The sequence below is a fragment of the Pandoraea sp. NPDC087047 genome (assembly GCF_044745225.1).
Classification (GTDB): domain Bacteria; phylum Pseudomonadota; class Gammaproteobacteria; order Burkholderiales; family Burkholderiaceae; genus Pandoraea.
Genome location: NZ_JBIUZU010000003.1, coordinates 126871 through 182873, shown reverse-complemented (window position 1 = coordinate 182873; position 56003 = coordinate 126871). Strand labels below are relative to the sequence as shown.

The 56003-nt window shown below is 62.3% G+C and carries 58 protein-coding genes, 1 tRNA gene, 1 pseudogene and 1 other annotated feature (2 of these 61 only partly in view); of the genes and pseudogenes, 32 read left to right on the top strand and 28 right to left on the bottom strand.

Annotation, left to right across the window (positions count from 1 at the left end):
- Positions 1-328, bottom strand: partial view of a cation:proton antiporter gene (locus tag ACIPHM_RS06410; RefSeq protein WP_400325713.1) — the 5' end (the start) only. Its footprint begins 1655 nt before the window's first position; 328 of the gene's 1983 nt are visible here — the first part of the coding sequence; its start codon is at positions 326-328; its stop codon lies beyond the left edge, outside the window.
- A gap of 213 nt (positions 329-541) precedes the next feature.
- Here ACIPHM_RS06410 and ACIPHM_RS06405 point away from each other — a divergent pair, with 213 nt between their 5' ends.
- From ACIPHM_RS06405 to rapZ, 11 genes are all read left to right on the top strand, one after another.
- Positions 542-1522 carry a KpsF/GutQ family sugar-phosphate isomerase gene (locus ACIPHM_RS06405; protein WP_400325711.1) on the top strand — a complete coding sequence of 327 codons (981 nt, stop codon included), beginning with the start codon at positions 542-544 and terminating at the stop codon, positions 1520-1522.
- Positions 1523-1533: 11 nt separating this feature from the next.
- Entirely contained in the window at positions 1534-2088 is a 555-nt protein-coding gene (locus ACIPHM_RS06400; protein WP_400325709.1) for a KdsC family phosphatase, read from the top strand.
- Positions 2089-2112: 24 nt separating this feature from the next.
- The gene (lptC, locus tag ACIPHM_RS06395) at positions 2113-2772 is read left to right on the top strand and encodes an LPS export ABC transporter periplasmic protein LptC (RefSeq protein WP_400325708.1); all 660 of its coding nucleotides are present in this window, start codon (positions 2113-2115) and stop codon (positions 2770-2772) included.
- Positions 2769-3470 (top strand): lipopolysaccharide transport periplasmic protein LptA, encoded by a 702-nt coding sequence (gene lptA, locus ACIPHM_RS06390; RefSeq protein ID WP_400325704.1) that lies wholly within the window; start codon positions 2769-2771, stop codon positions 3468-3470. Before lptC ends, lptA begins: the two co-directional genes overlap by 4 nt.
- A complete protein-coding gene (lptB, locus tag ACIPHM_RS06385) occupies positions 3463-4266 on the top strand; it encodes an LPS export ABC transporter ATP-binding protein (RefSeq protein WP_400325702.1) in 804 nt (267 codons plus the stop codon). The genes lptA and lptB overlap by 8 nt, the downstream gene beginning before the upstream one ends.
- Positions 4267-4342: 76 nt before the next feature.
- On the top strand, positions 4343-5851 hold the full coding sequence (locus ACIPHM_RS06380) for an RNA polymerase factor sigma-54 (RefSeq protein ID WP_400325700.1): 1509 nt from the start codon (positions 4343-4345) through the stop codon (positions 5849-5851).
- 142 nt (positions 5852-5993) lie between these two features.
- A complete protein-coding gene (gene hpf / locus ACIPHM_RS06375) occupies positions 5994-6347 on the top strand; it encodes a ribosome hibernation-promoting factor, HPF/YfiA family (protein ID WP_400325698.1) in 354 nt (117 codons plus the stop codon).
- A 182-nt stretch (positions 6348-6529) separates the two neighbouring features.
- A complete protein-coding gene (ptsN, locus tag ACIPHM_RS06370) occupies positions 6530-7039 on the top strand; it encodes a PTS IIA-like nitrogen regulatory protein PtsN (protein WP_400325696.1) in 510 nt (169 codons plus the stop codon).
- Between the two features lie 80 nt (positions 7040-7119).
- Complete coding sequence (gene hprK, locus ACIPHM_RS06365) at positions 7120-8085, top strand: HPr(Ser) kinase/phosphatase (protein WP_400325694.1); 966 nt, start codon at positions 7120-7122, stop codon at positions 8083-8085.
- A 202-nt stretch (positions 8086-8287) separates the two neighbouring features.
- Positions 8288-8608 (top strand): PsiF family protein, encoded by a 321-nt coding sequence (locus ACIPHM_RS06360; RefSeq protein WP_400325692.1) that lies wholly within the window; start codon positions 8288-8290, stop codon positions 8606-8608.
- 175 nt (positions 8609-8783) lie between these two features.
- The gene (rapZ, locus tag ACIPHM_RS06355; protein WP_400325690.1) at positions 8784-9656 is read left to right on the top strand and encodes an RNase adapter RapZ; all 873 of its coding nucleotides are present in this window, start codon (positions 8784-8786) and stop codon (positions 9654-9656) included.
- A gap of 68 nt (positions 9657-9724) precedes the next feature.
- Here the strand turns inward: rapZ and mutY are convergent, their stop codons facing one another.
- On the bottom strand, positions 9725-10903 hold the full coding sequence (gene mutY, locus ACIPHM_RS06350; RefSeq protein WP_400325688.1) for an A/G-specific adenine glycosylase: 1179 nt from the start codon (positions 10901-10903) through the stop codon (positions 9725-9727).
- A gap of 99 nt (positions 10904-11002) precedes the next feature.
- Positions 11003-11833: a bifunctional DNA-formamidopyrimidine glycosylase/DNA-(apurinic or apyrimidinic site) lyase gene (mutM, locus tag ACIPHM_RS06345; protein WP_400325686.1), complete on the bottom strand. Its 831-nt coding sequence runs from the start codon at positions 11831-11833 to the stop codon at positions 11003-11005.
- Between the two features lie 79 nt (positions 11834-11912).
- On the opposite strand from mutM, the gene ACIPHM_RS06340 reads away from it, so the two are divergent.
- From ACIPHM_RS06340 to pth, 7 genes are all read left to right on the top strand, one after another.
- Positions 11913-13883 (top strand): tetratricopeptide repeat protein, encoded by a 1971-nt coding sequence (locus ACIPHM_RS06340; RefSeq protein WP_400325684.1) that lies wholly within the window; start codon positions 11913-11915, stop codon positions 13881-13883.
- Between the two features lie 5 nt (positions 13884-13888).
- Entirely contained in the window at positions 13889-14551 is a 663-nt protein-coding gene (locus ACIPHM_RS06335; RefSeq protein ID WP_400325681.1) for an outer membrane lipoprotein LolB, read from the top strand.
- Between the two features lie 300 nt (positions 14552-14851).
- Positions 14852-15721, top strand: a complete 870-nt coding sequence (gene ispE / locus ACIPHM_RS06330; protein WP_400325679.1) for a 4-(cytidine 5'-diphospho)-2-C-methyl-D-erythritol kinase — start codon at positions 14852-14854, stop codon at positions 15719-15721.
- Between the two features lie 54 nt (positions 15722-15775).
- Positions 15776-15852: transfer RNA gene (locus ACIPHM_RS06325), tRNA-Gln, on the top strand.
- A gap of 49 nt (positions 15853-15901) precedes the next feature.
- A complete protein-coding gene (locus ACIPHM_RS06320) occupies positions 15902-16849 on the top strand; it encodes a ribose-phosphate pyrophosphokinase (RefSeq protein WP_039395490.1) in 948 nt (315 codons plus the stop codon).
- A 154-nt stretch (positions 16850-17003) separates the two neighbouring features.
- Entirely contained in the window at positions 17004-17624 is a 621-nt protein-coding gene (locus ACIPHM_RS06315) for a 50S ribosomal protein L25/general stress protein Ctc (RefSeq protein WP_400325676.1), read from the top strand.
- 124 nt (positions 17625-17748) lie between these two features.
- Positions 17749-18345: an aminoacyl-tRNA hydrolase gene (pth, locus tag ACIPHM_RS06310; protein ID WP_400325673.1), complete on the top strand. Its 597-nt coding sequence runs from the start codon at positions 17749-17751 to the stop codon at positions 18343-18345.
- 107 nt (positions 18346-18452) lie between these two features.
- On the opposite strand, the gene ACIPHM_RS06305 is transcribed toward pth, so the two are convergent.
- Positions 18453-18710, bottom strand: coding sequence for a YfhL family 4Fe-4S dicluster ferredoxin (locus ACIPHM_RS06305; protein WP_039395480.1), 258 nt, complete (start codon positions 18708-18710; stop codon positions 18453-18455).
- Positions 18711-19143: 433 nt separating this feature from the next.
- Between ACIPHM_RS06305 and ACIPHM_RS06300 the strand changes: the two genes are divergently transcribed.
- A complete protein-coding gene (locus ACIPHM_RS06300) occupies positions 19144-19911 on the top strand; it encodes a transporter substrate-binding domain-containing protein (RefSeq protein WP_400326534.1) in 768 nt (255 codons plus the stop codon).
- A gap of 102 nt (positions 19912-20013) precedes the next feature.
- Here the strand turns inward: ACIPHM_RS06300 and coaD are convergent, their stop codons facing one another.
- Positions 20014-20508, bottom strand: a complete 495-nt coding sequence (gene coaD, locus ACIPHM_RS06295; RefSeq protein WP_400325670.1) for a pantetheine-phosphate adenylyltransferase — start codon at positions 20506-20508, stop codon at positions 20014-20016.
- Positions 20509-20563: 55 nt separating this feature from the next.
- On the bottom strand, positions 20564-21157 hold the full coding sequence (gene rsmD / locus ACIPHM_RS06290) for a 16S rRNA (guanine(966)-N(2))-methyltransferase RsmD (protein WP_400325667.1): 594 nt from the start codon (positions 21155-21157) through the stop codon (positions 20564-20566).
- 272 nt (positions 21158-21429) lie between these two features.
- Here rsmD and nodI point away from each other — a divergent pair, with 272 nt between their 5' ends.
- Positions 21430-22347 carry a nodulation factor ABC transporter ATP-binding protein NodI gene (gene nodI, locus ACIPHM_RS06285; RefSeq protein ID WP_400325664.1) on the top strand — a complete coding sequence of 306 codons (918 nt, stop codon included), beginning with the start codon at positions 21430-21432 and terminating at the stop codon, positions 22345-22347.
- Positions 22340-23215 carry an ABC transporter permease gene (locus tag ACIPHM_RS06280; protein ID WP_400325661.1) on the top strand — a complete coding sequence of 292 codons (876 nt, stop codon included), beginning with the start codon at positions 22340-22342 and terminating at the stop codon, positions 23213-23215. The genes nodI and ACIPHM_RS06280 overlap by 8 nt, the downstream gene beginning before the upstream one ends.
- Before the next feature lie 291 nt (positions 23216-23506).
- Here the strand turns inward: ACIPHM_RS06280 and ACIPHM_RS06275 are convergent, their stop codons facing one another.
- Complete coding sequence (locus ACIPHM_RS06275) at positions 23507-24946, bottom strand: M16 family metallopeptidase (protein WP_400325659.1); 1440 nt, start codon at positions 24944-24946, stop codon at positions 23507-23509.
- Between the two features lie 12 nt (positions 24947-24958).
- Entirely contained in the window at positions 24959-26377 is a 1419-nt protein-coding gene (locus tag ACIPHM_RS06270; RefSeq protein ID WP_400325656.1) for a M16 family metallopeptidase, read from the bottom strand.
- Between the two features lie 420 nt (positions 26378-26797).
- On the opposite strand from ACIPHM_RS06270, the gene ftsY reads away from it, so the two are divergent.
- Entirely contained in the window at positions 26798-28117 is a 1320-nt protein-coding gene (gene ftsY, locus ACIPHM_RS06265) for a signal recognition particle-docking protein FtsY (protein WP_400326531.1), read from the top strand.
- A gap of 75 nt (positions 28118-28192) precedes the next feature.
- Here the strand turns inward: ftsY and ACIPHM_RS06260 are convergent, their stop codons facing one another.
- Together ACIPHM_RS06260 and maiA are read right to left on the bottom strand one after the other, a co-directional pair.
- Positions 28193-28819: a LysE/ArgO family amino acid transporter gene (locus tag ACIPHM_RS06260; protein WP_400325653.1), complete on the bottom strand. Its 627-nt coding sequence runs from the start codon at positions 28817-28819 to the stop codon at positions 28193-28195.
- A 7-nt stretch (positions 28820-28826) separates the two neighbouring features.
- Positions 28827-29474 (bottom strand): maleylacetoacetate isomerase, encoded by a 648-nt coding sequence (gene maiA, locus ACIPHM_RS06255; protein ID WP_400325650.1) that lies wholly within the window; start codon positions 29472-29474, stop codon positions 28827-28829.
- 171 nt (positions 29475-29645) lie between these two features.
- Between maiA and ybiB the strand changes: the two genes are divergently transcribed.
- Positions 29646-30602: a DNA-binding protein YbiB gene (ybiB, locus tag ACIPHM_RS06250; protein WP_400325648.1), complete on the top strand. Its 957-nt coding sequence runs from the start codon at positions 29646-29648 to the stop codon at positions 30600-30602.
- A 216-nt stretch (positions 30603-30818) separates the two neighbouring features.
- Here the strand turns inward: ybiB and ACIPHM_RS06245 are convergent, their stop codons facing one another.
- Positions 30819-31208 (bottom strand): nuclear transport factor 2 family protein, encoded by a 390-nt coding sequence (locus ACIPHM_RS06245; RefSeq protein ID WP_400325645.1) that lies wholly within the window; start codon positions 31206-31208, stop codon positions 30819-30821.
- A gap of 222 nt (positions 31209-31430) precedes the next feature.
- Here ACIPHM_RS06245 and rpoH point away from each other — a divergent pair, with 222 nt between their 5' ends.
- From rpoH to cydX, 7 genes and pseudogenes are all read left to right on the top strand, one after another.
- Entirely contained in the window at positions 31431-32369 is a 939-nt protein-coding gene (rpoH, locus tag ACIPHM_RS06240; protein WP_400325642.1) for an RNA polymerase sigma factor RpoH, read from the top strand.
- Positions 32370-32808: 439 nt separating this feature from the next.
- Positions 32809-35583 (top strand): hypothetical protein, encoded by a 2775-nt coding sequence (locus ACIPHM_RS06235; RefSeq protein WP_400325639.1) that lies wholly within the window; start codon positions 32809-32811, stop codon positions 35581-35583.
- Positions 35584-35607: 24 nt separating this feature from the next.
- Positions 35608-35780: pseudogene (locus ACIPHM_RS06230) on the top strand (IS3 family transposase); the annotation flags it as partial.
- Positions 35613-35720 (top strand) — a sequence feature (AL1L pseudoknot). (Overlaps the previous pseudogene by 108 nt.)
- Before the next feature lie 324 nt (positions 35781-36104).
- Positions 36105-36434, top strand: coding sequence for a cytochrome oxidase putative small subunit CydP (cydP, locus tag ACIPHM_RS06225; protein ID WP_400325637.1), 330 nt, complete (start codon positions 36105-36107; stop codon positions 36432-36434).
- Positions 36424-38028 carry a cytochrome ubiquinol oxidase subunit I gene (locus ACIPHM_RS06220; protein ID WP_400325635.1) on the top strand — a complete coding sequence of 535 codons (1605 nt, stop codon included), beginning with the start codon at positions 36424-36426 and terminating at the stop codon, positions 38026-38028. The genes cydP and ACIPHM_RS06220 overlap by 11 nt, the downstream gene beginning before the upstream one ends.
- Before the next feature lie 27 nt (positions 38029-38055).
- Positions 38056-39192 (top strand): cytochrome d ubiquinol oxidase subunit II, encoded by a 1137-nt coding sequence (cydB, locus tag ACIPHM_RS06215; RefSeq protein ID WP_400326528.1) that lies wholly within the window; start codon positions 38056-38058, stop codon positions 39190-39192.
- 15 nt (positions 39193-39207) lie between these two features.
- Entirely contained in the window at positions 39208-39324 is a 117-nt protein-coding gene (gene cydX, locus ACIPHM_RS06210; RefSeq protein ID WP_023597792.1) for a cytochrome bd-I oxidase subunit CydX, read from the top strand.
- Positions 39325-39450: 126 nt separating this feature from the next.
- Here the strand turns inward: cydX and ACIPHM_RS06205 are convergent, their stop codons facing one another.
- The 5 genes from ACIPHM_RS06205 to ACIPHM_RS06185 form a co-directional block, all read right to left on the bottom strand.
- Complete coding sequence (locus tag ACIPHM_RS06205; RefSeq protein ID WP_400325631.1) at positions 39451-40056, bottom strand: SCO family protein; 606 nt, start codon at positions 40054-40056, stop codon at positions 39451-39453.
- A 142-nt stretch (positions 40057-40198) separates the two neighbouring features.
- Positions 40199-41104, bottom strand: a complete 906-nt coding sequence (gene cyoE, locus ACIPHM_RS06200) for a heme o synthase (RefSeq protein WP_400325629.1) — start codon at positions 41102-41104, stop codon at positions 40199-40201.
- A 19-nt stretch (positions 41105-41123) separates the two neighbouring features.
- Entirely contained in the window at positions 41124-42314 is a 1191-nt protein-coding gene (locus tag ACIPHM_RS06195) for a heme A synthase (protein WP_400325626.1), read from the bottom strand.
- A 94-nt stretch (positions 42315-42408) separates the two neighbouring features.
- Positions 42409-43050 (bottom strand): SCO family protein, encoded by a 642-nt coding sequence (locus tag ACIPHM_RS06190; RefSeq protein ID WP_400326525.1) that lies wholly within the window; start codon positions 43048-43050, stop codon positions 42409-42411.
- A gap of 19 nt (positions 43051-43069) precedes the next feature.
- The gene (locus ACIPHM_RS06185) at positions 43070-43795 is read right to left on the bottom strand and encodes an SURF1 family protein (protein ID WP_400326522.1); all 726 of its coding nucleotides are present in this window, start codon (positions 43793-43795) and stop codon (positions 43070-43072) included.
- 144 nt (positions 43796-43939) lie between these two features.
- Here ACIPHM_RS06185 and ACIPHM_RS06180 point away from each other — a divergent pair, with 144 nt between their 5' ends.
- Positions 43940-44143, top strand: a complete 204-nt coding sequence (locus ACIPHM_RS06180; RefSeq protein ID WP_023597799.1) for a twin transmembrane helix small protein — start codon at positions 43940-43942, stop codon at positions 44141-44143.
- Positions 44144-44447: 304 nt separating this feature from the next.
- Here the strand turns inward: ACIPHM_RS06180 and ACIPHM_RS06175 are convergent, their stop codons facing one another.
- From ACIPHM_RS06175 to ACIPHM_RS06145, 7 genes are all read right to left on the bottom strand, one after another.
- The gene (locus ACIPHM_RS06175; protein ID WP_400325621.1) at positions 44448-45308 is read right to left on the bottom strand and encodes a cytochrome c oxidase subunit 3; all 861 of its coding nucleotides are present in this window, start codon (positions 45306-45308) and stop codon (positions 44448-44450) included.
- A 39-nt stretch (positions 45309-45347) separates the two neighbouring features.
- Positions 45348-45569 carry a DUF2970 domain-containing protein gene (locus ACIPHM_RS06170; protein WP_400325618.1) on the bottom strand — a complete coding sequence of 74 codons (222 nt, stop codon included), beginning with the start codon at positions 45567-45569 and terminating at the stop codon, positions 45348-45350.
- The gene (locus ACIPHM_RS06165) at positions 45562-46179 is read right to left on the bottom strand and encodes a cytochrome c oxidase assembly protein (RefSeq protein ID WP_400325615.1); all 618 of its coding nucleotides are present in this window, start codon (positions 46177-46179) and stop codon (positions 45562-45564) included. Before ACIPHM_RS06165 ends, ACIPHM_RS06170 begins: the two co-directional genes overlap by 8 nt.
- A complete protein-coding gene (locus ACIPHM_RS06160; RefSeq protein ID WP_400325613.1) occupies positions 46180-46299 on the bottom strand; it encodes a cytochrome oxidase small assembly protein in 120 nt (39 codons plus the stop codon).
- Between the two features lie 2 nt (positions 46300-46301).
- A complete protein-coding gene (ctaD, locus tag ACIPHM_RS06155) occupies positions 46302-47894 on the bottom strand; it encodes a cytochrome c oxidase subunit I (protein ID WP_400325610.1) in 1593 nt (530 codons plus the stop codon).
- Between the two features lie 34 nt (positions 47895-47928).
- Positions 47929-49134 carry a cytochrome c oxidase subunit II gene (gene coxB / locus ACIPHM_RS06150; protein WP_400325607.1) on the bottom strand — a complete coding sequence of 402 codons (1206 nt, stop codon included), beginning with the start codon at positions 49132-49134 and terminating at the stop codon, positions 47929-47931.
- Between the two features lie 65 nt (positions 49135-49199).
- The gene (locus ACIPHM_RS06145) at positions 49200-49673 is read right to left on the bottom strand and encodes a DUF2244 domain-containing protein (RefSeq protein ID WP_069340362.1); all 474 of its coding nucleotides are present in this window, start codon (positions 49671-49673) and stop codon (positions 49200-49202) included.
- A gap of 583 nt (positions 49674-50256) precedes the next feature.
- Here ACIPHM_RS06145 and ACIPHM_RS06140 point away from each other — a divergent pair.
- On the top strand, positions 50257-51102 hold the full coding sequence (locus ACIPHM_RS06140) for an autoinducer binding domain-containing protein (protein ID WP_400325604.1): 846 nt from the start codon (positions 50257-50259) through the stop codon (positions 51100-51102).
- On the opposite strand, the gene ACIPHM_RS06135 is transcribed toward ACIPHM_RS06140, so the two are convergent.
- The 5 genes from ACIPHM_RS06135 to ACIPHM_RS06115 form a co-directional block, all read right to left on the bottom strand.
- Positions 51053-51697, bottom strand: a complete 645-nt coding sequence (locus ACIPHM_RS06135) for a flavin reductase family protein (RefSeq protein ID WP_400325602.1) — start codon at positions 51695-51697, stop codon at positions 51053-51055. The two genes, ACIPHM_RS06140 and ACIPHM_RS06135, sit on opposite strands and share 50 nt — an antisense overlap.
- Positions 51698-51837: 140 nt before the next feature.
- Complete coding sequence (locus ACIPHM_RS06130) at positions 51838-52800, bottom strand: FAD-dependent oxidoreductase (protein WP_400325599.1); 963 nt, start codon at positions 52798-52800, stop codon at positions 51838-51840.
- Positions 52797-53909, bottom strand: coding sequence for a pyridoxal-phosphate dependent enzyme (locus ACIPHM_RS06125; RefSeq protein ID WP_400325596.1), 1113 nt, complete (start codon positions 53907-53909; stop codon positions 52797-52799). Before ACIPHM_RS06125 ends, ACIPHM_RS06130 begins: the two co-directional genes overlap by 4 nt.
- 146 nt (positions 53910-54055) lie before the next feature.
- Positions 54056-55102, bottom strand: a complete 1047-nt coding sequence (locus ACIPHM_RS06120) for an ornithine carbamoyltransferase (protein ID WP_400325593.1) — start codon at positions 55100-55102, stop codon at positions 54056-54058.
- A gap of 183 nt (positions 55103-55285) precedes the next feature.
- On the bottom strand, positions 55286-56003 hold the 3' portion of the coding sequence (locus tag ACIPHM_RS06115) for a diiron oxygenase (RefSeq protein WP_400325590.1). Its footprint extends 248 nt past the window's final position; only the last 718 of its 966 coding nucleotides appear in the window; its start codon lies off the right edge, out of view; its stop codon occupies positions 55286-55288.

Sequence of the window (56003 nt, the reverse complement as noted above, 5' to 3'; positions counted from 1 at the left end):
ACAGATTGACGAGCGCGCCCAGGCCAACCGCGACGAGCAACGTTCCCATGACCTGAGACACGCCGAGCCCCAGCACCACGCGCCGCATGCTCTTGAGCTTCGGCAAGGAGAATTCGATGCCGATGGAGAACATCAGGAAGACGACGCCGAACTCTGCGAGGTATTGCACGCGTTGCGAATCGGAGGCCAATCCGAGCGCGTGCGGGCCGATCACGATGCCCACGCTGAGATAGCCCAGCATGGGCGGCAGATGGAGCATGCGGAACAGCACCACCCCGACGCAGGCGGCGAACAACAGAACGAGAGTGAGTTCGAGCGGTGAAGCCATCAGCTAGGGTCGGTTTCCTGAGTTTTTCCGGGGGAGCAAGGCGTTTTGCGCCGCTTTGCCCGGCGAGTGTCATGCAAGGGTCGTGCCAGTGACGCCCCGGCAGTGGCCCGCGAACGGAAACCGGCACGCATCGCACGATGCCCCGGACGGGCGCGGGGCCAGGCGTGGCGCGGCTGTCCCTCGGCGCCGCGTCCGTTTTGATATACTCCGCGCATGATAGCGAAAATCAATCCAGGCCGGGCACTAGAGGTCGCCCGGGAGGTGTTGCGCACTGAAGCCGACGCCATCGAACGCGTCTCCGCGCACCTCGACGACAGCTTCTTCGAAGCGGTCATGCTCCTGCTCGCATGCCGCGGACGGGTGGTCGTCACCGGGATGGGCAAGTCCGGCCACATCGGCCGCAAGCTGGCCGCCACATTTGCCAGCACCGGCACACCCGCATTTTTCGTCCACCCCGCCGAAGCCAGCCATGGCGATCTGGGCATGATTACGACAGACGATGTCGTCGTCGCCCTGTCCAATTCCGGCGAAACGGGCGAGCTCGTGAGCATTCTGCCGATGATAAAGCGCCTCGGCGCCAAGCTCATCGCCATGACCGGCAACGCCAATTCGAGCCTCGGACGTCTGTCCGACGTGCATCTCGACGCCCGCGTCGAAAAGGAAGCCTGCCCGCTGGGTCTGGCGCCTACGGCCAGCACCACGGCAGCCCTCGCCCTCGGCGATGCGCTTGCCGTCACGCTGCTCGACGCACGCGGTTTCGGCGCCGAAGACTTCGCCCGCTCGCATCCGGGCGGCGCGCTTGGCCGGCGTCTGCTCACTTTCGTGCGCGACGTCATGCGCACCGGCGACGCCATTCCGCGAGTGCGCACCGACGCCAGTCTGTCCGACGCCGTCGTCGAAATGACCCAAAAGCGGCTCGGCATGACCGCCATTGTGGACGCCGACGATCACGTCGTGGGTATCTTTACCGACGGCGATCTGCGCCGCCTGTTCGAGCGCACGCTCGATTTCACGTCGCTCACGCTGGTCGACGTGATGAAGGCAGGCCCGCGCACGATCGGTCCCGATCAGCTTGCCGCCGAAGCCGCCGAGCTGATGGAGCGTTTCGGCATTACGCAATTGCTCGTGACGGAGAACGGCCGCCTCGTGGGCGCGCTGAACGTCCACGACCTCTTTGCCGCCAAGGTCGTGTGAGTCTCCATTCCATGAGTCAACCCCGCATTACTCCATTCGACGCAGCCGCCGCCATCGAGCGGGCTGCCCGCCTGCAAGTCATGGCGTTCGATGTCGACGGTGTGCTCACCGACGGCGGCTTGCGCTACGGTCCGGCCGGCGAGGTCATCAAGACCTTCGATTCGCTCGACGGCCACGGCCTGAAGCTGCTCGCCGAGTCGGGCATCGTGACGGCCGTCATCACCGGGCGCAAATCCGATATCGTCGCCAGGCGGGCGGCGGATCTGGGCGTCGCGCATGTCTATCAGGGTGTGCACGACAAACGCGTTGCGTTCGAAAACCTGTGCGCCAAGTTGTCCGTAGAGGCCGACGTCTGCGGCCACATCGGCGACGACTGGCCTGATCTGCCCGTGCTCACGCGCGTCGGCTTCGCGGCCTGCCCGGCCAACGCCCACGCGGAAGTGAAGGCGCGCTGCCACTGGGTCGCGGACTCCCGCGGCGGCGAGGGCGCCGTGCGCGAGCTGTGCGACTTCATCCTGCGCGCTCAGGGACGTTACGACGCCCTGCTCGCGCAAGCGCTCGCCTGACGCGTCGAGGGAGCCGATCCATTCATGGCCATTCAACGCGTCTCGCCTGCCTCGCTGCTCGCCATCGTCGTGCTCGCGTGCCTGGCCGCCGGAACCTACTGGCTCGTGCAACGTACGCTGCCGTCGGACGCCGATCGCACGCCGTACGTGAAACAGCACATCCCCGATTACTACGCCGACGACATGGTGATCTCCATGCTCTCGCCCAGCGGCATGACGCAGTACCGCGTCAACGCCGTTCACATGACGCATTTCGAAGACGATCAGACCACGGCCATGACGATGCCTGCGGTGCGGGCGTTCACGCCGGATCAGCCGGAAGTGACCGCCACGAGCAAGCGCGGCACGCTCAACGCCGATATGTCGATCGTCGATATGTACGAAGATGCTGTCGTGGTGCGCCAGGCCGGGCCGCGCGATCCGGAAATGCGTGCGCTGTCGGAACACTTCCAGGTGCTCGTGAACGAAGACATCGTACGCACGGAGCTGCCCGTCGAGCTGATTCGCGGCTCGTCCGTGATGTTCGGCACCGGCATGATTTTCAATAACATCTCGCGCGCCGTACAATTGCTCGGCAATGTTCACGGCACGATCCAGCCGGCGGAGCTAGGCGGCAAATCCCCGGCATCGCCGGCCGCGCCCAGCGCGCCACCTCAGACCAAACAGGGCTCCAAGACCCCATGACCGATCGCCTTAACCTGCGACCCGCCTCCGTATCGATGCGTGCCCTGCGCGCGCTGGCAGCCGCTTTCGCCGTGCTCAGCGCACTGGCGTCGCCGCTGGCTCACGCCGAGCATGCCGACCGCGACAAGCCGCTCAACATCGAGTCGGATCACATGAGCTATGACGACCTCAAGCAGGTCAACATCTTTACCGGCAACGTGACGATGACCAAGGGGACGATTCTCCTCAAGGCCGATCGCGTCGAAGTGACTCAGGATCCGGAGGGCTATCAGTACGCTACGGCTTACTACAAGCCGGGCGGCCCGCTCGCCTATATGCGTCAGAAGCGCGACGGCGTCGACGAGTACATCGACGGCTGGGGCCAGACGATCTACTACAACGGCAAGACCGAAGTCGCTACGCTGACCACGCAGGCCACGCTCAAGCGCCTCGCCGGCGGCACGAAGGTGCTCGACGAGATTCACGGCAGCGTGATCACGTACGACACATACAACGAGGTGTACACCGCCAACAGCGGTGCGGATCAGGTCAACCCCAACAATCCGAACGGCCGTGTGCGCGCTACGCTCGCTCCGCGTAATGCGACGGGTGCACAGGCAACGCCGCCGGGCGGCGCGAGCAAGCCGGCCGCAGCGCCGCCCAAGGGCGATCTGCCGCCGCTGTCTCCCTCCAAGAACATCGGGAATCCGCGTGAGTAATTCTGCCAACAGCAACGCTTCGGCCCTCAACCCGAATACCGCGCCTTCGGGCAAGCCCAGCGCGCTCGTCGTGCGCTCGCTCAAGAAGCAATACGGCGCACGTACCGTCGTCAAGGACGTTTCGCTCGACGTGAAAAGCGGTGAAGTCGTGGGTTTGCTCGGGCCGAACGGTGCCGGCAAGACGACGTCGTTCTACATGATCGTGGGTCTGGTGCCCGCCGACGACGGCGAAATCCAGCTCGACGGCAACCGTATCAGCGAACTGCCGATTCACGAGCGCGCCCGTATGGGAGTGTCGTATCTGCCGCAAGAAGCGTCGGTATTTCGCAAGCTGACGGTCGAGGACAATATTCGCGCCGTGCTCGAATTGCAGATCGATGCACAGGGCAAACCGCTCAAGCGCGACGAGATCGAACGCCGCATTGAAGCGCTGCTCGACGAACTCCAGGTGAGCCATCTGCGCGAGAATCCGGCCATGTCGCTCTCGGGCGGCGAGCGCCGTCGCGTGGAAATCGCGCGGGCGCTGGCGACGCAGCCGCGCTTCATTTTGCTCGACGAGCCGTTTGCGGGCGTCGATCCGATCGCCGTGCTGGAAATTCAGCGTATCGTTCGCTTCCTGAAGGACCGAGGTATCGGTGTCCTGATTACCGATCACAACGTACGCGAGACGCTCGGCATCTGCGATCACGCCTACATCATCAGCGAAGGCTCGGTGCTCGCCGCCGGCACGCCTGACCAGATCGTTGCCGACGAAAGCGTCCGGCGCGTTTATCTGGGCGAAAATTTCCGGATGTAAAGCTAATTTTCCGCATGTAAACCCTGCCTTCGATAGGCAGCCGGGCCGGTTCCGTTGACGTGACAAAGCCTCTACAATGAAGGCGAGACACGCTATGAAACCGACTCTTCAACTTCGCACCTCGCAGCACCTGACCCTCACGCCCCAGTTGCAGCAATCGATCCGGTTGTTGCAACTGTCGACGCTCGAACTCCAGCAGGAAGTCGAGCACGCCCTCACCCAGAACCCGATGCTCGAGCGCGAGGACGATTGGCTCGCCGGCTCGGTTCGTGTGGGCACGGACGGGTCGCTGCGAAACGAGCGGAGCACGTCGCTCAGCAGCACGAATAACGGCCCCGAGACCGCCAACGGTCACGACGAATCGCGCGAACTCGACGGCGAAGCCCGCTTCGACGACAACGCGCAGGACAACGGCGGCGACTGGAGTCTGAACGACTTCGCCCGCTCAGGTAGCGCGTCGGACGACGACGACAACGGCCGTCCGCAACTGCACATCGATCATCCCAATCTTCGCGAACACCTGCTGGCCCAGTTGCGCCTGACGAAGGCCAGCCCGCGCGACCGCGCGTTGGTGGAATTCCTGATCGAATCGCTCGACGAAGACGGCTATCTCGGCACCCTGCTCGACGAGATCGAGGCGGACATGCCCGAAGAACTGGCGCTCGAGACCGAAGAGATCAACGCGGCGCTCGCCCTGCTGCAAAGTTTCGATCCGGCCGGCGTCGGGGCCCGCAGCCCCGCGGAATGCCTGCGTTTGCAGCTCCAGCGTCTGCCCGCCAGCGGCGTGCGCACGCTCTCGCTGCGGATCGTCACCGATCACCTGGAACTGCTCGCCGCGCGCGATTACACGCGTCTGCGCCGCCTGCTAGGGGTGACCGAAGACGGCCTGCGCGCCGCCCATCAACTGATTCGGTCCCTCGACCCGTTCCCCGGCGCCGCTTATGGCTCGCCGCAGGCCGACTACGTCATACCCGACGTGCTCGTGCGCAAGCAGGGCAGCAGCGGGTGGCTCGCCGAGCTAAATCCCGAAGTGATGCCGCGCCTGCGCATCAACGAAATGTACGCGCGCATTCTCCGAAACAACCGGAACGATCCGGGGACCGGCAACCTCCAACAGCAGTTGCAGGAAGCCCGCTGGCTCATCAAGAACATCCAGCAGCGCTTCGATACGATCCTGCGGGTGGCGCAGGCCATTGTCGAGCGTCAAAAGAACTTCTTCACGCATGGCGAAATCGGCATGCGGCCCTTGGTTTTACGCGAGATTGCTGATACGCTGGGTTTACATGAATCCACGATTTCACGGGTGACGACGAGTAAGTACATGCTCACTCCATTCGGAACTTTTGAGCTAAAGTACTTTTTCGGATCTCACGTGGCAACGGAAGCCGGGGGCGCCGCTTCGTCGACTGCCATCCGCGCACTCATCAAGCAACTCATAGGAGCAGAAGACCCGCAGAGCCCCCTTTCCGACAGCCGTATCGCGGAACTGCTGGCAGAGCAAGGTTTTGTGGTGGCGCGGCGCACTGTCGCGAAATACCGCGAGGCGATGCGAATCCCCGCAGTGAACTTGCGCAAATCTTTGTAGGACAGTCCTGGTGTGCCATGTTGGCTCGCTGGGGCATAACGCCGCAGTGCGACATTGCGTCATGCCAATGGCTCGCACTCCCGCTAGCCAGCGTCGCTGATGACGTGGCCTGCACTTCGGCATTTCAGCAAGGAGAGCAGCTATGAATCTGAAGATCAGTGGACACCATCTCGAACTCACGCCGTCCCTGCGCGAATTTGTCGTCAACAAGCTCGAACGCGTGTTGAGGCATTTCGACCAGCTCATCGGCGCCGAGGTGATCCTCTCTGTCGACAAGACCAAGGAGAAGGCCGGACGCCAGATCGCCAGCGTCACCGTGTATCTCAAGGGCAAGGAAATTTTCGTCGAGAAGTGTGACGAAAATATGTATGCCGCCATCGACAAGCTGATCGACATGCTCGACCGCAAGGTAGTGCAGTACAAGGATAAGGTTCAGGATCACGGTCGCGAGGCCATCAAGCACCAGCAACCTCCCGAGGCGGAACCGCTGCAATAACTCTGTCCAGGCGTGGTAGTCGCATTGGCTGACACTGACGAAAACCCGCACGGAACCACCCGAGCGCATATCCGTCTGTCGTAAGTCTGGCATCACCCACCGCGGGGCCGTTGAACGGCCCCTTTTGTATGGTTCCGCGCAGTTCCGTGTATTGCCGCGGGCTCGGCAGCGGGTGGTCTATAATGCGAGGTCAATCGGGGGTTGGAGGGCGACTAAGCGTTCGCCCGCATTACAAGATGAACCGTTTAGTCAAACTCTTACCTGCGTCCAACATCCTGCTTGGACTGTCTGTCACCAGCAAGAAGCGTGTCTTCGAGCAAGCCGGTCTTCTCTTCGAGAACAATGCCGGCCTGTCGCGCGCCCTGGTCACCGACAACCTCTTCGCCCGCGAGCGTCTGGGCTCGACCGGGCTCGGCGAAGGCGTGGCGATTCCCCACGGCCGCATCAAAGGCCTGAAGCATCCGATGGCAGCGTTCGTGCGCCTCGAAGATGCCATTCCTTTCGAAGCCCCCGACGGGCAGCCGGTTTCCCTGCTGTTCTTCCTGCTCGTGCCCGAGCAGGCGACGCAGCAGCATTTGGAGATCCTGTCGGAAATTGCGCAGTTGCTCTCCGATCGCTCGATGCGCGAGACATTGACCAGCGCAGCCAGCGCCGACGAAATCCATACCGCGCTCGCGAACTGGCAGCCCTGAGCCGCCGCCACCCGGTACGAACCGCCCGCGAACACAGACGAATTCAGTAGCTCTCACATCCAACCGAACGAGGCGACGCGGTGGAACTGACCGGCATCAACGCGCAAAGCATTTTCGACGACAACGCCGCGGCGCTGCGCCTGTCGTGGCTGACCGGCCACGAGGGATGGGAGCGCGGCTTCACGCCCGAGAGCGTGGCCAATGCCACCTCCAGCGCCGACCTCGTGGGTCACTTGAACCTCATCCACCCGAACCGGATTCAGGTGCTCGGTGAGGCTGAACTGGACTATTACAAGCGGCTGACGGAAGAAAACCGCAAGCGGCACATGGGCGAAGTCATCGCGCTGGAGCCGCCGTTCCTCGTGGTTGCCGACGGCCATGAAGTCCCGCCCGATCTGGTGCTGCGCTGTACCCGCTCGTCCACACCGCTGTTCACCACGCCGTTGAAGACGGCGTCGGTCATCGACAGCCTGCGCATGTACATTTCGCGTGTGTTCGCCCCGCGAACCACGATGCACGGCGTTTTCATCGATATTCTGGGCATGGGCGTGCTGCTCACCGGCGACTCCGGTCTCGGCAAGAGCGAGCTTGGCCTGGAACTGATCAGCCGCGGCCACGGCCTGGTCGCCGACGACGCGGTCGATTTCGTGCGCCTCGGGCCGGATTTCGTCGAGGGCCGTTGCCCACCGTTGCTGCAAAACCTGCTGGAAGTGCGCGGTCTGGGCCTGCTCGACATCAAGACGATCTTCGGTGAAACGGCCGTACGCCGGAAGATGAAGCTCAAGCTGATCGTTCAGCTGGTGCGCCGCCCCGACGGTGAATTCCAGCGTTTGCCGCTCGAAGCGCAAACGGTGGATGTACTCGGCCTGCCCATCAACAAGGTGATTTTGCAGGTGGCGGCCGGGCGAAACCTCGCCGTGCTGGTCGAAGCCGCCGTGCGTAACACGATTTTGCAGTTGCGCGGCATCGATACGCTCAAGGACTTCATGGCCCGCCAGCATCAGGCCATGAAGGATTCGGACGACGCCGAAGGCAAACTGCTCTGAACCACTGCCGCACGGCATGTGGCATAGGGCAATAATGTCGCCACGTACGGCGACGCCCCCCATTTCCCAAACCTGCGGGTATACCGCAACTTTTGCGGTTTTCTGTCAACGCCGCGCGATTGCGGCGCGTTTTCTATCATGTTGTAATCGCAACGCGGTCCATCCCCGTGCCCGTGCGTGTCGACCTTATGGAGAGACGATCATGAAGAAAGCACTCGCTGCATTGCTCCTGGTATCCCCGCTGCTCGCATCGCCCGTGTTTGCCCAGACGGCATCCGCCCCCAAGGCAGCCAACTCGCAGCAGAACAAGATGACGGCCTGCAACAAGGAGGCCACCGGCAAGACTGGCGACGACCGCAAAGCCTTCATGAAACAATGCCTGTCCGCTGGGGGCGCCGCACCGGCCGCCAAGCAGACGCAGCAGGAAAAGATGAAGACCTGTAACGCGCAAGCCAGCGGCAAGAAGGGCGACGACCGCAAGGCGTTCATGAAGTCGTGTCTGTCGAACGCACCGGCAGCCTGAGACGGGGTTTTCACCGCCATTTGCCTGACGGCGTCCCTCGCGGGCGCCGTTTTCGTTTGCACGACAGGATTTCACGCAAACTCAGGAAAAAAACGGGGGGAACAGCCTCGTTTTTTCCCGCTCGACACCCGTACGACACAATCGCTTACCATGAGGGTTGTATTCGGGAAATGTCATGAAGATCGTACTGATTACCGGTGTATCCGGCTCGGGCAAATCACTCGCCCTGAATGTCCTCGAGGATGCGGGCTATTACTGCGTCGACAATCTGCCGTCGCGCTTTCTGCCTGAGCTCGCCGTCTATCTCCAAACGCAGAACTACACACGTCTCGCGGTCGCCATCGATGCGCGCAGCGGCGGCTCGCTCGCCGACCTCCCCCCGATCATCGGTGGCCTGCGCCGTTTCGGCCATGACGTGCGCGTCTTGTTCCTCAACGCCACCACGCAAACGCTGGTGCAGCGCTTCTCCGAGACACGTCGTCGTCATCCGCTCTCCGTGGCTGACGAAGACGCGCTCTCGGCGACCGGCTCGCTCGTCGAAGCCATCGAAAAAGAGCGCGAGATGCTCAATAGCGTGACCGAACTCGGCCACCAGATCGACACCAGCAATCTGCGTGCGAGTGTGTTGCGCCGCTGGATTCGCAAATTCGTGCAGCACGATCAGACGGGGCTTACGCTGATGTTCGAGTCGTTCGGCTTCAAGCACGGCGTGCCGCTCGATGCCGATCTCGTGTTCGATGTCCGCTCGCTGCCCAATCCGTATTACGACCTGCAGTTACGCCCGCTGACCGGGCGTGACCAGCCGGTGATCGATTTCCTGTCGGCCATTCCCGAAGTCGACGAGATGATCAACGATATCGCCAGCTATTTGAAAAAATGGCTGCCGAGCTACATGCGCGACAACCGCAGCTATCTGACGGTCGCCATCGGCTGCACCGGCGGTCAGCATCGCTCCGTGTTTATCTCCGAGACGCTTGGCGAGCGCTTTCGTAACGAAGCCAGCGTGCTCGTGCGGCACCGCGAACTCGCGCCCATCGACGCGAAGTGATCGACTGAATCGACTGAATCGGCGGGATGGGCTGAATCGAGCTGATCGTCCAGCCCCGCCAGCCCGCTTCAGGCCGGTAGCGAAAGCTGGCCGTCGCCCGTCACGTGCAGCGACAGGGCGTCGGCAATTTTTCGGATCGGCGAAGGCAAACCCGCTGCCGTCACCCCTGCCCCGTCCAGCCAGGCACGATGCGAATGGTTCGACGACGTCAATGCGTCGTTGATCGATTTGGCCGATGCCGCGGACAACGTCACCATCCACGGCCGCAAGTGAAGTTTGAAATGAGTGAAGACATGCGTGAGGCCATGCAGCGGCACCAGCGACTGGACCGTCCCCTGCTTCACCCCCAGCGCGGCCGCATGCGCGGTGAGCCGCTCGCGTAGCGTCGCATCGTCCGCATCGCGGGCGTCGGTCGGCGGCGTGAGCTCCGGCAGACTCCACAGACCGCCCCAGATGCCGCTATCGGGACGCCGCTCGAACAACACGCGATCGCCCGCACGAATCACCAGGACATCGACATAACGCTCGGGCTGCACCTTCTTCGGCTTGGATGTCGGCAAGGTACGCTCGCGTCCCGTTGCATGGGCGACGCAATCGCCATCGAACGGACACTCGCCGCAACGCGGCTTGCCGCGTCCGCACAGCGTTGCGCCCAGATCCATCATGCCCTGCGTGTAGGCGGGCAAATCGCGCTGCGGCAGCAACGATTCGGCCAACGTCCACATTTCGCGCTCGATCTTCGGCGTGCCTGGAAAGCCCTCAATGCCGAATACGCGTGCGAGCACTCGTTTGACGTTGCCGTCGAGAATGGCGGCATGCGCGTCGTAAGCGAAGGCGGCAATGGCGGCCGCCGTCGAGCGGCCGATGCCCGGTAGCGTCGCAAGTGTCTCGGGGTCCGACGGGAAACGTCCGCCATGTTCGGCCACGACGACTTGCGCACAACGGTGCAGGTTGCGCGCGCGAGAGTAGTAGCCGAGGCCGCTCCAGAGCGCCATCACGTCGTCCTGCGGAGCGCTCGCCAGTGCGGCGACGTCGGGAAAACGCGCCAGAAATCGCGCGTAATACGGAATCACCGTGGCGACCTGCGTTTGCTGAAGCATGATCTCGGAGAGCCAGATGCGATAAGCGTCACGCGTGTTTTGCCAGGGCAAATCGTGGCGGCCATGCTCGGCCTGCCAGGCGATCAGGCGCTCGGCAAAGGTTTGCGCGAGCGTGCTGGCGGCGGAGTCGTTGGGAGAGTCTTTCATCACGGTTTCGGGGGAAGCTTCATGTGCTGCGCTTGAGGGCATGTCAGTGAGCTGGACGCTTGAGCTGAACGTCGGCTCGACCTGCCGTGAACGCACGCGTTATTTCTGACAATGCGGGCAGAAGAACGTGGATCGTTGCCCCTGCACGATCTGCCGGATCGTCGTGCCACACACGCGACACGCCTGTGCGGCACGATCGTAGACGAAATACTCCTGCTGGAAGTAGCCGCTCTGGCCGTCGCTCCCAACGAAGTCGCGCAAGGTGCTGCCGCCCTTCTCGATCGCCGCCGCGAGCACCGTTTTGACAGCCTGCGCGAGCTTCTCGGCCCGTGGACGCGACAGTTTGCCCGCCTGCATGCGCGGATGAATGCCAGCGCGAAAGAGACTCTCCGACGCGTAGATATTGCCCACGCCCACGACAATGGTGCCCGCGAGCAATGCCTGCTTGATGGAGATAGTCCGTCCGCGTGTGCCGGCGTAGAGCCATGCGCCGTCGAAATCGTCGGTGAGCGGTTCCACGCCGAGGCTGGCGAGCAGCGGATGCGCGAGCACGTCGCCCACCGAGCGCGGATGGAACAGCACGGCGCCGAAACGGCGCGGGTCGCGATAGCGAAGCGCGCATCGCTCGAAGACGAGGTCGATGTGATCGTGAACGCCGGCGGCCGGCAGCGACTGCGGTTCCGGCATGACGCGCAACGTCCCGGTCATACCCAGATGCACGAGCAGCCAGCCGGGCGCGTATTCGAGCAGCAGGTACTTGCCGCGACGGGTCACGCCGATGAGCGTTTCGCCTCGCAATAGCGTGTCGAGTCCGTCGGGGACCGGCCATCGCAAGGAGGCGTTGCGCACGTCGATACGCGCAATACGCGTGCCCGCCACGTGCGGCGCAATACCGCGGCGAGTAACTTCGACTTCTGGGAGTTCAGGCATGCCTGCGAACGTTTGCTGAGGATTTAGACTCTATTGTATCGGGCGCGCTACAATCGCTCGAAACCTGCCGTGGATCCCTATGCCGAACACCCGATTCCTGTCCATTCCCGCCGCCGACAATACTGCGGTCACCGTGGCACCCGTGGTTTTGCGCCTGCGCGGCGCCCTGGCCCGCGGGGCGTGGGCCGGTGCAACGGCGCTCGGCGTGACCTGCGCCAGCGCGATCATGGCATTTCTGCCATCTTCGAGCGCATTCGCCCAAAGCGGGCCTGCCGCCCAGACGGCACCGAAGGCGCCCGCCGCGCCGGCCAGCGCCCCTGCGGCTGCGCCGACTGCCTCGCCCGCCAAGGCGAGTGCTCCGGGCGCCGCCAGCGGCGCAGATGCGGACGCCGATAGCGAAGACGTTTCGCCCAATGCCGACGTCCCGAAAGAAAAACTCCCGAATGTCACGCTCTCCAGCGAGATCGTCTTCGAGGTGTTGGCCGCCGAACTGAGCCTGCAACAAGGCAGTCTGGCCCCCGCCTTCAACACGTACATCGCCCTGGCCAATCGCACGAAGGATCCGCGCATGGCGCGTCGCTCCGTCGAGATCGCGCTCGGTGCGCGTCAGCTCGGCGATGCGCTTATCGCCGCCAAGCTGTGGCATCAGCTCGATCCCTCGTGGCGTCCGGCCTCGCAATTGCTCGCCAGCCTCGAAGTGGGCACCGGCCATCTGGCCGAAGCCGAGCCGCTGCTCGTCGAAGAACTGAACAAGGTGCCGGAAGCGCGTCGCGGGCAGGCCATTCTCGAGTTGCAGCAGATGATCGCCCGCAGCCCGGAACGAGCCACGGGCATCGACTCGCTCAATCGCATGCTGGCGAACGACATGCAGCGTCCCGAGGCGCAACTGGCCATTGCCCGCTCGCAACTCGACGCAGGCGATACCGCCGGAGCGCGCACGTCGCTCGAGACCGCCCTCAAGCTCAAGCCCGATTACGAGGCCGCCGCACTGCTCTACGGACAAATGGGCCCCGAAGAGCGCACCAGTGCCATCGCCGGTTTGAAAGCGTTCCTCGATCGGAATCCGAACGCCAAGGAAGCGCGCTTCGCCTACGCCAAGCTGCTGCTCGCCGACAATCAGCTCGACGTTGCGCAGAAACAGTTCGAGACGCTTGAGAAGCGTTATCCGCACGAGTTGTCGACGCTCATGGCACTGGCGCTGCTGAACCTGCATGCCAACCATTCCGCGCAAGCCGAGCAGTATTTGCAGAAGTACGCCGCGGAAGCCGAACAGCAAAACACCGACGGCGCGCAGGCCTACATCTACCTCGCGCAGATCGCGCAGGATCGCAAGGACTACCCCGCCGCGGACAAGTGGCTCTCGAAGATTCGCGAAGACAGCAACGTCTATCTGCCTGCGCAGATTGGTCGTGCGCAGTTGCTCGCCGATCAGGGCAAGGTCGACGAAGGCCGCGCGCTGCTGCATGGCATCAAGTCGAGCGACCCGCGTGAGCAACTCGCGCTCAAGCGCGCCGAGTCGGACCTGCTCGTCAAGGCCAAACGCTATGACGACGCCGAGAAGCTGCTCGCCGTCGAGGTCAAAAACAATCCGGACGATCCGGATCTGCTCTATCAGTACGGCATGGTTGCCGAGCTCAATAAGCATTACGACGTGATGGAAAAGGCGATGCGCCGGGTCATGACGTCGCAGCCGGAGAATGCTCAGGCGTACAACGCACTGGGCTACTCGCTGACCGAGCGCAATACGCGCTTGCCGGAGGCGCTCAAGCTGTTGCAAAAGGCGTCGTCGCTCTCGCCTGACGATCCGTACATCATGGATAGCCTGGGCTGGGTGAAGTACCGCCTCGGCGACAAGCCACAGGCACTCGAATTGCTGCGTCGTGCTTATGGCATTCAGGCGCAGGCGGAAATCGGCGCACATCTGGGTGAGGTGCTGTGGGAATCGGGCCAGCAGGACGAAGCGCGCAAGACCTGGCGCGAAGCCCTCAAGCTCGATGGCGATGACGACACGCTGCGCTCGACCATGAAACGCTACAACGTCGCACCGTAATGCACATGCTGTCGAAGTCTGCGGTATTGCCGTTCGTTGCCGTTCGTCGCGCTGGCGCCCGGACAACCGTCTCGTTGGCCCGGTTCGGCCGGGCGGCTGCATTCGCACTGGCCTGCTCGGCCGTCGTGCTCGCTACCGGGTGCGCCAGCCTGACGCCGCCGGCGCCTGTCGAGCCGTCGGCGGGTGCCAGCGTCGAACACTATCGCGGCCGCTTCTCCGTGCGTTACGAGCAAAACGGCGAGGCTCGCAACACGTACGGGAATTTCGACTGGCAGCAGAACGGCGAAAACGCGACCGTCCAACTGCTCGATCCGCTTGGACAGACGCAGGCGATCGTGCGCGAGAATCCGCGCAGCGCGTCGCTCGAACTGCCCGGCAAGGCGCCTCTGACCGGGCCGCGTCTCGAAGATGTGATGCACGACGCGCTGGGCTTTGCACTGCCTGTCGGCGGCCTGCGCTACTGGCTGCGCATGCAGGGGGCGCCGGGTTCGCCGGCGAGCATCGAGCGCGATCCGCAAACGCAACGTCCGACGCATCTGAAGCAAGACGGGTGGACGATCGACTATCAGGCGTATTTCGATGGCACGCCGCTGCGTGTCAAGCGCGTCGATCTGTCGCGCGAGCTCGACGGCTCCCCGCTGGCCGTGCGGCTGGTCATCGACGAATAACGCACGGGCGTTCGCCATTCGATCTGGCGTGCCCGGCACGATCTCGATTGGACGTCAGGCGCTAGCGTGTGTGTGCAGCGACGTCCGCGCATCAACGGTGCTATCCTTGGCGCCGCCCGGTCAGGCGCGCTTGGCACGTCAACGGTGCCTTGAGCGCGACTTGGGTGCGCTTCAGACGCGCGTTGATCCCCTGTCGATCTCTCCTCGATCCCATCGGGCCCGGGAATCCTCCCCCATCCCAGGACACCGACGCGGCCGCGTTGCCGCGCCGCCGTCCGATAGCCATCGTTTCGCATTGCCATGTACGAAATCCTGCGTGACTGCCCGGCCCCGGCCAAGCTGAACCTGTTCCTGCACATTGTGGGACGCCGGCCCAATGGCTATCACGAACTGCAAACCGTCTTCCAACTGATCGACTGGGCCGACACGCTGCACTTCGAGCGCCGCGACGACGGTCAGATCGTGCACACGAACCCATTGCCGGGTGTGCCGCCGGAGACGGATCTGACGGTACGGGCAGCCCGCTTGCTGCAGGAACACTGCGGTGTGCGTTTCGGCGTGGACATTGGCATCGAGAAGCGGCTGCCGGCGGGCGGCGGCATCGGTGGCGGCAGTTCCGACGCGGCCACGACCCTGCTCGCGCTCAACCGCATGTGGCAATTGGACCTGCCGCGCGAAACCCTCCAGACGCTCGCCCTGAAACTCGGCGCGGACGTACCGTTTTTCGTCTTTGGCCGCAACGCGTTTGCCGAGGGCCTGGGCGAGGCGTTGCAGGCCGTGAATCTGCCGCAATGGCACTTTCTCGTGGTCAATCCGCGCGTGCATGTCGCCACCAACAAAATATTTACGGATCCCCTGTTGACAAGGGATACGAAGATCGTCACAATGGCGTTCTTTCTTGAGCACGCCAACAAAAACGTGTTCGAAACGGATGAAATTTTCCGTAACGACATGCAGGCGGTTGTCACTCGAGAATACGCGGAAGTCGCTGCTGTGATTGACTGGTTCAGAACCTTCACCACGGCACGCATGACGGGATCCGGAGCCAGCGTGTTTGCAGTATTCGACACAAAAGCTGAAGCGGAAGCGGCATGCAAGCGGTTGCCAGAGCGCTGGATCGGTCAAGTGACCACTAGCCTGGCCGAACATCCAATGTTCGCCTTCGCGTAAAAGGGTTTTACTTTGTTGTGTTTCCTACGACACAGCAAGGGTATCGGTTAGTGTAGGGGAGTCGCCAAGTTGGTTAAGGCACCGGATTTTGATTCCGGCATACGAGGGTTCGAGTCCTTCCTCCCCTGCCAATTTCTCTGTCGTACAGTCTCAGCATCCAATCGTCCCGCAGGTAGCCAGATGAGTAGTGATAACCTGATGGTATTCACCGGGAACGCCAATCCCGCCCTGGCCCAAGCGGTCGTCGACACCCTCGGTATCCCGCTTGGCAAAGCCATGGCCAGCCGGTTCTCGGATGGTGAGATTCAGGTCGAAATTCAGGAAAACGTGCGTGGCAAGGACGTCTTCGTTCTTCAGTCGACGTGCGCTCCGACCAACGACAATCTGATGGAATTGATGATCATGGTCGACGCGCTCAAGCGCGCTTCTGCCGGCCGGATCACCGCTGCCATCCCGTATTTCGGCTATGCCCGTCAGGATCGTCGCCCCCGTTCGGCGCGCGTGGCGATCTCGGCGAAGGTCGTGGCCAACATGCTGCAAATCGCGGGCGTCGAGCGCATCATCACGATGGACCTGCACGCCGACCAGATTCAGGGTTTCTTCGATATCCCGGTCGACAACATCTACGCTTCGCCGCTGCTGCTGCAAGACGTGCGTGCACAGAACCACGAAAACCTGCTGGTGGTTTCGCCGGACGTCGGCGGTGTGGTGCGTGCCCGTGCATTGGCCAAGCAACTGCATTGCGATCTGGCCATCATCGACAAGCGTCGTCCGAAGGCTAACGTCGCCGAAGTGATGAACATCATCGGTGAAGTCGAAGGTCGTACCTGCGTCATCATGGACGACATGGTCGACACCGCCGGTACGCTGTGCAAAGCCGCACAGGTGTTGAAGGAACGTGGCGCGAAGAAGGTTTATGCCTACTGTACGCACCCGGTTCTCTCGGGCGGCGCCGCAGCGCGTATCAACGCCTCGGAGCTCGACGAAGTCGTCGTGACCGACACGATTCCGCTGCGCGACGACTCGAAGGGCGGCAAGATTCGCCAGTTGAGCTGTGCGAACCTGCTGGCCGAGACCTTCTCGCGCATCCGTCGTGGCGACTCGGTAATGTCGCTGTTCGCGGAATAAGCGTTCGGTAAAATTTTGCGACGGCGCCTGTGTGGCGCCGTTGTTCTGTCGGCGGGGAGCCTATCCCCGCCTTTGTTGTTCCTGAAGCTCGCATTTTTTGCGGGGAATTCGGGAAGAAATCGCTGCCTGGTCGCGGGCAGTTCAAGGAGTTGTTATGAAAGTCGTCGCTTTTGAGCGTAATCTGCAAGGTACGGGTGCGAGCCGCCGCCTGCGCAATGCCGGTAAGACCGCAGGCATCGTGTACGGTGGTAATGTCGATCCGCAACTGATCGAACTCGATCACAATGCACTGTGGCACGCTCTCCGCAAGGAAGCCTTCCACTCGTCGATCCTCGAGCTGGAAGTCGCTGGCAAGACCGAACAAGTGCTGCTGCGCGATGTGCAGTACCACCCGTTCAAGCAACTGGTTCTGCACGTGGATTTCCAACGTGTCGACGCGAACAAGCCGATCCACGTGAAGGTACCCCTGCACTTCCTGGGCGCTGAGAACGCCCCGGCCGTGAAGCTGGCTGCAAACGTGATCAGCCACATCCTGAACGAACTGGACGTCAGCTGCCTGCCGGGCAAGCTGCCGGAATTCCTGGAAGTCGACCTGTCGACGCTGGAAGCCGGCAAGACGGTGCACGCCAAGGACGTCAAGCTGCCCGCCGGCGTGACGCTGACGCTGCACATCGAGCAAGAAAACCCGGTGGTGGCGCAAGCCGTTCAACCGGCGGGTGTTGCTGCTGACGAAGCGGCTGCTGCTCCGGCTGAAGGCGAAACGCCGGCTGCCTAAGCCTCGTGCGCTAGCCTTCAGCGGCGACGCTGGACGCAAGACCCGCCGCGACATCATGTCCCGGCGGGTTTTTTTATGGCGGTACGCATGCCACGATGGCGCGTGCCAACCTCCTGATACCGAAATGATCAAGCTGATCGTAGGGCTCGGCAATCCGGGCGCCGAATATACAGCGACGCGTCACAACGCGGGCTTCTGGTTCGTCGACGCGCTGGCGCAGCAATGCGGCGCCTCGCTCACGAACCAGAAGAACTTCCATGGCTTCGCCGCACGTGCGCGCGTCGCCGGACAGGAAGTGTGGTTGCTCGAGCCGCAAACCTTCATGAACCGCTCAGGGCAATCGGTCGTCGCGCTCGCGCGCTTCTACAAGATCCTGCCGGACGAAATTCTTGTCGTGCACGACGAACTCGATCTGCTCCCCGGTACGGTCAAGCTCAAACGCGGCGGTGGCAGCGGCGGGCACAATGGTCTGAAGGACATTGCCGCACATCTGACGACACCCGAATTCTGGCGCCTGCGTCTGGGCATCGGACATCCGCGCACACTGCAACCGGCAGGCGGCCAGCAGCAGGTCGTGGACTTCGTGCTCAAGCCGCCGCGCAAGGAAGAGCAGGCGCAAATCGACGACGCGATGTCGCGCTCGCTCGACGTCGTCGATCTGGTAGTCAAAGGTGAGATGGAAAAGGCGATGATGCGTTTGCACGCCGCGCCGGGGAAATAGGCGGGCTGCCAGGGACTGCGCAGAACCAAGCAGGAACAATAAGCAGGAATAAGCAGCGAAGATGCAGGATGAGCGGCTGAACGCCGCTCAAGCCATCCTGCGATCGCTCAGGCCGATTTGGCCGCTTGCAGGTGGGTGTACTTCTCGAGCAATTGTGTGGGCGTCTCTACGTGCTCCGGGTTGATGGGGATACATTCCACCGGACACACCTGCACGCACTGCGGCTCATCGAAGTGTCCGACACACTCGGTGCATTTGTTCGGGTCGATCTCGTAGATCTCGACCCCCATCGAAATTGCGTCGTTCGGGCACTCTGGCTCGCACACGTCGCAATTGATGCATTCGTCGGTAATCATCAGTGCCACTTTCGACTCACTTTCCTCTGGCCATTCATAAACTTGCGTGAACCCTGGCGAATGGCAGCCGTTGCGGTTCCTTGAACGTTTTACAGATTATACGAAAGTTGGCGGACATCCACTGACCCCGCCGCGACGGCAACGGGCGCACGCCCTCGTCCATGCACCGGTTCCGCCCTCAGACCGGCTCGCTTTGGTGCACAACGCGCTGCAGCGCGTGCAAAGTACAGGCCGCGTCCCCACCTTCCCCCTCTCAACAGGCGCCCCCCTTGGTTCGAGCGAACTGGCACGGTTAGTGCTTTTGTACTGAGCACAACTGGTCGTACCAGTACGACCTCGTTTGCCTGCGCTCGATTTCGCGAACGCAAGCCCCTTCCGTCGTCGCCTTAGCCTAGGAGTTGGATCAATGCCTGCGTTCTTTCATCAAACCGGTCGTCGCCGGATGCTGCAAGCGGTTGTCGTCGCGTCGCTGGGAAGCCTCGCGGGTCTCGCCCACGCCGATGCACTGCAAACGGTCGCGAAGACCGGCGTCATCCGTATTGCGATCCCGCAGGATTTCCCGCCGTTCGGCTCGATCGGCACGGACCTCAAGGTCCATGGCTACGACATCGACATGGCCGAGCTCATCGGCAAGGAAATCGGCGCCAAAGTCGAACTCGTGCCGGTCATCAGCACGAACCGTATCGCCTATCTGACGACCGGTAAGGTCGACGTCGTGATTTCGTCTCTGGGCAAGAATGCGGAGCGCGAGAAGGCCATCGACTTTACGCAGGCCTACGCGCCGTTTCCCAAGAGCGTCTACGGCCCGCAGGACATCGTGATAAAGGGCCCCGCGGATCTCGCGAACAAGACCATCGCGGTCACGCGGGGTTCGACCGAAGACCTCGCGCTGACTGCCGTCGCACCGCAGAGCGCCAACATCAAGCGCTACGAAGACAACAACGCGACCGCGGCGTCTTATCTGGCGGGTCAGGTGCAACTCGTCACGCTGGGCAATATCGTCGCGAATGCGGTTCGCGAGAAGAGCAAGCAGCGTGCGTTCGATCTGAAATTCCCCGTCGAGGAAACGCCCTGCTACATCGGTGTCGGCAAGGGAGAAACGGCGCTGGTCGCGAAGCTGAACGCCATCATCGACAAGGCAAAGGCCGACGGCCGTCTGAACGCCATGTCCGTCAAATGGATGCAGGCCCCGCTGCCGAAAGGCTTCTGATACGGCGGATCGACCAAGCGATAAAAAACCCCGAGGCGTCGGAGGACGCAGCGGGGTTTTTCTTTGCCGCGACGAATCGCGAATCTTGCAAGCGCGCGAAACTCAGCCCTTGGTCGATATATCGCCGACTTTCGTGACCAGCCACTTTTCGACGGACGGGAACACGAACTTGCTGACGTCGCCACCCAGTTGGGCGATTTCGCGCACGATCGTGCCGGAGATGAATTGGTATTGGTCGGACGGTGTCATGAACATCGTCTCGACGTCGGGCAACAGGTAGCGGTTCATCCCCGCCATCTGGAACTCGTATTCGAAGTCGGACACGGCGCGCAGACCGCGCACGATCACACGTGCCTGATGTTTGCGCACGAAGTCCTTGAGCAGGCCGGAAAACCCTTCGACGCTTACGTTCGGATAGTGTCCGAGCACTTCACGCGCGATGTCGATGCGCTCTTCCAACGTGAAGAACGGTTTCTTGTTTCGGCTATCGGCCACCCCGACCACGAGCTTGTCGAAAATGCCCGCCGCACGGCGGACCAGATCCTCGTGACCTCGGGTCAGCGGGTCGAACGTCCCCGGATAAATCGCCACTACCATGCCAACGTCTCCTCGCGGCTGGGGACCGGTGCTACGTACTTATTCATTGTGGTCTCTAGGTTTTCGGAATCGATTCAAGCAAATGATAATGCACCGCTCCGGCTTTCGCCCGGCGCAGGCACGCGAGGTCGAGCGCGGCAAGCGCGTCGTCTTCCAGCGCGATGTCGGATTCGGCGTAGATCACGCCATTCGGCGCAAGCAGACGAGCGACCGGCGCCAGCAGATCGCCCAGCCAGCCACTCGCGAACGGTGGATCGAGAAACACCACGTCGAAAACCCCGGGCGAGAGTGTGGTTATCAGGCGTCTTGCGTCGGCCTGCACGATCTCGATCTGGTCTGCGCCGAGTTTGGCCTGATTGGCGCGCAACTGTCGAACGGCGGGCGCCGCCTGCTCGACCATCAGCACGCGTTGTGCACCGCGCGAGGCGGCCTCGAAGCCCAGGGCACCGCTGCCCGCAAAGGCGTCGAGACACTGCTTGCCGCTCAGATCCTGTCCGAGCCAGTTGAATAGCGTCTCGCGCACGCGATCGGGCGTGGGCCGCAGACCGTCGCCCGGCGGCACCGGCAGCGGCGTGCGTTTCCACTGACCGCCGATGATCCGCACCTGTTGCGGCGCGCCACGTGCCACGTTCCCAGCACCGGACTTCATACCGTCCTCCGCGACACTGACGCCGCTTTGCCGAGCACACCGCAGACGGTGCAAAAATGGGGGCGCGCGTGACGTTGCACGCGCTGAGAATCCAAAATCATGGCAATTCACGCTACATTGTTGAGGCGAAACATACCACATCGTCCGCGCCCCATGCCGCATCAGGGCTTGCGAGCCTGCCGCAATGCACCTTTCCCGGCCGGTGAGAGTCCGATTGCCCCCCCTGCCGCCGACACCCCCCGGCCGCCCGACAGGAGACCGCCAGACTTGCCATGACCAACGCCGCTATCGAGATAACCGAGCTATGCAAGGCCTATGACGGCCGCCCAGTGGTCGATCACCTGTCGCTACGCGTCGCGCCAGGTGAGTGTTTCGGCCTGCTGGGCCCCAACGGGGCGGGCAAGACCACAACGCTGCGCATGCTGCTGGGGCTGGTCACACCGGACGCGGGCGAGATCCGCCTCGGCGGCATGTCCGTCCCGCGCCTTGCCCCGGAGGCCCGCCGACGCGTCGGTGTCGTGCCCCAGTTCGACAATCTGGACCCCGACTTCACCGTGCACGAGAACCTGTCCGTCTTCGGCCGCTATTTCGGACTCTCCTGCGCCGATATCCGCGAGCGCGTGCCCGCGCTACTCGCCTTCGCGCGCCTGGAGTCGAAGGCCGACGCGCGCGTGAGTCAACTCTCCGGCGGTATGAAGCGCCGCCTCACCCTCGCCCGCGCCCTCGTCAACAACCCCGATATTCTGGTACTTGACGAGCCCACCACCGGCCTCGACCCGCAGGCGCGGCACCTGATCTGGGAACGGCTCAAATCGCTGATGAACGAGGGCAAGACGATCTTGCTCACGACGCACTTCATGGAGGAGGCCGAACGCTTATGCCACCGGCTGTGTGTCATTGATGCCGGACGCAAGATCGCCGAGGGCACGCCACCCGAATTGATCGCGCGTGAAATCGGTTGCGATGTCGTGGAAGTGTTTGGCGACGTGCCGCAGCCCCTGCTCGCGCGACTCGCCCCGCTGGCCGATCGCATCGAAACCAGCGGCGAGACGCACTTCTGCTACGTACGCGACGCGGCCCCCGTCGTGAGCGCACTTCAGGACCAGCCCGGCGTGCGATATCTGCATCGGCGCGCCAATCTGGAGGACGTCTTCCTCAAACTCACGGGACGGGAGATGCGCGATGACTGAGCATGATCAAGACCACCGCGCGCGTGCAGATGGCGCGACTGTCTCAACAACACAAGCGCCGCCGCGGCCCCATGCGCCGGGGCACCGTCCCGATGCGCCGCGCTATCTGCCTGGCGTCACATCGTGGATCGGTGTCTGGCGGCGTAACTTCCTTGTCTGGCGCAAGCTCGCCATCGCCTCGATGTTCGGCAATCTCGCGGACCCGATGATTTATCTCTTCGGATTGGGATTCGGCCTCGGGATGATGGTCGGCGACGTCGACGGCACGTCGTACATCGCTTTTCTCGCAGCAGGCACGGTCGGCTCGAGCGTGATGTTCTCCGCGAGCTTCGAGTCGATGTATTCGGGCTTCTCACGCATGCATGTCCAGCGCACGTGGGAAGCGCTCATGCACACACCGTTGACGCTGGGCGACGTCGTGCTCGGCGAAGTCGTTTGGGCCGCCAGCAAGGCGGTGCTCTCGGGAATCGCGATCCTGCTGGTGGCGAGCGTGCTCGGCTACGCACATATCGACAGTCTGGCGGTCGTGCTGCCTGCCATCCTGCTCGCCGGGTTGGCATTTGCCAGTCTGGCCATGGTGATGACAGCGCTCGCGCCGAGCTACGACTTCTTCATGTTCTATCAGACCCTCGTGATGACACCCATGCTGCTGCTCTCGGGCGTGTTCTTCCCGCTGTCGCAACTCCCGGCAGCGGCGCGTCATGTGACGGAATGGTTGCCGCTCGCCCACGCCGTGGCCCTGATTCGCCCCGCCATGCTCGGACGCGCCATCGACATGCCCTGGCTGCACGCCGGTGCGCTTGCGCTTTACGCCCTCGTCGGCTTTTCCGTCGCACTAGTGCTGCTGCGCCGGCGGATTCTCCGATAGGAAGTGGTGATGTTATCGGGCAAACGCCGACGTATCTTCGACGCCAAAGAAAAAACGGCACCGGGAATTCCCGGTGCCGTTTTTTGTTCATCTCGGGGGCTATCGCGCGTTATCGTGCAAACGCCGCTAACGAGGCTAACGAGGCTAACGACGCGGACGTCGCTTCCGCCGCTCCCGCCATTAACGGCATTAACGGCATTAACGGCATTAACGCCATTAACGCCATTAACACCATTAACACCACTAACGCCACCGACGTCGCTACCGCCGCTAAAGCGGTAGCGCCCCTGATTACTTCGACTTCTTGCCCGCCGTGGGCGTCCCACTGGGTGCCGCAGCGCCGGCGCTCGCCGCCCCGAAGACATCGCTCGGACCCACGACAACGGTAGCAAGCCGGTCCGGCTGCACGTGACGCGCAAACGCCCCCTTCACCTGCGCAGCCGTCACCGCCTCGACCTTGGCCGTCCATGTGTCGAGATAGTCCAGCGGCAGGTTGTAGAAGCCGATGGCCGCTACGTTCGCCAGCAGTTTGCGATTGCTGTCCAGACGCAGCGGGAAGCCGTTGGTCAGGTTGTCCTTCGCGGCCTGCATCTCCGCGTCGGTCGGCCCTTCCTGCACGAACTTCGCCAATGTCTCACGCACGACCTTGAGCGCTTCGGGCGCCTGCTCGCGACGCGTCTGCAAGTTGATCTCGAAGGGCCCCTCCTGCAGTTGCGGCATGAAGCTGCTCGACACGCCGTACGTCAGGCCACGCTTCTCGCGCACCTCCGCCGTGAGACGTGACACGAAACCGCCGCCCCCCAGCACGTAGTTCCCCACCAGTAACGGGAAGTAGTCGGGATCACTACGCGCCAGCGACGCTTGCCCCGTCGCGATGTGCGCCTGCTCGGCCGGGTGTGGCAGATCGATCTGCACGGCACTGCGCAGCCCCGCCACCGCCGGCATCGCCGGAGGGTCGATACCGGCCGGCATCGCATCCGTGAGCATGGCCACCAGCTTCTCCGCCTGAGCGCGGTCGATGTCACCGACGATGGAGACGACCGCCCGCTTCGGGCTGTACATGTCGCGATAGAAGCGCAGCAGATCGTCACGCTTCACCGCGTTCACGCTGGCGACCGTCGGACTCACGCCGTACGGATGGCTGCCGTAGATCGCGCTGCGGAACGCCTTCTCGGCGATCGCATCGGGCTTCGTGTCGGATTCGGCAATCGCTGCCGACAAACGCGCCGCCTCGCGCTTGAGCACCGCATCGGGGAACGTGGGATGTTGCAGGAACTGCGCCATCGTATTCACGGCCGCGTCACGCTCAGCCGCGGAGGACAGCGTGCGCATGGTGACGGTCGCCGCGTCGCGTCCGGCGCTGGTCCCCTCCATGGCGCCCACGTCGGCGAAACGGTCGGCAATCTGCGCCTCACTCAGTGCAGGACGCCCACCCACCGCTGCAGCCCCCGAATCGAGCAAACCAGCGGTAATCAACGCCAGCCCCGACTTGCCGGGCGGATCGTAACGGCTACCCGCATCGAAATCGATGTTCACATCGATCATGGGGATCGAGCGGCTCTCGACCAGCATCACCTTGGCACCCGACGGCGCGATCCAGCTCTGAATCGGCAACGCCGCGCGGGCGGTGAGCGGCGCAACAGCCGCAATTGCGCCAGCGGCAACGCAGGTCAACAGTCCCGTTCGCGCGGGCACGGGCAACGCACGCAACAGTGCGGAAATTTTCATCATCGTGTGGCCCTCTCAGCGCATGTTCTTCAGGTCTTCCGCCCCTTGGGCGCGGCGCTTGCGTGTCGCTTCGTCAACCGGTTGCGGCAGCAGCGTCGCCACCGTCAGAGACTCGTCGCCAAAGTATTTTCCGGCCACCGCCTGCACCTGTGCGGGCGTTACCGCCTTCACCTTCTCGAGAATGCGATCGATCTGACGCCACGAGATGCCGGACATCTCGTTCAGACCGATTTCCATCGCCTGCCCGAACACCGAATCGCGCTTGTAGATTTGCGACGCAATGACCTGCGCCTTCACACGCTTGAGCTCGGCTTGCGTCACGCCGTGCGCCGCAATGTCGGCCACCTGCGCGCGCAACGCCTTCTCGATCTGATCGGTCGTCTTACCCTGTGCGGGGGTGCCGTCCATGATGAAGAACTGCGGGCCACGGCCAACGCCGTCGTAACTCGCGCCGACCTCGTTCGCAATGCGCTGCTCGCGCACCAGACGGCTGGTGAGGCGCGCATTGCCATAACCGTCGAGCACGGCGGAGAGCACTTGCAGCGCGTAGACATCGTCGTCCGTCTCGACGTCGGTCAAGCGCGGCGCACGCCACGCGAGCATCACCGTCGGATTCTCGGCAGGGGCCTTGACGAACACGCGGCGCACGCCCAATTGGGCCGGCTCGCTCTGCGGGCGACGCTCCGGCAACGCCCGCTGCTTGAGCGGACCGTAGTACTTCTCCGCCATTGCCTTGACCTGCGCCGGCTCCACGTCCCCGCTCACGACGACCACGGCGTTGTTCGGCGCGTACCAGCGCTCGTACCAGTCGCGGGTGTCCTGCACGGTCATGTGCTGAAGATCGTCCATCCAGCCGACGATCGGGCGGCGATACGGATTGGCAACGAGTGCGGAGGCCATCAACTGCTCATAGAGGAGTGCGCGCGGCTGGTCGTCCGTGCGAAGCCGGCGCTCCTCCATGACCACCTGAATCTCTTTGGCGAATTCATCGGCCGAGAGCGTCAGATGGGCCATACGGTCGGCTTCGAGACGCATCATTTCCGGCAGGCGCGACTTCTCCGTCTGCTCGAAGTAGCCCGTGTAGTCCTTGCTGGTGAACGCATTCTCGCGCCCGCCCAGTGCCGCGACCTGACGCGAGAACTGACCTGGCCCGACGGTACTCGTGCCCTTGAACATCATGTGCTCAAGTGCGTGGGCAACGCCCGTGGTGCCGTTAAACTCGTCGAGCGACCCGGCGCGGTACCAGACCACGTGGGCCACCGTCGGCGCCCGATGGTCTTCGCGCACGATCAGCCGCAGGCCGTTCGATAGCGTGAATTCCGAAGTGTTGTCCGTCGTTTTGCTGCCGGTGGTATCGGCGGCGTGGCTCAGGCTCATCGCACCCGCCAATGCCAGACCGGCCAAGGCGTGTCGCCAGCGCATGGTTCCCGTCATGAATCCCCTTTCGCCCGTTCTGGACGTCGATTCGTGTCTGATAAAATACGTCGCATTTCCCGCGTCGGAAACAACGACCCGCCCATTGTAGGGTGTTTTGTGCGGCGCGAATCGCAGGACAAATCACAGCCGCACGCCGATAGCGCGCCCCCACGTTGAGTTCTTCACCCCATGTTCAGTTTCTTCAAGCGCTTCAAGTCGGGCGGTAACAAGGCCGCCGAGACGAGCACCGAGCCGACGCAGCCCACCGAATCGCACGAGTCGCCCAAGTCTCCCGCGTCGCCCGCGTCCGCAGCGCCGGTTCAAGCGCCGCAGACGCCCGCACCTTCGTCCCCGACGCGCGATACCGGTGCTGCGAAGATCGATACCGCTGTGGCTCAACCCGTGGCGCCGACACCAGCATCCCCCGTCGCAGCACCGGTGGCACCGTCGGCGCAACCCGTACCGCAAGCACCGGTCGCCGAGCCCGTCGCGGTACCGGTAGAGGCCCCGCAAGCCCCGGTCAGCCCCGCTGAAAATACGGCGCAGTCCGAGCCGGCTCGGGGCGATGTCCCAACGCTCGGCACGCCGGTTGAATCCACGCCGACGCCTGCCCCGCAGATCACGTCGGCCGCCATCGAGGCGATTGCACCGGCTGCCCCGATTACGCCAGTCGCACCGCCCGCACCGGTCACAACGGCGGCGAACGCTGCCCCCGTCACGTCCGTCACGCCCACCGCACCCACTGCGCCTGCCGCCCCGGTCGCCCTCGTCCCCGCGCCAGCCGCCCCCGTCGTCGTCAAGGACTCACACGGCGAGGCCATCGGCGAGATCGTCGCAGCCCCCGAGCCGGCCCCGGCAGCCAAGCGCTCGTGGCTCACCCGCCTGAAGGCCGGGCTGTCGAAGACGAGTGCGGGCCTCACGGGCATCTTCGTCGGCGTGAAGGTCGACGAAAATCTGTTCGAAGAACTCGAAGGCGCGCTGCTGATGAGCGACGCCGGCGTGGAAGCCACCACGTTCCTGCTCGACGCCCTGCGCAAGAAGGTCAAGGCCGAGCGCCTGACCGAAGGCGAGCAGGTCAAGCGCGCCCTGCACGATCTGCTGGTCGAACTGCTCCAACCGCTCGAGCAAAGTCTCGTGCTCGGCCGCATAGCCCCAATGGTGGTGATGATCGCGGGCGTGAACGGCGCCGGGAAAACCACCAGCATCGGCAAGCTCGCCAAGCACTTCCAGCACTACGGCCAGTCCGTCCTGCTCGCTGCGGGCGACACCTTCCGCGCGGCAGCCCGCGAGCAACTGGCCATCTGGGGCGAACGTAACAACGTCGCCGTCGTCGCACAGGAAAGCGGCGATCCGGCCGCGGTCGTGTTCGATGCAGTGAGCGCCGCGCGTGCCCGCAAGATCGACATCGTGATGGCGGATACGGCCGGCCGTCTGCCGACGCAATTGCATCTGATGGAAGAGTTGAAGAAGATCAAGCGCGTGCTGAGCAAGGCCGACGACGGCGCACCGCACGAGGTGCTGCTGGTGATCGACGCCAACACCGGTCAGAACGCACTCGCGCAGGTCAAGGCATTCGACGATGCGCTCCAGCTCACCGGCCTCATCGTGACCAAGCTCGACGGCACGGCCAAGGGCGGTATTCTGGCCGCGATTGCGCGTCAGCGTCCGGTGCCGGTGTACTTCATCGGCGTGGGCGAAAAGGTCGAAGACCTGCAACCGTTCTCGGCCCGCGAATTCGCCGACGCCCTGCTGGGGTAAGCCAACGCCTGCCATAAAGCGAACGGCCCGTACAGTTGTGTCGGGCCGTTCGTTTTTTCATCCCCTGCCGAATCGTTACATCTGCTGCCCGACGAGTCCTGCGCAAAGCCCCCACATCATCAGGCCGACCACGCCGTCGAGAATCTGCCAGGCGCGAGCGCGCGAGAACAGCGGCGCCAGCAAACGCGCACCGTAGCCAAGCGCCGTGAACCACAGAACCGAGGCGATCATCGCCCCGCCAGCAAACCACACGTTATCGGGCGACGCCTCACGCGCCCCGATGCCGCCGAGCAGGATCACCGTATCGAGATAGACATGCGGGTTGAGCAGCGAGAGCATCAGCACGAGCACCACCGCGCGTTGCCAGCTCATCGCTTGCGTGGCCGCGCGACTGCCGTCGGCCTGCAACGCCCCCGCGCCGCGAAACGCCGCACGCCAGGCACGCAGACCGTAAAGGAACAGGAACGCGGCGCCGCCCCACGTCACGACGGTGATGAAGCGCGGGTACGCCGCGATCAGGCCGCCCATGCCCGCCACGCCCGCGGCGATCAGCAACATGTCGCAGATCGCGCAGACGGTGACGACCACGCCCACGTGACGTCGCAGAATTCCCTGACGCAGCACGAAAGCATTCTGCGCGCCAATCGCCATGATGAGGCTGGCGCCAAGCGCCATGCCCCGCCAGAAAGCCGGATCGAACATCGGGAAATTACTCGGCGTCGGGTTGCGCTTCGGGTGCGGCGCGCTGAAACGCTTCGAGCGTCTGGCAATGGGCGTTGATGGCGGCAATGCGCGGGAACATCGTCATATCCACATTGAAACGGTTCGCGTTGTAGACCTGCGGCACGAGGCAGCAGTCCGCGAGCGTGGGCGTATCACCGTAGACGAACTTGCCCGGCGAGGTCTGCGCGGCCAAACGCGCTTCGAGCGCCTTGAAACCTTCCACGATCCAGTGAACGTACCAGGCGTTCTTCTGCGCTTCCGTCACACCCAGATCCCGCTTGAGAAAGCGCAGCACCCGCAGGTTGTCGATCGGATGGATGTCGGCGGCAATGTCCAGCGCCAGGGCACGCACCTGCGCACGCGCCACCGGGTCGGCCGGCAGGAGCGCGGGGGCCGGATGCACGTCCTCCAGATATTCGATGATGGCCAGCGATTGGTGGATGTTCACGTCGCCGTCGACGAACGTCGGCACCAGCGCATTGACGTTGAGCGCGAGGTAGGCCGGCTTGAGCTGCTCGCCGCCGTCACGCACCAGATGCACCGGTGCGATGTCGTAGGCGAGTCCCTTCAGGTTCATGGCGATGCGCACCCGGTACGCGGCGGAACTGCGGAAATAGCTGTACAGCGTGGACATGGCAGACCTCGAAAGCATGAATTTTGATGACACGGCAGACGGGCGGTAGCGCCGTCGGGCGTCGCGTCCGAACCCGAGATGGTACTGCAAGCGCTGGCCCCGATGACACCTGATTGCGTATGATGGATGGAGACTTGCCCACGAACCTCCCGAACCCGAATTCGAAGCGTCATGACCTCTGCCGCCCCATTTGCCTGCGCGCCGCTGCTCAAAATCATCGCCCGGGGAGCGAAAGGCGCACGCGCGCTGAGCGCCGACGAAACCCGTACGCTTTTCGACGCCATCCTTGCCGACCGTGTCACCCCGGCGGAGTTGGGCGGCGTGCTGATCGCCTACCGCATCAAGGGCGAGACGCCCGTTGAACTGCGCGCGATGCTCGACGCCGCGCATGCCACCTTTCCCCCGCTCGTCGCCCCCGCCGGCGCCCCGCCGCCCGTCCTGCTGCCGAGCTACAACGGCGCGCGCAAGCAACCGAACCTCACGCCGCTGCTGGCGCTGCTGCTTGCCCGCGAGGGCATTCCGGTGCTGGTGCACGGCCAGCATCACAGCGGGGCGAACCGCGTCGGCACGCACGCCATCTTCGCGGCGCTCGGGCACAACGCCTGCCGCTCGGCGGCTGAGGCGGAAACGGCATTGAACAGCCGTCGTGTCGCCTACTTGCCCATCGCGGCGCTTTCGCCCGCGTTGGAGCGACTGCTCGAGATGCGCGCGGCATTGGGGGTGCGCAACTCGGGCCATACCGTCGTGAAGCTCTTGCAGCCGTTTGCCGGCCCGGCGCTGCGGCTTGTGAACTACACGCATCCGGAATATCGGGAGACATTGAGTGAGATGTTTGCCGACGACGCCAATAGCGCGGCACCGGGCGTGTTACTGGCGCGTGGCACGGAAGGCGAACCGGTCGCGGACGCCCGCCGTCAGACCGCCATCGATGGCTTTTCGGATGGCCGCTACACGTTGTGGCAAGCGGCGGAAGAAGGCACCACGGGCGTCCCCCCGACGCTCCCCGCCGCCGACGCCCCGGCTACCGCCCGATGGATCGAAGCCGTGCTCGCGGGAGACGTTGCAGTGCCCGCCCCCATCGCCCGGCAGGTCGAGGTGATACGTCAGGCGCTGGGGGGGAGGGGCTGATCGGACGGATTGCCCCGGCCGGTGTCGACGATCATTAGGACGCAATATGCCCGCACCACTGGCGAACTCGTCCGAATTTCGTCGAAAAGCACGAATTCAAGCAATAAACATGGTTTTTTCGGAACATTCCATTCCGAAACCCATCAAATCGTCTGTTTTGGGAAGACGCCCGATGAGGACCGGGCGTGGTGAGGATCAGCGGGGGTGGCAAACGACTTAGTCGGCCGACGCCATGCGGGTCGCCTGCCACGAGATCACGCGCCAGGCTTCGGACAGGAGTTTGTGAACCGCGGTGTAGGTCATTTGCGAGGCAAGCGAGCCGGTTGCCGTTTCCAGCTCCACTTTCAGCTTGCCGGTAACGACCACGGTGTCGCCGAACTCGCGCAGTTCCTGCGCCTTGGGATCGACATCGATGTCGAGATAACGACGGCGGCCAGAACTGATCGCCTCGAGAAATTCGCGTTTGGTTTCGCGTTTCCCGTTCGAGTGGACGTAGAACAAGTCGTCGGCGAGGAGCTTTTCCAGCTCATCGACGTCGCCTTCCACCATCGCTTCGAAGCGCGCCGATTCGAGTTCTCGTACCGCGTCAATGTGCTTGCCAGCCATGCCGACCTCCCGTCTTCGCCATCACAATACCTTCGCGGCTTGGGTTGCAATTTACACCATCCGAGTCACGTTTGCGCCAGTGACTTCTCCCGTTTCACGGAGGGTGCTGGAAAACCCCGAGAGGGCGGAAACTTCCCGCCCAGCAAGGGTTCTAACGTCTTTAGCACTCATCGAAAGAGAGTGCTAAAATGTTTTCCCAGAGGCTAACTAGGAGTCCGCCAGTTGAGTACTGCCGCCACCAAGCATCCGACGACGCCGGCCACCGGCACGGCGCCGAACTCGCGTGCCCTCGCTATTGCCCCGTCGGCTTTGATGCTGCCGGGCAGTCTGGGCAATATCGACAGCTACATTCAGGCTGTCCATCGCATTCCCCTGCTTTCCGCCGAGGAAGAGCAGTCGCTCGCCAAGCGCCTGCGTGAAAGCGACGACCTTGAAGCCGCCCGTCAGCTCGTGCTCTCGCACCTGCGTCTGGTGGTATCGATCGCGCGCAATTACCTCGGCTACGGCCTGCCGCACGCCGACTTGATTCAGGAAGGCAACATCGGCCTGATGAAAGCCGTCAAGCGCTTCGACCCGACCCAGGGCGTTCGGCTCGTGTCGTACGCCATGCACTGGATCAAGGCCGAAATTCACGAATACGTGCTGCGCAACTGGCGCACGGTCAAGGTCGCCACGACCAAGGCCCAGCGCAAGCTCTTCTTCAATCTGCGCAGCCAGAAGCAAGGCCTCCAGGCATTCACGCCGGAAGAGATCGATCAGGTCGCACGCGATCTGAACGTCAAGCGTGAAGACGTCATCGAGATGGAAACGCGTATGTCGGGCGGCGATATCGCCCTCGAAGGTCACAGCGACGACAGCGACAGCGCGAGCTTCGCCCCCATCGCCTATCTGGCCGACTCCCATCAGGAGCCGACCGCCGTGATCGCCGCACGCGAGCGTGACCATCTGCAAAGCGACGGCCTGCAAACGGCACTCGGCCGTCTCGACGCACGCAGCCGCCGCATTATCGAAGCACGCTGGCTGTCGGTTGCCGACGACGGTAGCGGCGGCGCCACACTGCACGAACTGGCCGACGAATTCGGAGTCTCCGCCGAGCGGATTCGCCAAATTGAAGTCGCCGCCATGAAGAAGATGAAAGGCGCGCTGCAAGCCTACGCATAATGCGTTGATTGGGATGTCCAAGATGGCGTGACACATTGCCACACGACATTTCCTGTCGCCACCTGTCGGAGATGACCGGCAGCCAAGCCCCGTGAAACTCACGGGGTTTTTTTTTAACTTCGAAAGTTCGCAATTGGATTCGTATTGGGCGGCCGAGTCCATCGCAAGCCAGGACTAGCATGGCTTTCCGCCCCGGATTTTGACCGGATACTGGCCAATTTTCTGACCAGTCAAATTGAAATGGGATGCGCCGCAGATGAAAATCCAAAGCACCTTTGACGGTCCCCCCCCCGAATTCGTCACAAACCAGCGAACCTCGAGCGACGCTAACCGCCAGACGCTGACGGTCTTTACAGGTACGGCGAACATCCAGGGCAATAACCATGTGCCCTGAGCGATGAAAAGGGGGCGCTTTTCAATTCATCATTCACTCACGCCAATGAACATCACCCCCCACGCAAACCAATCCCATTACCCTCAAAATAATGATGGTGAGCCGGCCGCCGAACAGGCCGACGGCAAAGAAAACAACAGCACCTCGACCGGAACCGCCGCAAGAAGTCCGGAAATCAATTCGAACAACACAGGCGGGACTCAATCCACGCCGAACAATCCCCCGAGTTCGAATTCGACGCAAAGCACCGCATCCATTCTGGCCGAAATGGATGCAAAAAAATCTGCACCTTCCAATAGCGCGGAACAGTTTCGCTACACGCCGCCGCAAACAAGCACCATCAACATAAACATCGACACGAATGGCGATGTTCAAATTCCAGACTATTCACTGTCCACATCAGACGAAAAAAGAAAAACCAGCCCCAAGACAGAAGATCAAAAACTTGCATATAACAACCTTGCTGCAGCGGCAAAATCGGAGTCATCGGATTCCTCGAAGCTGTTCGACGCCACCAAAAATTTCGTCAAATCAATGGGGCTGGACAATCACGAGGTAATGATTAACATCTCGAATGATGCAGGCACCAAAAAAGAAGTTGATCAATTTACAAAAGCCGCGGTTGGAATTGTTTACACGCCTTACAAAATATACTCCACCTACTCCAGCATAGATGAGGCCAAGAATCTTCTTACAAAAACGGATGTTCTGGACAACGCAAGTGGAAAAATTGAAGTCGGTACGCTAGACAAAGTAAAGGCGAAAATCGGGAAAGCCATATCCGACAACACTCCGGAATCAATAAAGAAATTCGCCAATGATGCTTCAGCCTTAAAGGAAGAAGCATCGAATTGGTATAACAACAATCCGAATGCGAAGATCTTCCTCAAGGCTGGCAACATTGTCTACGGGGCATACAACATCGTAGGCGGAACCATCGATATGTATGATGCGAAGGATCGTGAAGCATTTGCCAACGGTGCGATAAACGTTGCGAGCGGCAGCGTGGCGGTCTTTAGCAGCTTCGCTGAAATCGGTGCGGTTTTCGGCGTGGGCGGGTCCGTGTTGCCCATTGTTTCAGCTTCGGCTGGCGTGGTGGGTTTTGCGCTATTCGCTGCAGGACACGCGATCAACACTGCCTCCATGATCAACGATCAAAATAACATTAAAAAATCCGATCACTCTCATGAAGAGTTCAGCTATGAGTCGGAGCAAGTCAAAAAGGCAGAAATCTATCTTGAAGAAAAGTCCGACAAACTCCCCGGCGAGATAAACAATCTGGAAACGCAGTACGGCATAAAAATCGGAAACGTCTACACCAACAACAACAAATCGGACTACCTCAACTCAGTCAACTCGGATGGAAACAGCTCGCACGGCAAGGAGCCGAATGGATCGAATGCACCAGGCAACGACCACTCAGCATATCTGCATTTGGATTTGAACTCCCGTCAATCGCAGTCTTCCGGCAGAAATGAGAAAGAAGGTGAGGGTTGGCAGGCCGCAAATGGCCAAGAAATCTCAAAGCAATATGGCTATTCTCACAGCACGCTCTTTAGTGGCTCCGCTAACATCGATACGCACACGCAACAAACCGGCTCGCCCTATCTGAAACACGGCGTGGCCGACGGCGAGGGCGCCAACCTCATTGTCATTGACGAGAATGAAGTCACTCCACCCAAAGAGAAAAAATACCCTGTAATTGCCGACACCGACAGGAAAGATTCAACCAACGATGGCCATCAGATGGTGCGAAAGCAATTCGACACTTATTTCAATTACCGTGCGAATTCCGAGTACACTCCGTACCCTCGTTCCCGACAGGGGCAATCCAAGGCTGGCGTAGCTGCGGACAATGTCTTTACCAATACCATCAATTACGCAATAGACGCTTACAGCAAAAATCCAGAAAAATCAGCACTCCCACCCGTGCCGCAGTCCGACGACCCCAACGAATGGTGGAAGTTCTTTGTGGACACTTCAAATCTCAATAGCAAGAACGGAAAGACGATACACGCCAACGATTTGAAAACAGTTCACAACCTGACACGGAATGAGCGCATGGAGGGAATGAAATCTGCGATACAGTGGACGAATAAAAATCGAAACATCAATATTGCGGAAAACAACCACCTCGCAAGAACGGAAACGGGGCGATTCCTTCGCGACGTAATTCGAACGGATATCGCTAGCCGAGACGGCAATAAACTTCGGGAACGCGCCCCCGGAGAAAGCGCACGCTCGTATGTTGACGGGTCTATCCAGGACTTGAGCGATCGAGGGCATGTTTCGGATGCGTGGGCGAAAACTCAGCGTGAGAATCTGAGCAGGATCGGCGACCGGGAGCTTGAGTTGACAATCAAGCCGTCAGTTTTGATGACATCCTATGAACTCAGCTTGCGGGAAGGCGAGCGCTATACGAAAAGCAAACAAACTCCCGACAACGATCCAAATCCGCACGCAGCCAATCCGGACGCGTTCTCCCGATCCATTGTCACTGACAATTCAAAACAAACTGTTGTCGACATGAAGAATGTCTACCATGACACACAGATTTATACGATCGGTGAGAAGGACATCGTCAGGCTCGGGAACGTGCGTTCCAACGTGACCATTCATGTTGGCGGCCACTCAGACGTCAAAAAGAATGAGAGTTTCCTTGAACTTACTGACGGCCAACAGGTGACGCGCACTGAATGGAACCAGAATTCCGGTCATTCAGCAGTACTGCATTTGTCGAATGGCCGGTCTATTGAGCTGCGTGCAAGCGACAAGGAACGACTGGAACGATTCCTTAGCAAGACTCAACTCCCTGGCTGATCAGGCGGGACGAAGTCGATAACGGCGCGCGCATTTTTTCGCCCCGGCGGAGCTCGACCGCCGATGCGCGCCATGAAGCACCGTATCGCGACGCCTTCGGGGTCGAGCCGATCCGCCGGGTGTGGCGGATCGCCCCGTCGGGCTACCCCCCCTTATGCCACAAGGCGTCGCAACGGCTTCCACCGTGCCTCGACGCAACACCCTGACAAGAATCACGCATCATTTGTGCGCGACTTGATACATCGCAAGGTCGTGCGGCAGACCGCTCGATAGAATCGGCTCGTACGTGGCCATGCTGCGTGCGAAGGACGGCCCGGGGGCCGTTCGCTGCGCCGGACCCTTGTCTCGAATCCGCTTCTCATCCGCCGTGACCACAACGGCAGATCCGCATCGAACCAGCGTCATCTGCGTGTCATCCGCCCCCGCGCTGCGGTTTGACATTTTCAAGCGATAAGGCAAAATGCGCCGGAAGTCGACGCTGTTCCCGACAACACGACTTTCGACGCCAGGAGCCGTCACGGATGGACACCCACTCTCCTAGCAGTCTGAAGCCGCCCGCCACGGCCGCACCCGCTGCCGCGTCGCCCGGCAACGCGACGACCGCCTCGGGCTTGCTCGCCTGGATGGCCCGGCGCTGGCGCACCCGCCCGTCCCGTTTCGCCCTCGAAATCCTGATCGTCCTCGCGATCAAGGTAGTACTCCTGTTTATTCTGAAGCACGCGTTCTTCGACGCCCCGATGGCCAAGCATATGCAATTGCCGCCGGATGTCGTGGCCCGCGCCCTGATCGGGCCGCAGGCAGTCGAAGCGCAGTCCTCCACCCAAAGTCAAGGTGTCCGCCATGATCAGTAGCGAAGTCGTTGACCTCTCGCGCTTGCAGTTCGCCATAACGGCGCTGTATCACTTCCTGTTCGTCCCGCTCACACTGGGCCTGTCGTGGCTGCTCGTCATCATGGAATCGGTTTACGTGATGACCGGCAAGCAGATCTACAAGGACATGACCCAGTTCTGGGGCAAGCTCTTCCTGATCAACTTCGCGATGGGCGTGACCACCGGTCTCACGCTCGAATTCCAGTTCGGCACCAACTGGGCTTACTACTCGCATTACGTCGGTGACATCTTCGGCGTGCCGCTTGCCATCGAAGGGCTGATGGCATTCTTCCTCGAAGCCACGTTCGTGGGCCTGTTCTTCTTCGGCTGGAACAAGCTCTCGCGCATCGGCCACCTGGCGACGACCTTTGCCGTGGCGCTCGGCTCGAACCTGTCGGCCTTGTGGATTCTGGTGGCCAACGGCTGGATGAACAATCCGATCGGTGCGCATTTCAACTACGAAACCATGCGCATGGAGCTCAACAGCATCTGGGAAGTGGTCTTCAACCCGGTGGCGCAGGTGAAGTTCGTGCACACGCTCTCGGCCGGTTACGTGACCGCCGCCATGTTCGTGCTCGGCATCTCCGCGTGGTATCTGCTCAAGCGTCGCGACGTGCCGTTCGCCCTGCGCTCCTTCGCGGTCGCGGCGGGCTTCGGCCTGGCGTCCACGCTCTCGGTGATCGTGCTGGGGGACGAATCGGGCTACACCACGGGTGAAGTGCAGAAGGTCAAGCTCGCCGCCATCGAAGCGGAATGGGAGACGGCCAAGCCGCCCGCATCGTTCACGCTGTTCGGTTTCCCGAACCAGAAGGAAGAACGCACCGATTACGCAGTGAAGATTCCCTGGGCGATGGGCCTGATCGCCACGCGCTCGGTCGACACGCCGGTGATCGGTCTCACGCAATTGCGCGACGAACACAAGGAAAACATCAAGCGCGGCATGCTCGCGTTCGCGGCGCTCGAAAAACTGCGCGGCGGCGATACGTCGCCGGCCGTGCGCGCCGAGTTCGACAAGTACAAGGACGACCTCGGCTACGGCCTGCTGCTCAAGAAGTACACGCCGAATGTGGTCGACGCCACGCCGGAGCAGATCCACATGGCGGCCAACGATACGATCCCGCCGGTCGCGCCCGTGTTCTGGTCGTTCCGCATCATGGTCGGCCTCGGCTTCCTGTTCCTCTTCACGTTCCTGTGGGCCTTCTGGCTGTGCGCACGACGCCGCCTGCTCAAGCCGCGCTCGGCCTGGTTCCTGCGCTGGACCGTGTGGGCCATTCCGTTGCCATGGCTCGCCGCCGAGTTCGGCTGGATCGTCGCCGAAGTGGGTCGTCAGCCGTGGACCATCGCGGGCATTCTGCCGACGCATCTCTCGACGTCGTCGCTCTCCGCGAGCGACCTGTACATGAGTCTCGCGGGCTTCATCATCTTCTACACCGCGCTGCTCATCATCGAAATGTTCCTGATGGTGAAGTACGTCAAGCTCGGCCCGTCCTCGCTGCACACCGGCCGTTATCACTTCGAGACGGAAGCCCCGCACGGTAGCGCGGTCGCTAGCGATCGTCAGGCCGCTTCGGTCTGATCGTCAGGGAGAAACCACATCATGATGATCGATTACACCGTACTCAAGCTGATCTGGTGGGTGCTCATCGGCGTGCTGCTGATTGGCTTCGCCTTCTTCGACGGCTTCGACATGGGCACCGGTACGCTGCTGCCCTTCCTCGGCAAAACCGACGCGGAGCGCCGCGTCATCATCAACACTGTCGCGCCCACCTGGGAAGGCAATCAGGTCTGGTTCGTGACGGCGGGCGGTGCAATGTTCGCCGCGTGGCCGCTCGTCTACGCCGCGGCGTTCTCGGGCCTGTACTGGGCGCTGCTGCTCGTGCTCTTCGCGCTGTTCCTGCGACCGGTCGGCTTCGACTATCGCAACAAACTGCCCAGCGCGCGCTGGCGCAATTCGTGGGACTGGGCACTGTTCGTGGGCAGCACGGTACCGTCGCTGGTGTTCGGCGTGGCCTTCGGCAACCTGTTGCTCGGCCTGCCGTTCTCGTTCGACAACACCCTGCGCTCGACATACACCGGCTCCTTCTGGGCCCTGCTCAACCCGTTTGCACTGCTGTGCGGGCTGGTGAGCCTGCTGATGCTGCTCACGCACGGTGCGGCCCACCTGCGTATGAAGGCCGACCCGCTCGTGGCCGCGCGCGCCGGACGCATCATGCGTTTCACCGCACTCGGCACGCTGCTGCTGTTCCTCGTGGCAGGGGCGCTCGTCGCCACGCATGTCGACGGCTTCGCCATCACGCAAATGGGCGCGACCGACTCGCCGGCCAACCCGCTCATGAAGCAGGTCACCACCGGCCCCGGCCTGTGGCTCACGAACTATCACACCTATGCGTGGATGATCGCAGCGCCGGTCGTCGCCTGCGTGTGCGCACTGCTCGCGGCGCTGCTCGCCACCAGCCGTGCCTACGCGTGGACGTTCGTCATTACCGGCCTGATGATGGCCGGCATCATCCTGACCGCCGGCTTCTCGATGTTCCCGTTCGTGATGCCCTCGGCCACCGCGCCGGGCAGCAGCCTCACGGTCTGGGACGCCACATCGAGCCAGCTCACGCTGCAAATCATGCTCATCGCCGTGATCGTCTTCCTGCCTATCATCCTGCTCTACACCGGTTGGGTGTATCGCGTGATCCGGGGCCGCGTGACGATCGAGGCGGTCAACGACAACCCGCACACGATGTACTGATCAAGGAGTCGCGACATGTGGTACTTCTCTTGGATTCTCGGCCTTGGCCTCGCGCTCGCGTTCGGCATCATCAATGTGATGTGGTTCGAAGCGCATGACGATCTCGAACGTCGCAGCCAGGAAGGCAACTGAGTCCGGCAACGCTCGCTGGCGTCACCGGACGCCCATCCCGATGCAGAAACAAAAATCGCGCCTCCAGGGGCGCGATTTTTATGGATGGCGACGACCGGCGATGCACCGGCCAGGAAGACGACGGCCTTAGCTCAGCAGCGTCTTCAAATCCTTGGCCATCGCGTCGACCGGCTCGTCAGGGCGCATGAACAGGCGCAACTGGCCGTCCGGATCGAAGACGTAAATGCCTGCCGTGTGATCGATGGTGTAGTTGTTGGGCGTCGAGCCCTCGACCTTGTTGACCACGACACGGAACGACTTGGTGACTTCCTTGAGCGCCGCGTCGTCCGCCGGGCGCAGGCCCACGAACGCCGGGTTGAACGCGGGCACGTACTGGCCCATCAGCTCCGAGGTATCACGCTGCGGATCGACGGTCACGAAGAGCACCTGCACGCGTTGCGCGTCGTCCGGGCCGAGCTTCTGCATCACCTGATTGAGTTCTGCCATCGTGGTCGGGCACACGTCCGGGCAATGCGTATAGCCGAAGAACATCACCACGGCTTTGCCCTTGTAGTCGGCGAGCGTACGCGTCTTGCCCTGCGGATCCTGCAACGAGAAATCCTTCGCGAATTCCTTGTTGCCGGTGATATCGAGACTCTGGAACGTCGGACCCGCTTTGCCGCACGCGGCGAGAAGCACAGTGAGCCCCATCAGCAACATCGCGCGGCGCAACCAGATGACAGCAAGATTCATGAACGAATGACCCCAGAACGTATGGAAAAAACGCCTTCCGAAAATACAACAGGCGCGCCGGTCAAGAATACCGTAACGCGCCTGTCGTCGTGACTCACCCTGCGGCGGGCGAAGCGAGCGTGTACTCGCTCGTCGTGGCCGCTTAGCCCAGCAGGTAGATCTGCACGTAATGATCGACCAGCAACGCCGCGAACAGCAGCGAGAGGTAGACGATCGAATAGCGGAACATCGAGCGCGAGAGCTCGTCGGAATAATTGCGCCACAGCTTGACCGCGTACCCAAGGAAGATGCCCGAGAGCACCACCGCCGAGACGAGATACAGATAACCGCTCATGCGATGCGCGAACGGCAGCAGCGACACCGCGAACAGCACAACGCTGTACAGCAGGATCTGCAAACGCGTGTACTTCTCGCCGTGCGTGATCGGCAGCATCGGCAGCCCCGAATTCACGTAATCCTGACGGCGATAGAGCGCGAGCGCCCAGAAGTGCGGCGGCGTCCAGACGAAGATGATGAGCACCAGAATCCACGCATCGGCCGGCACGGCGCCGGTCGCCGCGGCCCAGCCGAGTGCCGGCGGCATCGCACCGGACGCTCCGCCGATCACAATGTTCTGCGGCGTCGAGGGCTTGAGGATGATCGTGTAGATGAGCGCGTAGCCGACGAACGTGGCCAGCGTGAGCCACATTGTGAGCGCGTTGGTGAACGTATAGAGTACCACCATGCCGGCAGCACCCAAGATCGTCGAGAAGACGATGATCTGCCAGGGCGCAATCTCGCCGCGTGCGGACGGGCGCCACGCGGTGCGGCGCATGAGGGCGTCCACGCGCTGTTCGATCAGGCAATTGACGGCGAAAGCGGACCCGGCGAGCAGCCAGATACCGATGGTGCCGCCGATCAGCACCTGCCACGGCACCATGCCGCGCGTGGACAGGAACATGCCGATAACGGCACAGAAGACGGCGAGCTGCGTCACGCGGGGCTTGGTCAACGCCCAGTACTGCGCGATACGGCTAGCCGGCGGATGGGGAAGGGTCGTGCTTTTCATACACTCAGAGGGCAATGCGCTACGCCGGGCCAGTCGGGGCGCCGAGCGCAGCAGCCGCCGGCTCCGCGGTGGAGAGAGGCTTCTGGCGGGCCGGAAGGTCTGCCTGATCGCTCAGGCCGGCCGCAACAGGCGCCGCGTTGGCAATACTTGCGGCGCGAATGCGGTAGTTTAACATGACAAGCAATAGCAGCAGGACCGCCGCCCCGCCGTTATGAGCGATGGCGTTGAGCAACGGCCATTGGAAAACAATGTTCGACAATCCGGTCGCGAATTGCACGAGCACCAGTATCAATACCAGAATCGAGAGCTTTCTGAGCGCGGCATGACGTCGCAGCCGGCTCGCCAGCCACGCCAGATAGAGCACCACAACCACCGCAAACGTCCGGTGCACCCAATGGATCGCCACGAGCGCGTCCATCGGAATCACCTCGCCACCCGCTGTCTTGCCCAGCTCGCGCCACAGCCGGAAGCCGTTGTGGAAGTCCATCGACGGTATCCATTGCCCCTGACACGTCGGGAAGTCGGTACATGCCAATACAGCGTAGTTGGTGCTCACCCATCCGCCAAGGGCAATCTGAAAGACGAGCAACGCCAATCCGAAAAGCGCCGCCCAGCGCCAGCGCAAGGCGCCGGGGTCCGCCGCCACGCTCGCCAGCGGCATCTGACGCGACGCCAGCCACGCGAGCGACCCTAGCAGAGTGAGCGCCAACATCAAATGGATGGAGACGATCACCGGTTGCAGCTTCATCGTGACCGTCCACGCGCCGAACGCCCCCTGCACACACACCAGCACCAGCAGCCAGGTCGCCAGCCACGGCGACTGCCTGAGCTCACGGCGCTTGACCCATGCCATCACCATCAAGGTGATGATGAGCACGCCCACGGCCATGGCGAAATAGCGATGAATCATCTCGATCCACGCCTTGACGAACGTGACCGGCCCGGTCGGCAGCAGCAACTGCGCGGCGTGAATGTCGGCATGCGCGGCGAACGGCGACGACGTGCCGTAGCACCCCGGCCAGTCGGGGCAACCGAGGCCCGAATCCGTCAGCCGCGTGAAGCCGCCGAACATGATCAGGTCGAGCGTGAGAAAGGTCGTCACCCAGGCCAGTTTGCGGTACTTGTTCGCGTCGCGGCGCAGGAGCACCCAGCCGAGCGGCAGCACCGCGATACACAGGCCGATGAAGCCCAGTTCCAGAAGGTAAAGCATCGGTTTTGCGTCAGTTCTTCGTCATGTCCGGCGCACAAGGGCGCTCGGTCCTGCTTGTTTCGTCAATCGGCGAGAGGACATTCCCCCCGGCGCCTCAACCCGTCCCCGACCACTTGAGCAGTCGCGACAGGTCGCTCTTGATCCTGCCCGGGTCGGCGTTCTTCGGGAACGCCATCATCAGGTTGCCCAGCGGGTCGACCAGATAGATGTGATCACGCAGGCCCGTGCCCTCTTGCGTCGGCAGCCACGAGGCCAGCGCCACCGGATCGGCACGCAGACGCCGCGTATCCGCATAGGCGTCGTCGATCTTCTGCGCCACGGCCGCGCCGTCCGTCACCAACCACAGCGTTTCCACCCGCGTACGCTCATTGCCCTGAAGTACGCGGATCTGCCGCATATAAAAGAGCTTGCTCACGCAATTCTCGTCGCACTCAGCGGTATCCGCGCTGATCATCAGCCACTTGCCCTGAAGCGACGACAACGGCAGGTTCTCCCCTGTCTCATCATCGTGCACGATCAGCGCGGGCAGCGGCCGCTGCGGCTCGATCAGCTTGCCGTACGCCGACGTGCCGCCCTGCGGCTTGAAGACGTAATACATCAGATACGCCGCGATGGCCGGGGCGGCGCACACCACGAAGAGCAGCACCAGCATGCCCCGCGCCCGGCGTCGCTGTGCCGGGTCGATGGCGGGACTGCCTGCGCCTGCGGGGCTCGCGGCGCGCCCCTGCGTCCTCATATCTGCACTCATATTCGCCTCATGCCCGCTTGAAGTGATCGGTGGCTTTGGCGAGCCGGCGTCCGCGCCGATACGCCAGACGCAGCCCCAGCAGCGCCAGGATCAGCGACATGCCGAACCACTGCGCCATGTAACCATAATTGCGATCCGCGCCGCTCGCTGGCGCAGGCCAGTCGCGCAGCAGGTGATCGCCCGTGTCGTTCGTCTGCATGATGACGAACGGTTGCAGCGGTAGCGACGTCTCGCGTGCGTAATCCGCGACATCGAGATTCTGACGAATCGTCAGCCCTGGCGCCGAACCGCCGTGCCCCAACTCGAAAGCACGCGACGGATCGGGCGCGGCAATCCCTTCGACGGTGACGTCGCCCGCCGGGGTCGCATACGGCATGATCGACACGCGGTCGCGCAGGTCGCGCGGCAGCCAGCCGCGATTGACAAGCACCACGTGGTCCGGCGCGACCTGCAACGCCATCACCACGTAGAAACCGGGCAGTTCGTTACGCGGACGATTGTCCAGATACACCACGCGGTTTTGCAAAAAGCGGCCGGTCACGCGTACGCGGCGATTCGCCACGTCGCTCAGCGAATAGGCCTGTGCGCCCAGCGCCAACACCGGCGCACGCTCGGCTTGCTCGATCTGCGCCTGACGCGCCAGGCGCATCTGTGCGCGCTGATACTGCCACACGCCAAGCGCCGCGGTGAGCATCACGCTCAACAGGATCAACAGCGCCGGTACCGGTCGCATGCCACGCATGAGGGTTTTCAACACATCCGTTCCTTGTCTGGCTACCGTTTGATCGCGCAGGACACTTGCCGTACACACTGCATTGCAGCGTGCCAGCCGGTGTGCGTTGCCCGATAATGACGAATTCCCGTCATCGGACAGATCATGCGCATCATCGTTGCCATCGCCTTCGTCCTGATTCTTGGCAGTCTGGCGTCCGCATTGTTTTTCATGATGCGGGACAAGGGCCGGTCAAATCGCACCGTACATTCACTTATGGTGCGCGTCGGCCTGTCGGTGACGCTGTTCCTGCTCATCCTGTTCGCCAACTGGATGGGCTGGATTCACAGCACGGGCATACGATACTGAGTCCCGCGCGGCCCTCCTGCGGCAAATCGCCGCACCCCATCCCTTGTCTGCGTCGTCACCCCGGATTCGGCAACGTCACGCCGATTGCGCATTATCCCAACGACAAGTGCCGACGCCAGCCATCGGCACGCAGCGCTCCGGCGTCCCGGCCGATGACAACCGTGCGACATAAGGCCGCATTTCGCGTCGTCAACGTCATCCGGCCCCGGAATGCCCCTACTGCCCTATCCGGCAAGCACCGTCCCTGCAAATGCAAACGCCGCCGGAATCCGGCGGCGTCCCCAAACGTTCGACGAGATCGGCGTCAGAGCCAGTAGACCACGACATACAGCCCCAGCCAGACCACGTCCACGAAGTGCCAGTACCATGCGGCGCCTTCGAAACCGAAGTGGTGCTCCGGCGTGAAATGCCCCTTCATCAAACGCACCAGCATGACGGAGAGCATGATCGCGCCCAGCATCACGTGAAAGCCGTGGAAGCCGGTGAGCAGGAAGAACGTCGAGCCATACACGCCCGAGGTCAGCTTCAGGTTCAGTTCGGTGTAGGCGTGGTGATATTCATACGCCTGAAAGCCGAGGAAAACGAAGCCCAGCACGACGGTGGCGAACAGCCAGAAGATCGCGGTGCCACGATGATTCGCACGCAGCGCGTGGTGCGAGATCGTGAGCGTGACGCCCGACGTCAGCAGCAGCGCGGTGTTGAGCGTGGGGATCGGCCACGGGCCCATCGTCTCGAAGGCGTCGACGACACCCGCCGGGCCGGTGTTGGGCCACACGGCGCTGAAGTCGGGCCACAGCAGCTTGTTGTCCAGATCGCCGAGCCACGGCATCGCCAGCGTACGTGCGTAGAACAGCGCGCCGAAGAACGCCGCGAAGAACATCACCTCGGAGAAGATGAACCAGCTCATGCCCCAGCGGTAGGACACGTCGATGCGCTTGCTGTACAAACCGCCCTCGGACTCGGCAATCGAGTCGCCAAACCAGTTGCGCAGCACCCACAGCACCCACAACAGGCCGGCCAGCGCCGTCCACGGTGCCCACGATTGTCCGTTGACCCACGCGGCGGCCGATCCGAGCACCACCAGCAGGCCAATACTGCAGCTCACCGGATGGCGCGAGGGGGCCGGCACGAAGTAGTAAGGCGCCGTTTGGTGTTGACCACTCATTCTTATCTCTCCAGGCTTGGTTCTCTTTGTCTATGCCAGTCACGTCGCGAGCCGAATGGCGAGCTTCGCCAAAAACACCAGCGCCACGACAAACAGGATGCCCCCGATCAATCCCGCAATGATCAGATGCACAGGGTTCAACTGCGCCATGTCGCGGTCGTGATCACGCCCCTTGCGCACGCCGAAAAACGACCAGAACACCGCGTTGATGGTCTGAGCGAATGACAGCTTGCGCTGGGTCGCCTCCTTCAGGTCATCCATTGCCGCCCTTGCCTCCTCCTGTCGCTCCTGCGCTCACCTCGCCAACCTGCGCACCCGTTGGGGCGTCCGCGCGTTGATTGGCATCGTTCCTGCCGAGATCGAAAAAAGTATAGGACAGCGTGATCGTATTCACATCCTTGGGCAGCTTCGTGTCCACCACGAACACCACCGGAAACTCCTTGGCCTCTCCGGCCTTGAGTGTCTGCTGCGTGAAGCAGAAGCACTCGATCTTCTTGAAGTAGCTCGCGGCCTGCGCCGGCGCATAACTCGGGATCGCCTGCGCACGCACTTCATGCGGCTGTTGATTGGCCACTTCGTACTCGATGGTCGCGATCTGCCCCGGGTGCACCGTCAGACTGCTCTTCGCCGGCTTGAAGCGCAGCGGCCCCTGGGCATTGGCGTCGAACTCGACGGTGATCGTGCGACTCTCGTCGACCTGCGAATTGCGTGCGCTGATCTCGGTCGTGCGATCCCCCAACTGGTTGATGCCCACGAGGTCGCAGAACGCGCGATAGAACGGCACCATCGCGTAGCCGAAACCGAACATCACCGCGACCAGCAGCAGCAACTTGCTGAAGGTGCGTGCGTTGACGCGTCGCGGCCCGGCCATTCAGAGGCCACCCAGCAGTTTGGTCTTGATCATCACGCCGATGAAGAACACCAGCACCACCGAGCCGAGAATCAGCCCGGTGCGCAGGTTTCTCATCCGCTGTTCGCGACTGATTGCCATGATCAATGCACCTTCGGCGGCGTCTCGAACGTGTGGAACGGCGCCGGGCTCGGCACGGTCCACTCGAGACCTTCAGCGCCATCCCACGGCTTGGCTTCGGCAGCCGGACCGCCGCGCCACGTCGGCAACGCGACCCAGAACAGGAAGTACACCTGCATCAGGCCGAAACCGAATGCGCCGATGGTGGCCAGTTGGTTGAAGTCGGTGAACTGCGCCGGGTAATCGGCGTAGCGACGCGGCATGCCCGCCAGTCCCAGGAAGTGCATCGGGAAGAACGTCACGTTGAAGGTGATGAGCGAGCCCCAGAAGTGGAACTTGCCGCGCCACTCGTTGTACATGTGGCCCGTCCACTTCGGTACCCAGTAATAGAACCCTGAGAACAACGCGAAGAGTGAACCGGCCACCAGCACATAGTGGAAGTGCGCCACCACGTAGTAAGTGCCGTGCATCTGAATGTCGAGCGGGGCCAGCGAGAGGATCAGGCCGGTGAAGCCGCCCATCGTGAACACGAAGAGGAAGCCGACGGCGAAGAGCATCGGCGATTCGAAGGAGAGCGAGCCCTTCCACATTGTGGCGACCCAGTTGAAGACCTTCACGCCCGTGGGCACGGAGATCAGCATCGTCGCGTACATAAAGAACAACTGGCCGGTGACCGGCATGCCCGTCACGAACATGTGGTGCGCCCACACCATGAACGACAGAATCGCGATCGACGCCGTGGCGTACACCATCGAGCTATAGCCGAACAGCCGCTTGCGCGAGAACGCCGGAATCACCTGCGACACGATCCCGAACGCCGGCAGAATCATGATGTACACCTCCGGGTGCCCGAAGAACCAGAAGATGTGCTGATACATGACCGGATCGCCGCCGCCCGCCGCGTTGAAGAATGACGTGCCGAAGTGACGGTCCGTGAGCAGCATCGTGATGGCGCCGGCGAGCACCGGCATCACGGCGATGAGCAGGTAGGCGGTGATCAGCCACGTCCACGCGAACATCGGCATCTTCATGAGCGTCATGCCGGGTGCGCGCATGTTCAGAATGGTGACGATGATGTTGATCGCCCCCATGATCGACGACGCCCCGAGAATGTGCGCCCCGAAGATCGCCAGATCCTGGCCCGGCCCCATCTGCACCGACAGCGGCGCGTACATCGTCCAGCCGGCTGCCGTGGCACCGCCCGGCACGAGGAACGACGAGATCAGCAGCAGACCGCCGACCGGCAGCAGCCAGAAGCTGAAGTTGTTCATACGCGCGAAGGCCATGTCCGACGCGCCGATCTGCAACGGAATCATCCAGTTCGCGAACCCCACGAACGCCGGCATGATCGCGCCGAAAATCATCACCAGTCCGTGCATGGTGGTGAGCTGATTGAAAAACTCCGGACGAATGAACTGCAAGCCCGGCTCGAACAATTCCGCACGGATCATCAACGCCATCACGCCGCCCGAGAGCAGCATGACGAACGAGAAGATCATGTACAGCGTGCCGATGTCCTTGTGATTCGTCGCGAACAGCCAGCGACGCCACCCGTGCGGATGGTCGTGCGCGTGATCGTCGTGACCCGCCACGTGATCGTGAGCGATGGAACTCATACCCAATCTCCTTGCTTCGAACTGGTCGAACGACTTAACTGTTCTTCGCTGCGTTGGCCTCGGCAGCCCCTGCGGCATTCGCCGACTTGTTGCCGCGCGCTTCACGCACCTGCGCCGGCTGAACGACGTCGCCGGTCTTGTTGCTCCACGAGTTACGCTCGAACGTAATCACGGCTGCAAGCTCCACATCGTTCAGATGCGACCAGTTCGGCATCGCATTCTTGCCATGCAGCACGATGCTGATGTGGTCCGCCACCGGGCCCGTCACGATCTTCCCGCCATCGAGTGCCGGGAACGCGCCGCCGCCCTTGCCGTTCGGCTGGTGGCACACGGCGCAGTTCGACGCGTAGACCTTCTGGCCGCGCTCCATCAGTTCCTGCACGGTATAGGTCTTGTTCGGATCGTCGGCGGACGCCGCCATCTGTTTCTTCTGCGCGTCGACCCACTTGTTGTAATCGTCTTCGGAGACGACCTTCACCACGACCGGCATGAACGCATGTTCCTTGCCGCACAGCTCGGTGCAGAAGCCGCGATACTCGCCAACCTTCTCGGCCTTGAACCAGGTATCGCGCACGAAGCCCGGAATGGCGTCCTGCTTGATGCCGAAGGCCGGCACGTAGAACGAGTGAATGACGTCGTTGGCCGTGGTGATCAGACGCACCTTCTTGTTGACCGGCACGACCATCGGGTTGTCGACTTCCTGCAGATACGTGTTGCTCTTGGGCGCCGTGCCGTCGATCTGGCTACGCGGCGTGGTGAGCGTGGAGAGGAACTTGATGCCCTCGCCTTCGCCCTTCAGGTAGTCGTAGCCCCACTTCCACTGATAGCCGGTCACCTTGATGGTGATGTCGGCGTTGGTGGTGTCCTTCATGGCAACGACGGTCTTCGTGGCGGGCAACGCCATGAGAATCACGATGATGAACGGCACGACCGTCCAGATCACCTCGACCGTGGTGCTTTCGTGGAAATTCGCGGGTTGATGGCCCTTGGATTTGCGGTGCTTGAAGATCGAGTAGAACATCACGCCGAACACGCCGATGAAGATCACCAGACAGATGATCAGCATCATGTTGTGAAGGTTGTGAAGCTCTTCCGCGAGTTTGGTGACCGGCGGCTGGAAGTTGAGTTCGTTGACGGCCGGCCCCCCCGGCATATCCGTGACCGCCGCCAGTGCCGGAGCGCCGGCGAGCAGTGAGGCGCCCGCAAGGAAAGCCGCCAAGGCGTGTTTCGTTTTTTTCATAGCTCCCTTACCCAAAATTACCATCCAAATCCTCCCTGGCGGTCGCCCGAGATCGTCTCCATCTCTCAGGCCTGTTGGGCAAGACAACGGCGCAGCTCGCGCGCAAACGTTTCGCGGCGATGCGGCGCAAGATAGGCACCGACGGTGACCGAGCGGCTCCCCGAGCGCAAGACAATGCGCGTACGCGGCGGCTTCTCGATGTCGATACGCACCCAGCGGGGATTGAACTCGAACTGCGTCAACCTCTGTGCTGAACGTTGCTCGACCACAAGGCTCACGGGCGACAACCGAATGACCTCGTAATCTGTGGCATGCCGGGCATGAATGACGAACGCAACGCCCACCACGAGCAAGTCCAGGCCTGTGAACGGCAAGACCAACCACCCACCGCGCCACGCCGCAATCAAGGCAACACCCAGTGACACGGCGGCCAACGACAGGTAGAACAGGACAAACTGGCGCGGCGATATCGCGCAGTTGCGCTTATGCGTCCATTCCTTCGTCACCGATCCGGCATCGGAAGAGGAGGCTGCGAGCATCGCCGTCACCCGTGGGGCATTTTGGGTCTTTCATGTCCGACGGCCAGGAACTAGTTGCATCCGGGCCGCGACAAACTGCCGCATTATAGAACGCGCATTCTCGAAGCGACAACATTGATACCGAGTATTTGGCGCGCCATAGCATCCTCCTGAACTCATTGATGCGAAAGGGAAATCCGGTAATTCCCCTAGCCAGAAATTCCGGCGGCCGCACAACTACGGGATACTCCCTATGCGCGGCCGGTTTGACACATTGCAACACGGCGCGACTCGTTGCGGTGTCCTGAATACCTCCGTCGATCGCATTCGCGACCGACACTTCAGATCCCCTCGCCGTCATGCCGTGCTTCGCTGCGATGCGGGATTCGTCCGATATCCATCAACAGTAGACGGTGCATCGAATTTCGCATGCGACGTTATGTCGCGCCCCGTAGTTTGGTGCTATCGCGGCACTCTCGCAGCGCTATCTCGCAACGCCGTCGCGACGATGCGGCGTGAAGACGCGCACGTCAGAGCGACACGCGATGCGCGCGACCCTGAGACGCATGCTACAAGCGAAACATGTTCCCTACATCGTCATGCCATGCGAGCCACGCGTCACTTCACTCCCTGCTCGTTTGCCGACGGCCTGAGCGCCATGCAGTCCGCCACCGACTTCGATGTCCTGCGCACGCTGCTGCCAACGCTGTGTCGCACGCTCCGGCAGCGCTACTTCTGCTATCGCGGCCATTTCCCACTGCCCGGCGGAAAGCTCGCCACCCCACGACTCAGCAATCTGCCGCACGCATGGCAGCAGCATTACGACACGCAACGGTATGAAGCCTTCGATCCTGTCCTCTCGCTCGCGTGCCGGCAGCTCACGCCGGTGGAATGGACGCCCGAACTGTACGCATCCTCCGAAGCCCGGCAATTGCTCTGCGAGCAGCGTGCAGCAGGGTTGCGCTTCGGCGTGACGTATCCCGTCTTCACACCGTCCGGCGCGTCGGGAACGTTGAGTCTGTCGTCGCCCCGGCGCCCGCCGCATCTGCATCCTGCCCTTCGGCATCCGCGCGATCCCGGTGCGCTGGCATGGATGCAGCACGCCGGCGCCGTGCTTGCCACGCATGTACACGAGGCCGTGTGGCGCATCGTGCTGCGCGACGCGGCGAGTCAGCATGCCCCCGTTCTGACGCCGCGCGAGCGAGAGTGCCTGCGATGGGTAGCGCGCGGCAAGACTTCATGGGAGATCGGGCGCATCCTTACTATCTCCGAGCATGGGGTCGTGTTCCATCTGCGCAGTGTCATGCGCAAGTTCGACGTATCGAGTCGTCACAGGGCAGTGCAACTCGCGAGCGACTACGGATTGCTAGACGACCTCGCAGCCTCCGTGCCCCACAACGTCACTTGCGTGCTGCCAGATCGGCAAGTGTCTTGTAGCGTGTCAACGTGAACGTGTCGCTGGCTGCGTTCACGAACGATCCGCCGCCGAGCCGCCCTACCGGACTTAGTGCCTGCAAGTCCACGTGATGTGTCACGGGATCGAGCAACGCGTCGTCCACATGTGCGGCGAGCACGGTGCCAAGCACGACCCATCCGCCGCCCGGTGCGGCGCTGATCTCGATGATGTCGCGAACCTGGCATTCGTAAGCGACCGCCGCCTCTCGAACGCGCGGCGGGCGCACGCGCGACGAAGGGACCGGCGTCACGCCAGTCAGGTCGAATTCCGACTCCCCGGGCGGTAGCGGTGCCGCCGAGAGATTCACGGCGTCGATGCACGACGTGCTCGCCACGTTCACCACAAACTCGGGCACGGCTTCAATATTGCGCAGCGTGTCTTTCTTGCGTTTGGGAGGTGGCGGCACCACGGGGCAGAACAGCACCGTCATTGGCACACAGCACACCCCCATGAAGTACGCGTACGGTGCCAGATTCGATCTGCCCTGCGCATCGACCGTACTCACCCACGCAATGGGACGCGGCAGAATCGTACTCATCATGAAGTTGTAGATGCTCGCTTCGTCGAGCGTCGCCGGGTCCAGTTCCATCGAGTTTCCCCTCACGGTCGGGATCGTGGTTGAGAGCGCGGTTGCGGTTGCGGTTGCGGTTGCGGTTGCGGTTGCGGTTGCGGTTGCGGTTGCGGTTGCGGTTGCGGTTGCGGTTGCGGTTGATCACGGGTGCTGCATTGTCATGACGCGTCGGTCGACGTCTTGCCCATCAGTCGCACGACGTCATTGGCACATCCCCATGACAGCGTGAAACCACCGCCCCCGTGCCCGTAGTTGTGAAGCAGACGCGAATGACTGTCATCTCGCGCCACCCGTGGCGCGCGTCGCATCGGACGAAATCCGATACGCGTGTCGATCACGCGCAATGCGGCGACGCCCGCACAAAGATGGGTGCAACGACGAATGATGTCCTCGATCTGTCGCTCCCCGATCACGGTGGATGTCAGATCGGGATCTGCCGTGCCGCCGAGCACAATGTCATCGTCCCGCTCAACGACATAGGTCGGCATCGCCGGGTCCGAATCGTCGATGAAGCAGCCGCGTACGGCATCGTCGCGCGTTGCCCGCAATACAACGGCTCGCGACAACGACAAATCGTCGTCACCGAATTGCCGGCTGCCATAGCCGCAGCAATTCACCACGAAGTCCGCGTGCTCCAGCAACGTCATGGGATCTTCGACGCGTCGCTGCTCATACTGCCCTCCGAGCTCAAGAAACATGTTCATGAGATATCCGAGATAGGTCGCGGCGTCTGCGACTGGCACATCCATGCGGTATGCGCACGCGAATCTCGAAGGCACCTCGGCCTGCGGCAAACGTTTGAGACCGCTGGCACACTCTGCCCACCACGGCATACCGGCGTCGTGCCGGAAATACTCCGTCAGTGCTTTCATGACCACACCCGACGAGGTGTCCGACGAAAGCCGATGCATCGTCGCGTAGGTCTGTCGCGCTCGCGCCAGATAAACAAAATCGGGCGCCTGATAGAACGGGTGCCATATCGCCGCCGCCAGCGCGGACGTCGTCTGCGCCGGTCCTTCCGCTGCGTAGATGGCGACGCGACATTCGGCCAGCGACATCGCAATTGCCGTCGTCAGGCCGCTGACACCCGCCCCCAACACGATGACGTGCGGGCGGCTCATGGACGCGTCCCCAGATGCCCATGCGGCCGATCTTCAGGAGCGCGAGACGGGGCCGTTTCCGCGAATGCTGTCGTGTGCGCTGGCGTCGCGCTGTCGAAACTCTGCGGCGACTTCAACCCGCTGCCCGTGCCGAGCAGCACGACGCGTTCCCCGGCCTGAATGCGCCCCGTCGCGAGACAGGCTTTCAGCGCCGCATAGCCAGCGGCCGCCGACGGCTCGAACCACAGGCCGAAGCGCTGAGCGAGTGTTCGCGATGCCTCGACGATTCGAACATCGTCTAACGCCTCACATGCCCCGCGTGTCGCACGTAGGGCATGCAATGCCGCAAAGTGATCGCGCGGACGGCTGACCGAAAGACTGTCCGCTACCGTTTTCGGCGTCACCGCGGTGGGCGACTCGGGCAAAGGCGCCGCCTCGTCGTTCTCGCGCCAGTCGCGCGCAATGCTGTCCGAACTGCTGGCTTGCGCCGCCAGCAAACGCGGGACCGCCGACGTAATGCCAAGCGCATAAAGATCGAGAAAACCCGCGGCCACCCCGGACAGAATGTTGCCGTCTCCGGTCGGCACGATGACCCAGTCGGGCACGCGCCAGTCGAAGGCCTCTGCGATCTCGAACGCACATGTCTTCTTGCCTTCTCGGGTGAACGGGTTGGCACCGGTGTTTCGACAGCACACGAGGGCGTCGTCGGCCATACGCTCGGCGATCTCGAAGGCATCGTCGTAAGTCCCCTCGACCTCACAGACTTTCGCTCCGTACGCCCGAATCTGTGCCAATTTGACGACGGGTGTGCTGGCCGGCACGACAACGGTTGCCGCCATGCCCTGTGACGCTGCGATGCAAGCCAGCGAGGCCCCTGCATTGCCAGTCGACGCAGCCACCGTATGCGTACACCCGGCCCGCTTCGCCACCGCCAGCACCAGTTCTGTGGCGCGATCCTTCAGCGAGCCACTGGGATTGCGCGCTTCGTCCTTGATCCAGAGGCGAACACCGCCGTCGTCGCCGCAGTCGATCAAGGGCGTTGCACCAACGCCCAATCGGCTACCCCAATGGGCCTCCACGGGGAGTAGCGAACCGTATCGCCACATTCCGCCGCCGCGAAACGTGCTCACGATGTCCTCGGCAGAAGGCGCGTTAGCATGCGCTTTGCGCTGGACGCGCAGATTCTGTCCGCACACGTGACAGCGATAGCGAATCTCTCCCCATGGCTGCGGCGTCGCGCATCGCACACAGACATAGCGGTAGGAAAATATCGGCATCACGCCAGGCACCCCGGATTCAACAAATGCGCCATCACGGCGTTTTGCGCGTGAAGCCGATTCCCGGCCTGCTGAAACACCCACGACAACGGGCTCTCCATCACGTCCTCCGACACCTCTTGTCCGCGATCCACTGGCAGACAATGCAGATAACCCGCATTTTGCGCAGCGAGACGCATGACGTCTGCATCGACGCACCAGTCCCGATGCCGCTCGAACGCCGCGTGCATCGCCGTCTCGTCTACGGGGTCGCCATGACGTTGCGGCAAATGATCGAGACTGCACCACGACTTGGCGTAGACGGCGTGCGCATCGGCCACACCATCGCGCAAGTCGTGCGTCACACGAATGCGGGCTCCCGTCTGTTCGGCAAACGCCGTGGCCGCCTTCATCACCTGCGGATCGAGGGCGAACGATGTCGGATGCGCGAGCGTCACGTCCATGCCTGTTTTGACCGCGGCGAGCAACAGACTCTGAGGCACTGCCACGGGCTTGTGCCAACTTCCGGAGTAGGCCCAACTGATGCACAACCGTCGCCCGGTAAGCCCACCCAATTGCTCGCGCAGCGTCATCATGTCCGCGAGCGCCTGACAGGGGTGAAAGCGGTCGCACTCCATGTTGATGACGGGCACCTGGCTCCACTGCGCGAACGCCTCGAGATGCCGGTGCGCCGCACCGTACACCCACCCCGCAGGCGCCCCATACATGCGAATGGCAATCGCGTCGCCGTAGGACGACAGTACTCGTGCTACGTCCGACACACGCTCCGTTGAATACGGGATCTCCGCGTCGGGGAGCGCAGGGGTGTAGATCCCGTTCTGCGGATCGAGCACGATGGCGGTTCCCCCCAATCGCGCCAACCCGGTCTGGAAGCTGCTGCGTGTGCGCAACGACGCGTTATAGAAGAGAAAGTAGATCGTCCTGTTCCGGAGCGCACCCTCGGTGTGCAATGGATACCGACGCTTGAAGGACAGTGCCGCACTGAGCAGCGCACGGTAGTCCGGGGCACTCATCGTCAAATCGGGGGCGAGCCAATGGCTAGTCACACATCCCTCCTGATCGTCTTCGTCAACGTTTCGATGGCGGCGAAACACTGCTCGTCCTGCGAGGCTTCATCCGCCTAACCACTGGCACAACTCCCAGCGAAACCTCTGTCGATTCTCCCGTCCTGAAAACGACGGGGTCGTCACAAGCATCGTCGTTCGGGCGGCCTGTAGGACAGGCGCCTATCAAGGCGGCCGCCAACGACTCGCCCGCTGCGCAAACCGCTCCGCGCATGACATGCCCAAGCGCTCGAAGAGACGACGCGGCACCAACGCCGCCTCCATCATCTGAACGCCCACTTCCAGGGGATCGACACTTTCGCGAATCACGCGGTCAGCGGCGGCGGCTTCCAGCCCAGCGGCACACAGATGCGTGCGCCACGCGGGCAATTCGGGCGCGAGAAAGGCCGTCATCAGTTCAGGCAATAGCTCGTCGACAAACTCACGTTCTTTCGTCGACAACGACGGCACCCACTCGTTCGCGAAACGAACGAACGCCGCTTGATGACGCATCTCGTCTGCGCCGTGCTCCGCGAAAAGCGTGCGCACCGGCGGATAAATCTCGTCGCATGCGCCTGCCTGACGCAACGTGCTCGTAATCAACGTCTCCGTGACAGACGCCGCCGCGACGATGGCCAATCCGCGATACGTCGCCGGCACGGCCTCGCACAACGCCAGCACGCGCACGACGCTTAACGACGGCCGCTGTGCCAGCGCGTATCTCGTAACACTCAGGAATCGCCTGCGAAAGCGCTCCATCATCCACGTGTGAAAACCCTCATCCGTGTAGATGGCGAGCAGATCGTCCCGGCTAACCGACACGATTCCCGGAATGTCGAGCATGTGTTCGATGGCGCGATTGACGATGTGCAGTTCGACACGTTCTGTCTTGTTCAGATAGTCC

Bases quoted from the DNA above. Each gene is read 5' to 3' on its own strand.
- ACIPHM_RS06205 (WP_400325631.1), bottom strand. From the start codon at position 40,056: ATGAATCTTGCTGTCATCTGGTTGCGCCGCGCGATGTTGCTGATGGGG.
- ACIPHM_RS06340 (WP_400325684.1), top strand. From the start codon at position 11,913: ATGCCGAACACCCGATTCCTGTCCATTCCCGCCGCCGACAATACTGCG.
- nodI (WP_400325664.1), top strand. From the start codon at position 21,430: ATGACCAACGCCGCTATCGAGATAACCGAGCTATGCAAGGCCTATGAC.
- hpf (WP_400325698.1), top strand. From the start codon at position 5,994: ATGAATCTGAAGATCAGTGGACACCATCTCGAACTCACGCCGTCCCTG.
- ACIPHM_RS06405 (WP_400325711.1), top strand. From the start codon at position 542: ATGATAGCGAAAATCAATCCAGGCCGGGCACTAGAGGTCGCCCGGGAG.
- cyoE (WP_400325629.1), bottom strand. From the start codon at position 41,104: ATGAAAAGCACGACCCTTCCCCATCCGCCGGCTAGCCGTATCGCGCAG.
- lptA (WP_400325704.1), top strand. From the start codon at position 2,769: ATGACCGATCGCCTTAACCTGCGACCCGCCTCCGTATCGATGCGTGCC.
- ACIPHM_RS06260 (WP_400325653.1), bottom strand. From the start codon at position 28,819: ATGTTCGATCCGGCTTTCTGGCGGGGCATGGCGCTTGGCGCCAGCCTC.
- ACIPHM_RS06195 (WP_400325626.1), bottom strand. From the start codon at position 42,314: ATGCTTTACCTTCTGGAACTGGGCTTCATCGGCCTGTGTATCGCGGTG.
- ACIPHM_RS06275 (WP_400325659.1), bottom strand. From the start codon at position 24,946: ATGATGAAAATTTCCGCACTGTTGCGTGCGTTGCCCGTGCCCGCGCGA.
- cydP (WP_400325637.1), top strand. From the start codon at position 36,105: ATGGACACCCACTCTCCTAGCAGTCTGAAGCCGCCCGCCACGGCCGCA.
- ACIPHM_RS06335 (WP_400325681.1), top strand. From the start codon at position 13,889: ATGCTGTCGAAGTCTGCGGTATTGCCGTTCGTTGCCGTTCGTCGCGCT.
- ACIPHM_RS06140 (WP_400325604.1), top strand. From the start codon at position 50,257: ATGCGAGCCACGCGTCACTTCACTCCCTGCTCGTTTGCCGACGGCCTG.
- rapZ (WP_400325690.1), top strand. From the start codon at position 8,784: ATGAAGATCGTACTGATTACCGGTGTATCCGGCTCGGGCAAATCACTC.
- ACIPHM_RS06280 (WP_400325661.1), top strand. From the start codon at position 22,340: ATGACTGAGCATGATCAAGACCACCGCGCGCGTGCAGATGGCGCGACT.
- ACIPHM_RS06165 (WP_400325615.1), bottom strand. From the start codon at position 46,179: ATGGCCGGGCCGCGACGCGTCAACGCACGCACCTTCAGCAAGTTGCTG.
- coxB (WP_400325607.1), bottom strand. From the start codon at position 49,134: ATGAAAAAAACGAAACACGCCTTGGCGGCTTTCCTTGCGGGCGCCTCA.
- ACIPHM_RS06270 (WP_400325656.1), bottom strand. From the start codon at position 26,377: ATGACGGGAACCATGCGCTGGCGACACGCCTTGGCCGGTCTGGCATTG.
- lptC (WP_400325708.1), top strand. From the start codon at position 2,113: ATGGCCATTCAACGCGTCTCGCCTGCCTCGCTGCTCGCCATCGTCGTG.
- ACIPHM_RS06190 (WP_400326525.1), bottom strand. From the start codon at position 43,050: ATGAGGACGCAGGGGCGCGCCGCGAGCCCCGCAGGCGCAGGCAGTCCC.
- maiA (WP_400325650.1), bottom strand. From the start codon at position 29,474: ATGTCCACGCTGTACAGCTATTTCCGCAGTTCCGCCGCGTACCGGGTG.
- mutY (WP_400325688.1), bottom strand. From the start codon at position 10,903: ATGAAAGACTCTCCCAACGACTCCGCCGCCAGCACGCTCGCGCAAACC.
- pth (WP_400325673.1), top strand. From the start codon at position 17,749: ATGATCAAGCTGATCGTAGGGCTCGGCAATCCGGGCGCCGAATATACA.
- ACIPHM_RS06130 (WP_400325599.1), bottom strand. From the start codon at position 52,800: ATGAGCCGCCCGCACGTCATCGTGTTGGGGGCGGGTGTCAGCGGCCTG.
- ACIPHM_RS06315 (WP_400325676.1), top strand. From the start codon at position 17,004: ATGAAAGTCGTCGCTTTTGAGCGTAATCTGCAAGGTACGGGTGCGAGC.
- ACIPHM_RS06170 (WP_400325618.1), bottom strand. From the start codon at position 45,569: ATGGATGACCTGAAGGAGGCGACCCAGCGCAAGCTGTCATTCGCTCAG.
- cydX (WP_023597792.1), top strand. From the start codon at position 39,208: ATGTGGTACTTCTCTTGGATTCTCGGCCTTGGCCTCGCGCTCGCGTTC.
- ACIPHM_RS06380 (WP_400325700.1), top strand. From the start codon at position 4,343: ATGAAGGCGAGACACGCTATGAAACCGACTCTTCAACTTCGCACCTCG.
- ACIPHM_RS06320 (WP_039395490.1), top strand. From the start codon at position 15,902: ATGAGTAGTGATAACCTGATGGTATTCACCGGGAACGCCAATCCCGCC.
- ACIPHM_RS06180 (WP_023597799.1), top strand. From the start codon at position 43,940: ATGCGCATCATCGTTGCCATCGCCTTCGTCCTGATTCTTGGCAGTCTG.
- ACIPHM_RS06175 (WP_400325621.1), bottom strand. From the start codon at position 45,308: ATGAGTGGTCAACACCAAACGGCGCCTTACTACTTCGTGCCGGCCCCC.
- ACIPHM_RS06145 (WP_069340362.1), bottom strand. From the start codon at position 49,673: ATGCTCGCAGCCTCCTCTTCCGATGCCGGATCGGTGACGAAGGAATGG.
- ACIPHM_RS06235 (WP_400325639.1), top strand. From the start codon at position 32,809: ATGAACATCACCCCCCACGCAAACCAATCCCATTACCCTCAAAATAAT.
- ACIPHM_RS06220 (WP_400325635.1), top strand. From the start codon at position 36,424: ATGATCAGTAGCGAAGTCGTTGACCTCTCGCGCTTGCAGTTCGCCATA.
- mutM (WP_400325686.1), bottom strand. From the start codon at position 11,833: ATGCCTGAACTCCCAGAAGTCGAAGTTACTCGCCGCGGTATTGCGCCG.
- ACIPHM_RS06300 (WP_400326534.1), top strand. From the start codon at position 19,144: ATGCTGCAAGCGGTTGTCGTCGCGTCGCTGGGAAGCCTCGCGGGTCTC.
- ACIPHM_RS06185 (WP_400326522.1), bottom strand. From the start codon at position 43,795: ATGCGACCGGTACCGGCGCTGTTGATCCTGTTGAGCGTGATGCTCACC.
- ptsN (WP_400325696.1), top strand. From the start codon at position 6,530: ATGCGAGGTCAATCGGGGGTTGGAGGGCGACTAAGCGTTCGCCCGCAT.
- coaD (WP_400325670.1), bottom strand. From the start codon at position 20,508: ATGGTAGTGGCGATTTATCCGGGGACGTTCGACCCGCTGACCCGAGGT.
- ACIPHM_RS06160 (WP_400325613.1), bottom strand. From the start codon at position 46,299: ATGGCAATCAGTCGCGAACAGCGGATGAGAAACCTGCGCACCGGGCTG.
- ctaD (WP_400325610.1), bottom strand. From the start codon at position 47,894: ATGAGTTCCATCGCTCACGATCACGTGGCGGGTCACGACGATCACGCG.
- ACIPHM_RS06245 (WP_400325645.1), bottom strand. From the start codon at position 31,208: ATGGCTGGCAAGCACATTGACGCGGTACGAGAACTCGAATCGGCGCGC.
- ACIPHM_RS06135 (WP_400325602.1), bottom strand. From the start codon at position 51,697: ATGGAACTGGACCCGGCGACGCTCGACGAAGCGAGCATCTACAACTTC.
- ACIPHM_RS06360 (WP_400325692.1), top strand. From the start codon at position 8,288: ATGAAGAAAGCACTCGCTGCATTGCTCCTGGTATCCCCGCTGCTCGCA.
- rsmD (WP_400325667.1), bottom strand. From the start codon at position 21,157: ATGAAGTCCGGTGCTGGGAACGTGGCACGTGGCGCGCCGCAACAGGTG.
- ybiB (WP_400325648.1), top strand. From the start codon at position 29,646: ATGACCTCTGCCGCCCCATTTGCCTGCGCGCCGCTGCTCAAAATCATC.
- ispE (WP_400325679.1), top strand. From the start codon at position 14,852: ATGTACGAAATCCTGCGTGACTGCCCGGCCCCGGCCAAGCTGAACCTG.
- ACIPHM_RS06400 (WP_400325709.1), top strand. From the start codon at position 1,534: ATGAGTCAACCCCGCATTACTCCATTCGACGCAGCCGCCGCCATCGAG.